The sequence below is a fragment of the Methanosarcina sp. MSH10X1 genome, assembly GCF_004099695.1.
GTDB lineage: Archaea > Halobacteriota > Methanosarcinia > Methanosarcinales > Methanosarcinaceae > Methanosarcina.
On record NZ_SCHL01000001.1, the window covers coordinates 173015 to 230685 of the forward strand.

The 57671-nt window shown below is 41.8% G+C and carries 56 protein-coding genes (2 of these 56 running past the window's edge); 28 read left to right on the forward strand and 28 right to left on the reverse strand.

All coding sequences use genetic code 11. The features are described 5' to 3' along the window. Together EQO05_RS00665 and EQO05_RS00670 are read right to left on the reverse strand one after the other, a co-directional pair. Positions 1-1139 carry the 5' portion of an acetolactate synthase large subunit gene (locus EQO05_RS00665; protein WP_128502790.1) on the reverse strand. It extends 496 nt beyond the left edge of the window, so the window shows 1139 of its 1635 coding nt (coding positions 1-1139); the start codon lies at positions 1137-1139; its stop codon lies beyond the left edge, outside the window. A gap of 231 nt (positions 1140-1370) precedes the next feature. Beyond that, a complete protein-coding gene (locus tag EQO05_RS00670) occupies positions 1371-2735 on the reverse strand; it encodes an NAD-dependent succinate-semialdehyde dehydrogenase (RefSeq protein ID WP_128502792.1) in 1365 nt (454 codons plus the stop codon). Positions 2736-3025: 290 nt separating this feature from the next. Between EQO05_RS00670 and EQO05_RS00675 the strand changes: the two genes are divergently transcribed. From EQO05_RS00675 to EQO05_RS00690, 4 genes are all read left to right on the forward strand, one after another. Continuing rightward, entirely contained in the window at positions 3026-3469 is a 444-nt protein-coding gene (locus EQO05_RS00675) for a hypothetical protein (RefSeq protein WP_128502794.1), read from the forward strand. A gap of 708 nt (positions 3470-4177) precedes the next feature. After that, on the forward strand, positions 4178-4669 hold the full coding sequence (locus tag EQO05_RS00680; RefSeq protein ID WP_128502795.1) for a hypothetical protein: 492 nt from the start codon (positions 4178-4180) through the stop codon (positions 4667-4669). A gap of 803 nt (positions 4670-5472) precedes the next feature. Then, positions 5473-5919: a hypothetical protein gene (locus EQO05_RS00685; RefSeq protein ID WP_128502797.1), complete on the forward strand. Its 447-nt coding sequence runs from the start codon at positions 5473-5475 to the stop codon at positions 5917-5919. Positions 5920-6638: 719 nt separating this feature from the next. Then, entirely contained in the window at positions 6639-7049 is a 411-nt protein-coding gene (locus EQO05_RS00690) for a cupredoxin family copper-binding protein (RefSeq protein ID WP_128502798.1), read from the forward strand. A gap of 335 nt (positions 7050-7384) precedes the next feature. On the opposite strand, the gene EQO05_RS00695 is transcribed toward EQO05_RS00690, so the two are convergent. Beyond that, entirely contained in the window at positions 7385-8575 is a 1191-nt protein-coding gene (locus EQO05_RS00695) for a tetratricopeptide repeat protein (RefSeq protein WP_128502800.1), read from the reverse strand. Positions 8576-8663: 88 nt separating this feature from the next. Here EQO05_RS00695 and EQO05_RS00700 point away from each other — a divergent pair, with 88 nt between their 5' ends. Continuing rightward, a complete protein-coding gene (locus EQO05_RS00700) occupies positions 8664-9533 on the forward strand; it encodes an HAD family hydrolase (protein WP_240664248.1) in 870 nt (289 codons plus the stop codon). A 451-nt stretch (positions 9534-9984) separates the two neighbouring features. Here EQO05_RS00700 and EQO05_RS00705 read toward each other — a convergent pair whose 3' ends face one another. Both EQO05_RS00705 and EQO05_RS00710 read right to left on the reverse strand, forming a co-directional pair. Further along, a complete protein-coding gene (locus EQO05_RS00705) occupies positions 9985-10863 on the reverse strand; it encodes a tetratricopeptide repeat protein (RefSeq protein WP_128502802.1) in 879 nt (292 codons plus the stop codon). A 936-nt stretch (positions 10864-11799) separates the two neighbouring features. Continuing rightward, complete coding sequence (locus EQO05_RS00710; protein WP_128502804.1) at positions 11800-12309, reverse strand: response regulator transcription factor; 510 nt, start codon at positions 12307-12309, stop codon at positions 11800-11802. Positions 12310-12551: 242 nt separating this feature from the next. Here EQO05_RS00710 and EQO05_RS00715 point away from each other — a divergent pair, with 242 nt between their 5' ends. Next, positions 12552-12833, forward strand: a complete 282-nt coding sequence (locus EQO05_RS00715; protein ID WP_128503134.1) for a helix-turn-helix domain-containing protein — start codon at positions 12552-12554, stop codon at positions 12831-12833. Positions 12834-12979: 146 nt separating this feature from the next. On the opposite strand, the gene trxB is transcribed toward EQO05_RS00715, so the two are convergent. Together trxB and EQO05_RS00725 are read right to left on the reverse strand one after the other, a co-directional pair. Next, complete coding sequence (gene trxB, locus EQO05_RS00720) at positions 12980-13909, reverse strand: thioredoxin-disulfide reductase (protein WP_128502806.1); 930 nt, start codon at positions 13907-13909, stop codon at positions 12980-12982. Between the two features lie 54 nt (positions 13910-13963). After that, a complete protein-coding gene (locus EQO05_RS00725; RefSeq protein WP_128502808.1) occupies positions 13964-14206 on the reverse strand; it encodes a thioredoxin family protein in 243 nt (80 codons plus the stop codon). Positions 14207-14374: 168 nt separating this feature from the next. On the opposite strand from EQO05_RS00725, the gene dph5 reads away from it, so the two are divergent. From dph5 to EQO05_RS00750, 5 genes are all read left to right on the forward strand, one after another. Then, positions 14375-15175 (forward strand): diphthine synthase, encoded by an 801-nt coding sequence (gene dph5, locus EQO05_RS00730; protein WP_128502810.1) that lies wholly within the window; start codon positions 14375-14377, stop codon positions 15173-15175. A gap of 37 nt (positions 15176-15212) precedes the next feature. Beyond that, positions 15213-15494, forward strand: a complete 282-nt coding sequence (locus tag EQO05_RS00735) for a DUF357 domain-containing protein (RefSeq protein ID WP_128502811.1) — start codon at positions 15213-15215, stop codon at positions 15492-15494. Between the two features lie 358 nt (positions 15495-15852). Next, the gene (locus EQO05_RS00740; protein ID WP_128502813.1) at positions 15853-16242 is read left to right on the forward strand and encodes a DUF555 domain-containing protein; all 390 of its coding nucleotides are present in this window, start codon (positions 15853-15855) and stop codon (positions 16240-16242) included. Between the two features lie 247 nt (positions 16243-16489). Then, the gene (locus tag EQO05_RS00745) at positions 16490-17389 is read left to right on the forward strand and encodes a carbohydrate kinase family protein (protein WP_128502815.1); all 900 of its coding nucleotides are present in this window, start codon (positions 16490-16492) and stop codon (positions 17387-17389) included. A gap of 120 nt (positions 17390-17509) precedes the next feature. Then, entirely contained in the window at positions 17510-18181 is a 672-nt protein-coding gene (locus EQO05_RS00750; RefSeq protein WP_128502816.1) for a diphthine--ammonia ligase, read from the forward strand. A 662-nt stretch (positions 18182-18843) separates the two neighbouring features. Here EQO05_RS00750 and EQO05_RS00755 read toward each other — a convergent pair. From EQO05_RS00755 to EQO05_RS00765, 3 genes are read right to left on the reverse strand one after another with little or no spacing between them, the layout of a single operon-like run. Further along, positions 18844-19245 carry an AIR carboxylase family protein gene (locus EQO05_RS00755; RefSeq protein ID WP_128502818.1) on the reverse strand — a complete coding sequence of 134 codons (402 nt, stop codon included), beginning with the start codon at positions 19243-19245 and terminating at the stop codon, positions 18844-18846. Positions 19246-19264: 19 nt separating this feature from the next. Next, positions 19265-19552: a chorismate mutase gene (locus EQO05_RS00760; protein ID WP_128502820.1), complete on the reverse strand. Its 288-nt coding sequence runs from the start codon at positions 19550-19552 to the stop codon at positions 19265-19267. A gap of 14 nt (positions 19553-19566) precedes the next feature. Then, the gene (locus EQO05_RS00765; protein ID WP_128502822.1) at positions 19567-20430 is read right to left on the reverse strand and encodes a shikimate kinase; all 864 of its coding nucleotides are present in this window, start codon (positions 20428-20430) and stop codon (positions 19567-19569) included. Positions 20431-20674: 244 nt separating this feature from the next. Between EQO05_RS00765 and EQO05_RS00770 the strand changes: the two genes are divergently transcribed. The 6 genes from EQO05_RS00770 to EQO05_RS00795 all read left to right on the forward strand — a co-directional run bounded on the left by EQO05_RS00770 (position 20675) and on the right by EQO05_RS00795 (position 26047). Beyond that, entirely contained in the window at positions 20675-21670 is a 996-nt protein-coding gene (locus tag EQO05_RS00770) for a phosphate uptake regulator PhoU (RefSeq protein WP_128502824.1), read from the forward strand. A 782-nt stretch (positions 21671-22452) separates the two neighbouring features. Continuing rightward, positions 22453-23094, forward strand: a complete 642-nt coding sequence (locus tag EQO05_RS00775) for an Era-like GTP-binding protein (protein WP_128502826.1) — start codon at positions 22453-22455, stop codon at positions 23092-23094. A gap of 5 nt (positions 23095-23099) precedes the next feature. Beyond that, positions 23100-23459 carry a DUF2073 domain-containing protein gene (locus EQO05_RS00780; protein ID WP_128502827.1) on the forward strand — a complete coding sequence of 120 codons (360 nt, stop codon included), beginning with the start codon at positions 23100-23102 and terminating at the stop codon, positions 23457-23459. Between the two features lie 14 nt (positions 23460-23473). Beyond that, positions 23474-23986, forward strand: a complete 513-nt coding sequence (locus tag EQO05_RS00785) for a hypothetical protein (protein ID WP_128503135.1) — start codon at positions 23474-23476, stop codon at positions 23984-23986. Between the two features lie 263 nt (positions 23987-24249). Then, complete coding sequence (gene hxlB / locus EQO05_RS00790) at positions 24250-24864, forward strand: 6-phospho-3-hexuloisomerase (protein WP_128502829.1); 615 nt, start codon at positions 24250-24252, stop codon at positions 24862-24864. A gap of 70 nt (positions 24865-24934) precedes the next feature. Then, complete coding sequence (locus EQO05_RS00795; protein WP_128502831.1) at positions 24935-26047, forward strand: pyridoxal phosphate-dependent aminotransferase; 1113 nt, start codon at positions 24935-24937, stop codon at positions 26045-26047. A gap of 107 nt (positions 26048-26154) precedes the next feature. Here the strand turns inward: EQO05_RS00795 and EQO05_RS00800 are convergent, their stop codons facing one another. After that, entirely contained in the window at positions 26155-26622 is a 468-nt protein-coding gene (locus EQO05_RS00800) for a hypothetical protein (RefSeq protein ID WP_240664250.1), read from the reverse strand. Between the two features lie 383 nt (positions 26623-27005). Between EQO05_RS00800 and EQO05_RS00805 the strand changes: the two genes are divergently transcribed. After that, positions 27006-28037, forward strand: coding sequence for a cytochrome c biogenesis CcdA family protein (locus EQO05_RS00805; protein ID WP_240664251.1), 1032 nt, complete (start codon positions 27006-27008; stop codon positions 28035-28037). Positions 28038-28365: 328 nt separating this feature from the next. On the opposite strand, the gene EQO05_RS00810 is transcribed toward EQO05_RS00805, so the two are convergent. Further along, positions 28366-29370 (reverse strand): NOG1 family protein, encoded by a 1005-nt coding sequence (locus EQO05_RS00810; RefSeq protein ID WP_128502833.1) that lies wholly within the window; start codon positions 29368-29370, stop codon positions 28366-28368. Positions 29371-29725: 355 nt separating this feature from the next. Between EQO05_RS00810 and EQO05_RS00815 the strand changes: the two genes are divergently transcribed. Continuing rightward, a complete protein-coding gene (locus EQO05_RS00815) occupies positions 29726-30601 on the forward strand; it encodes a CBS domain-containing protein (protein WP_128502835.1) in 876 nt (291 codons plus the stop codon). A gap of 154 nt (positions 30602-30755) precedes the next feature. Here EQO05_RS00815 and hisE read toward each other — a convergent pair whose 3' ends face one another. From hisE to EQO05_RS00830, 3 genes are all read right to left on the reverse strand, one after another. Next, positions 30756-31070 carry a phosphoribosyl-ATP diphosphatase gene (gene hisE / locus EQO05_RS00820; RefSeq protein WP_128502837.1) on the reverse strand — a complete coding sequence of 105 codons (315 nt, stop codon included), beginning with the start codon at positions 31068-31070 and terminating at the stop codon, positions 30756-30758. 84 nt (positions 31071-31154) lie between these two features. Continuing rightward, positions 31155-32441: a 3-isopropylmalate dehydratase large subunit gene (locus EQO05_RS00825; RefSeq protein ID WP_205793658.1), complete on the reverse strand. Its 1287-nt coding sequence runs from the start codon at positions 32439-32441 to the stop codon at positions 31155-31157. A 164-nt stretch (positions 32442-32605) separates the two neighbouring features. After that, positions 32606-33439: a YkgJ family cysteine cluster protein gene (locus EQO05_RS00830; RefSeq protein ID WP_240664252.1), complete on the reverse strand. Its 834-nt coding sequence runs from the start codon at positions 33437-33439 to the stop codon at positions 32606-32608. Positions 33440-33629: 190 nt separating this feature from the next. Between EQO05_RS00830 and EQO05_RS00835 the strand changes: the two genes are divergently transcribed. Next, positions 33630-34133: an amino acid-binding protein gene (locus EQO05_RS00835; RefSeq protein WP_128502839.1), complete on the forward strand. Its 504-nt coding sequence runs from the start codon at positions 33630-33632 to the stop codon at positions 34131-34133. Between the two features lie 111 nt (positions 34134-34244). On the opposite strand, the gene EQO05_RS00840 is transcribed toward EQO05_RS00835, so the two are convergent. Continuing rightward, positions 34245-35798 (reverse strand): PKD domain-containing protein, encoded by a 1554-nt coding sequence (locus EQO05_RS00840; protein WP_128502841.1) that lies wholly within the window; start codon positions 35796-35798, stop codon positions 34245-34247. Positions 35799-36489: 691 nt separating this feature from the next. On the opposite strand from EQO05_RS00840, the gene EQO05_RS00845 reads away from it, so the two are divergent. The 5 genes from EQO05_RS00845 to EQO05_RS00865 all read left to right on the forward strand — a co-directional run bounded on the left by EQO05_RS00845 (position 36490) and on the right by EQO05_RS00865 (position 42028). Then, positions 36490-37044 (forward strand): helix-turn-helix domain-containing protein, encoded by a 555-nt coding sequence (locus EQO05_RS00845; RefSeq protein ID WP_128502843.1) that lies wholly within the window; start codon positions 36490-36492, stop codon positions 37042-37044. A 78-nt stretch (positions 37045-37122) separates the two neighbouring features. Next, the gene (locus EQO05_RS00850) at positions 37123-38793 is read left to right on the forward strand and encodes an AMP-binding protein (protein ID WP_128502845.1); all 1671 of its coding nucleotides are present in this window, start codon (positions 37123-37125) and stop codon (positions 38791-38793) included. A gap of 462 nt (positions 38794-39255) precedes the next feature. Continuing rightward, on the forward strand, positions 39256-39504 hold the full coding sequence (locus EQO05_RS00855; RefSeq protein WP_128502847.1) for a ferredoxin family protein: 249 nt from the start codon (positions 39256-39258) through the stop codon (positions 39502-39504). A 20-nt stretch (positions 39505-39524) separates the two neighbouring features. Beyond that, a complete protein-coding gene (locus tag EQO05_RS00860) occupies positions 39525-40580 on the forward strand; it encodes a 3-methyl-2-oxobutanoate dehydrogenase subunit VorB (RefSeq protein WP_128502849.1) in 1056 nt (351 codons plus the stop codon). Between the two features lie 2 nt (positions 40581-40582). Next, on the forward strand, positions 40583-42028 hold the full coding sequence (locus EQO05_RS00865; RefSeq protein ID WP_128502851.1) for a 2-oxoacid:acceptor oxidoreductase family protein: 1446 nt from the start codon (positions 40583-40585) through the stop codon (positions 42026-42028). Positions 42029-44372: 2344 nt separating this feature from the next. Here EQO05_RS00865 and EQO05_RS00870 read toward each other — a convergent pair. The 3 genes from EQO05_RS00870 to EQO05_RS00880 form a co-directional block, all read right to left on the reverse strand. Continuing rightward, the gene (locus EQO05_RS00870; RefSeq protein WP_128502853.1) at positions 44373-45545 is read right to left on the reverse strand and encodes a type III PLP-dependent enzyme; all 1173 of its coding nucleotides are present in this window, start codon (positions 45543-45545) and stop codon (positions 44373-44375) included. A 504-nt stretch (positions 45546-46049) separates the two neighbouring features. Further along, on the reverse strand, positions 46050-47342 hold the full coding sequence (locus tag EQO05_RS00875; protein WP_128502855.1) for an APC family permease: 1293 nt from the start codon (positions 47340-47342) through the stop codon (positions 46050-46052). A gap of 446 nt (positions 47343-47788) precedes the next feature. Continuing rightward, entirely contained in the window at positions 47789-48970 is a 1182-nt protein-coding gene (locus EQO05_RS00880; protein WP_128502857.1) for an FprA family A-type flavoprotein, read from the reverse strand. Between the two features lie 448 nt (positions 48971-49418). On the opposite strand from EQO05_RS00880, the gene EQO05_RS00885 reads away from it, so the two are divergent. After that, positions 49419-50939: a glutamine synthetase family protein gene (locus tag EQO05_RS00885; protein ID WP_128502859.1), complete on the forward strand. Its 1521-nt coding sequence runs from the start codon at positions 49419-49421 to the stop codon at positions 50937-50939. Between the two features lie 288 nt (positions 50940-51227). On the opposite strand, the gene EQO05_RS00890 is transcribed toward EQO05_RS00885, so the two are convergent. Beyond that, positions 51228-51551 carry a YbjQ family protein gene (locus tag EQO05_RS00890; RefSeq protein WP_128502861.1) on the reverse strand — a complete coding sequence of 108 codons (324 nt, stop codon included), beginning with the start codon at positions 51549-51551 and terminating at the stop codon, positions 51228-51230. Between the two features lie 8 nt (positions 51552-51559). Next, a complete protein-coding gene (locus tag EQO05_RS00895) occupies positions 51560-51781 on the reverse strand; it encodes a hypothetical protein (protein WP_128502863.1) in 222 nt (73 codons plus the stop codon). Positions 51782-52419: 638 nt separating this feature from the next. Here EQO05_RS00895 and EQO05_RS00900 point away from each other — a divergent pair. Next, positions 52420-52587, forward strand: a complete 168-nt coding sequence (locus tag EQO05_RS00900) for a hypothetical protein (RefSeq protein WP_240664253.1) — start codon at positions 52420-52422, stop codon at positions 52585-52587. 592 nt (positions 52588-53179) lie between these two features. Here the strand turns inward: EQO05_RS00900 and EQO05_RS00905 are convergent. The 7 genes from EQO05_RS00905 to EQO05_RS00930 all read right to left on the reverse strand — a co-directional run bounded on the left by EQO05_RS00905 (position 53180) and on the right by EQO05_RS00930 (position 57240). After that, the gene (locus tag EQO05_RS00905) at positions 53180-54091 is read right to left on the reverse strand and encodes a hypothetical protein (protein ID WP_128502864.1); all 912 of its coding nucleotides are present in this window, start codon (positions 54089-54091) and stop codon (positions 53180-53182) included. Next, positions 54075-54548 carry a hypothetical protein gene (locus EQO05_RS00910; RefSeq protein WP_128502866.1) on the reverse strand — a complete coding sequence of 158 codons (474 nt, stop codon included), beginning with the start codon at positions 54546-54548 and terminating at the stop codon, positions 54075-54077. The genes EQO05_RS00905 and EQO05_RS00910 overlap by 17 nt, the downstream gene beginning before the upstream one ends. Positions 54549-54557: 9 nt before the next feature. Further along, positions 54558-54923: a hypothetical protein gene (locus EQO05_RS00915; protein WP_128502868.1), complete on the reverse strand. Its 366-nt coding sequence runs from the start codon at positions 54921-54923 to the stop codon at positions 54558-54560. Beyond that, positions 54914-55408 carry a hypothetical protein gene (locus tag EQO05_RS00920; RefSeq protein WP_128502870.1) on the reverse strand — a complete coding sequence of 165 codons (495 nt, stop codon included), beginning with the start codon at positions 55406-55408 and terminating at the stop codon, positions 54914-54916. Before EQO05_RS00920 ends, EQO05_RS00915 begins: the two co-directional genes overlap by 10 nt. 158 nt (positions 55409-55566) lie before the next feature. After that, entirely contained in the window at positions 55567-55815 is a 249-nt protein-coding gene (locus EQO05_RS00925) for a hypothetical protein (RefSeq protein ID WP_128502872.1), read from the reverse strand. After that, positions 55812-55973: an AbrB/MazE/SpoVT family DNA-binding domain-containing protein gene (locus EQO05_RS15315; RefSeq protein ID WP_164888428.1), complete on the reverse strand. Its 162-nt coding sequence runs from the start codon at positions 55971-55973 to the stop codon at positions 55812-55814. Before EQO05_RS15315 ends, EQO05_RS00925 begins: the two co-directional genes overlap by 4 nt. Before the next feature lie 643 nt (positions 55974-56616). Further along, positions 56617-57240 carry a site-specific integrase gene (locus EQO05_RS00930; protein WP_128502874.1) on the reverse strand — a complete coding sequence of 208 codons (624 nt, stop codon included), beginning with the start codon at positions 57238-57240 and terminating at the stop codon, positions 56617-56619. Between the two features lie 266 nt (positions 57241-57506). Here EQO05_RS00930 and EQO05_RS00935 point away from each other — a divergent pair, with 266 nt between their 5' ends. Next, a protein-coding gene (locus EQO05_RS00935; RefSeq protein ID WP_128502876.1) for a hypothetical protein crosses the window boundary here: on the forward strand, positions 57507-57671 show its 5' portion. It continues 801 nt past the right edge of the window; only the first 165 of its 966 coding nucleotides appear in the window; it begins with the start codon at positions 57507-57509; its stop codon lies beyond the right edge, outside the window.

Below are 57671 nucleotides of genomic sequence, written 5' to 3' on the forward strand. Positions count from 1 at the left end.
TAAATCCCGTTATCCAGCGTGATTATATCTTCCCTTCCGAGAACCTTCCTGACGTTCTGGACTACCGCATGCGGGAGAGGAGGGTAACTCTTTCTGGCTACAGTATTTATTTTCTCTTCAATGAAACGCCTGGTGTTTTCAAAATTCGGAAATTCCCGTTTTCCCGGAATACATGCCGCAAGCCCCCTGATCGAAGAAGCGATATCTCCTATTATTTCTACTGTGGGGTTAAAATACCTGTCAGGTACGGACTCAACGAAATCGATATTTATAATCTGCTTATCCAGTGCCATATTCCAGAGATAGGGAGGATACTCCACTACATCGTACCCAATAGTAATAATAATATCAGCCCCGTCAATTCCACAGTTAACATAGTCCCTGGCATGAATTCCTGTAGCAAAGAGGCTGTAAGCACAGTCATCCGGAACAACGCCTTTTCCCATCTGGGTATGCACAAGATAGATGCCTGTCTTCCTGACAAAGTCCTCAAGCTCTCTGGTTATAGCTTTTCGGTTTGCGCCTGAAGAAACTATGATCAGGGGATTCTTAGCCTCACAGATCATGGACGCAGCTTTTTCCACAGCCCCGGAATCAGGGTACGGAATTTTAATTTCACTTCGTTTCTGCACCATAGCCTCAGTCTCCTCCTCAGCCACGTCTTCAGGAAGCTCAATATGTACAGCTCCCGGCCTTTCGGCTTCCGCGTGTTTGAAGGCATTGCGGATCACTGTGGGGATCATACCTGGATCGGTAACGGATACAGCGTGTTTGCAGAGAGGTTCCATCATCCTGATAACATTTACAAGCTGGAAGCGTGCCTGCCAGTTATCAGCCAGAGCTTTCTGTCCGGATATGGAAATAAGAGGAGCTCCTATAAGCTGTGCCTGGGCAATGCCTGTAACGAGATTGGTGGCCCCGGGCCCAAGCGTTGAAAAGCATACCCCAGGCTTTCCTGTCAGCCTTCCATATGTTGCAGCCATAAATGCTGCAGCCTGTTCGTGCCTTGTTATGATAAGTTTGATTCCGGAAGTCCTCAGGGACTCAAGCAGGTCAAGGTTTTCTTCACCTGGCAGTCCGAAGATATATTCAACACCTTCCTCTTTAAGCTGGGCAACGAAAAGATCCGAAGCTTTCATAAAAAAACCCCAATATAGATATCTGGCATCTCCGAATTGAACTTAGCTTAACTCAGATTTGCTTATCTACCTTGATTAAGTTGTTTGTTGAGCTTAAATTAAGTTTGCCTTTCAGCCGTGAGCAGACTTCAAGGCTTAGAAGGTAGACTTCCAGACATAAATAAATTCTCTTAAAGAGCTCTGGATCAGCTTTTCTCAATATAGGTTTCAATCTATCTCAATCCATGAACCTCACCTGTTGACCACAACTGTCTTTATATTTACAAATTCTTTGAGCCCATAGTGGGAAAGTTCTCGCCCCACTCCGGATTTCTTTACCCCGCCAAAAGGAAGCCTCGGGTCGGATTTGACCATTCCGTTGATAGCCACAAAACCGGATTTTATTCTTTTTGCCAGTCTTTCGGCTCTTTCAAGATCTCTGGACCATATCTCGGCTCCGAGCCCGTACTCTGTGGAATTTGCAATTTCAACGGCTTCATCTTCATCCTTTGCTGTTATCACAGGGGCAATGGGGCCGAAAACCTCTACATTGCAGACCTTCATGTCAGTACTGGCTGCAGGGACAAGGGTCGGCCTGAAAAAGAAACCCTTATTATGCTCTTCTCCGTAGACGTGGGGCTCGGCACCTTTCTTTTTTGCGTCTTTCAAAACTCTTTCAAGACTATCGATAAATTCTTTCTTTGCAATCGGTCCGATATCAGTTTCCTCATCCATGGGGTCCCCGATCTTCAGTTCCTGCATTTCAAGCTCAAATGCCTCGATAAAATCCACAACAACGTCTTCTGTGACAATAAAGCGTTTGGCAGCAATACAGCTCTGCCCTGTATTGAGAAATCGGGACTTAACAGCTACCTGCGCAGCTCTCTCAATATCAGCGTCATCAAGCACTATGAAGGGATCCGAGCCTCCGAGTTCCAGCACTAAAGGCTTGATCAGCCCCCCGGCAAGTTCCCCTATCTCCGAGCCTGCGCCTACACTGCCGGTAAACGAAACTCCATCTACCATTTCTTCTTCAATAATTTCCATGGCAGTTTTAGAGTCGATTAACAGTGTGCTGAAAACGTTTTCAGGAAATCCGGCCTCAAGAAAGACTTTTTCTATTTCCAGCGCCGATCTCGGGACATTTGAGGCGTGCTTGATCACGCACACATTTCCTGCGCACATTGCAGGTACTGCAAACCTGAAGACCTGCCAGAAAGGGAAATTCCAGGGCATAATCCCGAAAATCACCCCAAGAGGCTCAAAGGTTACGTAGCTTTTCTCAGCCTCTGTATCCACAATTTCGTCTTTCAGGAATTCTGCCGCGTTTTTCGCATAATAGTCACAGAGCCAGGCACATTTCTCAATCTCGCCTCTTGACTGCCTGATGGGTTTTCCCATCTCTTTCGTAATAATTTCGGCATAAACCTCGATATTTTGCCTAAGGACCTCCCCGGCCCTTGAAAAATATCTTGTCCTTTCCTCAGCAGATAATGAACTCCATCCGGAAAAAGTAGCCCTGGATTTTTCAATCTTGGTCTCACACTCCCCGAAAGAAAACGAGTCATATGTCCAGTTTACCTCTTCAGTGTAAGGATTAACGGATTTGATCTTCATGACTTCCCCCCGAAAAGTCATTTAAAAGTCATTAGAATATTGGAATTCCCAGTATTATAACTTAAGGAAATAGAGCAAAAAATAAAGATTTTCAGTTTAAAGATCTCAAAATTAAGTATATTTAGAATGAACCTATTCAGGGACTACGGTAAGAAGAAATCTCCGGAATTATACAGGATTTTCGTGATTTAAGAAGAATTTATGTTCAGAATCTAGCAGTAATCGTTATAAAACCTTGATTTCAATTATAGAGCATCTACTAAAAACACACGAATTAAGTGGGGGAAATTATGAGAAAAGTACTTGTCATGTTGATAGTATTATTGGGCGTATTCCTTGCAATAGGGTGCGCCGGTGAGGAGGGTGAGGCTCCGGAAGCAGTAACTCCAGTTGAAGAAGTAGAGGATGTAACTCCAGTTGAAGAAGTAGAGGATGTAACTCCAGTTGAAGAAGTAGAGGATGTAACTCCAGTTGTAGCTGAGACTCCAGTTGAAGCTGTAACTCCAGTTGAGGAAGGAGATCAAGGTGAAGGGATAGTACCAGGACAGGAAGAAAGATCCCCGGTTGGAGGAGAAGAAGGAGTAGTCCCTGGTGAAGAAGAAGAAGAAATAATTGATGAAACTCCAGAAGGAGGTACACAGGAGGAGGAGCAGATAGTTCAGGAGGAAGAGACAGCCGCGGGAGATCAGGATGAAGGTGGAGTGATTAGAGTAACTCCAAGCCTGGGCGAGTAAATTTATCTGGACGATTGTAAATAGAGTAATCCAGTCTTGTTAGAAAGTTAGGGACAACTATAAATTCTAGATAACGCTGACCTGTAAAAATGGTGGCTTAAACTCAGACTTTTCACTATACCTGACAACTTATATGTTATAGTGATAGTCCCGGAGTTTAGTTCAAAATGCAGATAAAGGATAGATAGAAGAATATAAGCAAGTTACCGGGAAAGAAATAAATCAGCAGATGCAATAATCTTTTCCGGTAAAATGCATCATGTTCAAAGTCGACACTACAGAACAAAATAATAGTCTAATAGTCAAATTTTCAGGTTCAGTTATCCTGGAGCTGATTTTACCAGAAAGACATACTAGTTTTTTAGTAAAATCCAAGTTTCTTAAAGCTTCCAGACTGTGAATATATTATCTTTGTTTTCATATTCTTATCTTTTCTCAAAAATTGTAGTATCTCAAATCCTGATAAAAATATCCTTCTTTACTTCATTCTTGATAGCCTCTTTTTAACTGGAAAATAACGGGAGTTTTAAAAACAAAAAGATAGACTGGTTTAGCATATTCCCTCTAAGAAACCTGAAAATCTGATTTCGAGTTAATTAGAGTTTTAAAAAGAATTATGTTCAGAATCTAGCAGTAATAATTATAAAACCTCAATAACAATTATAAAGCAGCTGTTATAATAACACATAGATTAAGTGGGGGGAAGGTATGAGAAAAGCACTCATCATGTTGATAGTATTGTTCGGGGTATTCCTTGCAATAGGATGCGCCGGTGAGGAGGGAGAGGCTCCAGAAGCAGGAACTCCAGTTGAAGAAGAAGTAGTTGACGAAGAAGAAGAAGTAATTGAATTAGTGACACCAGTCGAAGCTGTAACTACAGTTGAAGTTGTAACTCCAGTTGAAGCTGTAACTCCAGCAGTGGCAGTGACTCCAGTTGAAGCTGTAACTCCAGTTGAAGAAGTGGTTCCGGTTATAGCCGAGACTCCAGCTGAAGCAGTTGTGGAAGTAACTCCAGTTATAGCTGAGACTCCAGTTGTAGAAGTAACTCCAGAAGTAGAAGTAACTCCAGTTGTAGCAGTAACGCCAGAAGTAGAAGTAACTCCAGTTATAGCCGAAACTCCAGTTCTAGCAGTAACTCCAGCAGATGAAGATATAAATGAGGAGGAGACGGGAGTAATCAGGGTTACTCCAAATGACTAATATCTGGTAGAGACAAAGAAGCAACTCTATATAGAAAGAAATCAGGGCAAAGTGATCCGGGAACCTCGAGTCAAGGCGTTAAATATATCGAGAAAGAGTGTAAGCAGAGTAGCCCAATCTTGTTAATAAGTTTTAGATCACAATAATTCTAGATCAGGCTGACTTGTAAAAACAGTAGCTTAAAACTCAGGCTTTTCGCCTTACTTTGCATTTACTATAAATTGAAAACTAATAGAAATAATCTCTGAGCTTAACCCAAAGAGCAGACAAAGGTTAGATAAAAGAATGGAAGCAAAGTTTACCGGAAGGAGATGCAATTGCATCTCCGGTAAAATATATAGTTTAAAGTCAACACAACAATATAAAGTGCCAATAAAGTTTTAGGTATTAGTCATCCTGAAATTGATTTTTATCAGAAAGTCAGTTAAAACAATCTTTTAGAAAATATATATTTTTTAAAATTCCCGGGTTGTGAACATAATATTAACTGTTTTTATAATTTAACTGTTTTTATAATGGATCTTTCTGACGAACTAAGACTTTTTTGAGCTTAATAAATTAAACATCCTTTCTTACTCTTTTTTCGATAATTCTCTGGTAACTAATGCTAAGGACAGGAATTCAAAAAGAAATAAATTGATTAATTAAATATATATCCTCTAAAAAATCTTAAAACCTGATTTAGAGCTTAATTAGAGCCTTAAAAAGAATTATGTTCAGAATCTAGCAGTAATTGTTATAAAACCTTGATTTCAATTATAGAGCATCTATTATAAAACACAAGAATTAAGTGGAGGGAGGATATGAGAAAAGTACTTGTCATGTTGATAGTATTATTGGGCGTTTTCCTCGCAATCGGATGCGCTGGTCAGGAGGGAGAGGCTCCGGAAGCGGGAACTCCAGCTGAAGATGTGGAGGATATAACTCCAGCGGAAGAAGGCACTCCAGCTACGGTTGTAACTGAGGTTGAGGCTGTAACTGTAGTTGAGGCTGTAACTCCAGTTGAAGAAGAAGTAGAAGTGACTCCGGTTGTAGCAGTAACTCCTGTTGTGGAAGTTACTCCGGCTGAAGAAGGGGTTCCGGCAGAAGAAGGGGCTGAAGATATGGAAGATGTAACTCCGGCTGAAGGAGCGGAAGATGTAACTCCTGGAGGTGCACAGGCGGAAGAAACTCCAGCTAGAGACGTTACAGGCACTGAAGACGAGAGCGGCGGAGTGATTAGAGTAACTCCCAGTACCGGCGACAGCTGAAGAGATTTAATTAATACCATATGGACAGGTAATCCCGTAGCTCTGAATCAGGCTGAGCTATTATGGAAAGCAGCAGTGATCAGGATTCTGCCCATAATACAAACTTTTACGGCAGGATCCTCTGACATAAACTTTAAATATAATAAGCGTAGCTGCGGCATTTTATTTATGCAACTGGAAGACAAAGTACCTGGTTTAATATCAGAGTAATCTGCCCTGGAAGATATATCAGGATTGCCAGGAAATTTAGCTTAAGAGAGGTCTTTAAAAAATGGCTTCACTTTTTTAGAAATAATTAGAATGCTCTTAGCCAGCTGAACTGTTTTCTATGGGGAACAAAATCTTATGTATTCAATTGGAACAAACTCTTATGTATTCAATTGGAACAAACTCTTATGTATTCAATTGGAACAAACTCTTATGTATTCGAGATACTGGGCATGCCTGTAACTCTACAAAAGATATTTTATACATCCATAAGTTCGTTTGAAACGCGATATTCCTGGTATTTTATTTCCTGCTTACGAGGAAAAGGGAAGTAGTAAGGGCAAATTTCTTGAGTCTAGTTAAGTTCCTGTCTTTAAAGAGTTATATTACCAGATTTTAAGAGCTATATTACCAGATTAAGCTGCAAAAGAATCTGTGTTTAGGATTTGGTAGGAATAATTATAAAATCTAACTATTAATTATATAGTACCTTATTTTTACGGGGGTAGAAAATGAGAAAAGGATTTATGGTTTTCATAGTTTTACTTGGTGCATTCCTGGCGATAGGATGCGCGGATACGGCTGATGAAGGCGAAGTGGGTGAAGAAGTAACTCCAGTTGAAACGCCTGTAACTCCGGTTTCGGCTGTAACGCCTCAACCTTTAGATGAAGGTGAAATTGTCGAAGTTACCATTGAGGACTCCGCCTTTAACCCGCAGTCAGTCGAAATCTCGGCAGGGGATACTGTGAGATGGACAAATCGGGATTCAGTTGACCATTCCGCGACAGGGCCGACCTTCAACTCAGGCATAATAGCACCTGGTCAATCCTTTGAATTCCTATTTACAGACGCGGGAACCTATAACTACAATTGTTCGATCCATCCTTCTATGGAAGGAACTGTAGTAGTTCGGGAAGAGTAAGGTTTACTTCGGGCATAGCATTATAGAATAAGGATAAGCTTGTTAAAAACTTTCTATTAAAAGAACAAATTTTAAAAACATTTTTTTACTTTTTAGGTATATATTAAGGATTATTTTTGCCATTAACGATTCTCAATTTACTGTATAGTGTAAATTTGCTATTGAAAACAACCGTCTTCTGGCAAATGGAATACGATCTTTTTTCCTGCGACAGTATTCGTATTTTCACGCTAAATCTCCTTCAGGCGCTTGACCTGAAAAAATAAAAGTTAGGAAGAATGTTAAGTAAAAAATATGGTAATAAATAAAAAGTGACTGCTTGACCTGATGTTCGATTACTGGATATCTCCCCCGACCTCGGCATATCTGGGATCAATTTCCACAGCTTTTATGTATGCTTCTTCAGCCTCTTCTTCCCGCCCGAGGAAACTCAGACAGACAGCTTTTCCGAACCATGAGTCAGCAGCCTCCGGGTTAAGCTTGAGCGCCTTTTCATAGATTTCCAGAGCTTCCTCAAAGCGTTTGAGCTGGGCAAGCACGAAACCCAGGCTGGAATAGGCTTCAAAGTACTCAGGATCAAGCTGTGTGGCTTTCCTGTATGTTTCTACAGCCTCCTCGAATCTCTGTATCTGGCTGAGGGTGAAACCCTTATTGTACCAGACATCGGCATTTTCGGGATTAATTTCAATTGCTTTGTCAAAGGCTTTAATTGCCTCGTCATATTTTTCGAGATTTTCGAGATCTATTCCCATATTGTTCCAGGCGTCGTCGTTTTCAGGATCCAGTTCCACAGCTTTTTCATAGGCTTTTAACGCCTGCCTGTAACTCCCAAGGCTATCCAGGTCCACGCCTTTGTAGTACCACGCCTCGAGAAAGTTAGGATCAAGTTCGAGCGCTTTATCGTAAGCAAGAATTGCTTCATCATAATTACCCATTTGCCCGAGGGCTATGCCTTTTCCTGCCCAGGCTTCTTTGTAATCGGGATTTTCCTCAAGAACTTTTTCATAGGCTTCGTTAGCCTCCTCGTAATCTCCAGCCTGACTCAGGTTCAGAGCCTTTCCATACCATGCATTGGGATAATCGGGTCTGAGCTCAAGAGCTTTCTCATAGGCCTTAACAGCCTCTTTGTGCTTTCCAGCCTGTGAGAAGGAAAAAGCCATATTGTTCCAGAGGTCCGGATCTTCGGGATTGATCTTGATAGCTCTGTTATAGAGTTCAAGAGCCTCTTCGTATCTTCCAAGAGTCTCAAGGACTGCAGCTTTATTATTCAAAAGGTAGATGTTATTAGGATCCTTGTCGATCGCCTTATCAAAAGATACAATTGCCTCATTAAGCTTGCCAAGCCTGAGAAAGTCAAGTCCGCATTCGTTAAGTTCGGCTGCAAGGACCTCATTACTGACTTCCTGCTTACCCATATCCCCCGAATCACTCAGCACATACATGTCTTCGGAAACCGTCTCTTCTCCAGGTTTTTCTTCCCCGCCTTCTTCTGTGAAGGTTTTATCTTTTGTTTCGTCGGAACTCATATCAAAATTTCCTATTCTGCCTTTTATAGTAGATCCTGCGGATTCTTAATTACCCGCGCTCGGTATTTACTTAAATCTGTTGTTCGCTATGATTTATACATCTGTCCTTTATGGCTTTTATAGCCTCTCCCCAAAAAACCCTGCGAAAAGTTCAGGAAAGGACAAAAGAGCGAGAAAAAACAATATCTACAAAGTTCAGAAAGCAGGCAGGCCCGAAAGAATGGAAGAGAATGGAAAGAGAAGGAAAGAACCTGGTAAAAATATGGAAAAGATCTATCCCGTAGCCCTGAAAGCCGTGCTTTTTGATATGGATAATACCCTTTTTGACTTCGTAGCGGCAAAACTCAAAGCTTGCAGGGAAGTTATCTCACGTATTGGGAAAGAAAAAGAGGATATTGCCAGAGAGCCTACGGAGCTTTTCGAGTATTTCCTGAGAGGGTCTTACGGTTTTGAAGACTACGAAAATATTCGAGACTACATGAAGGAGAGAAATATTTTTACAGCTCAGGGTTACAGTGAGTGCTGTGAAATATACGAAAGAGAAAAACTTCAAAACCTTGAACTTTATCCAGCTGTAGCGGATACGCTTGATAAGCTTAAGGAGCTGGGTTTAAAGCTTGTTATTATAACGGATGCCGACAGGTATCATGCACTGGCAAGGCTCACGAGAGTCGGGCTTATAGAATATTTTGATCTTGTCGTAGCCGCGGATATGACAGGAACAAAAAAGCCAGACCCTGCACATTTCCTTTTTGCGCTTGAGGTTCTCGGGATAAAGCCCGGAGAAACCCTGGTAGTAGGGGACAGCATCAAGAGAGATATGGCACCTGCCCGGAAACTCGGACTGAAAACCGCATATGCCTCCTACGGAGACTGGAGACCCGGAGAAGGAATGGATCAATGCTTTGATTTCAGGCTCAACAAATTTTCGGATTTGCTTGAGATATCCGGACTTTAAACAGGCGTAACCGCAAATTTTTTCAAAAAGCATTTGATCACAAGCCTTTTCAAAAAAGGCTTGAGCGAAAACTTTTTCAAAAAAAGTTTTATCAAAAACTCTGATTTATCTAGACCGGTGTAACAGAAAAGGCTTGAGCGAAAACTTTTTCAAAAAAAGTTTTATCAAAAACTCTGATTTATCTAGACCGGTGTAACAGGAGCGTGATCGACCGGCGAAACGCAAGCCTTTCACAAAAAGGCTTGAGCGAAAATCCCCAGGCAACGGCGTGATAAACCGGCGCAACGGTTTCGGGTCAACGGTCGCAGCACAATAGTTTGCAGAAAAAGAAAACCTCGGAGAAAAGAAAACTTTTGGCCGCCAGTCTGGAAACCCCTGAAAGGATTTTCGACTAACGGCTTTTTCTGGCTCTGGGTCTTTGACATTTACGGAAAACCTGAAGTATGGCTACTCAAAGAAGATCGGAATATATCGGATTTATATCGACTGCCCTTTCATAGGCTTCCATTGCTTTCTGGTGTTTCTTAATCCTGTCGTAGACAATACCCTTACCAATCCAGGCTTTTGTGAAACTTGGATTAATATCGATAGCTCTCTCAAAAGCCTGAAGTGCCTCTTTGTATTTCTCTAGGTCTCTCAGAGCAATTCCCTTATTATACCAGAACCGGGCATTCTCGGGATTCGTTTTTATCTTGCTGTCAAACACCTCCACGGCTTTTTCGGTATAAAGTCTTGCCTCATCATGCTTTCCAAGCCAGCGCAGAGCTACGCCCTTGTTATAAAGGGCTTTCCCGTTCGCGGGATTTAACTCAAGAGCCCTGTTAAACGCGCTAATGGCCTCCTCATAACTCTTTATATTGCAAAGCCCCATACCTTTCTTACACCATTCGCTTGCGCTCATGGAGCCCATATCAAAATTTTTCTCATATAAACGGATAGCCTTTTCAAAATCATCCATAGCGTCTTCATATGCCTTCATTTCCCTCAGAGCCATTCCCCGCCGATACCAGACTTCAGGATCCTCAGGAGCGAGGTATATAGCCCTGTAGTAAGCATCCAGAGCTTCTCTATACTGCATCAGGCCCATAAGCAGTTCGGCTTTGGAGTACCAGGTCTTCGCATCCGAAGGATTGATCTGAAGGGACATGTCAAGGGAATCGAGGGCTTCATCATATCTATAAAGACTTTTTAAAACCATCCCTTTACTAAACAGGATTTTTGCATTGTCAGGGCTTATCTCCAGAGCTTTATTGTATGCATCCAGAGCTTCTGTAAATCTTCTGAGCTCATGAAGTGCAACACCTTTATTGTACCACTCATTCGAAGTCATCACTCAACCACACCTTTTTTCGATTACGTTTTCCACCGTTTACCACATTCACTCTAGCAGTAATAATATATGCCTTCAGAGCGTTAAATCAATTTTGTACTTTAGTTCCGTACTAAAAATAAGGATATATTTACAGTCTCACACTACGATTTACGTTTTGAGGACATATTTACGGTTACACATGGAAACTATGTTTTGCTCTTTTTTAAGGATTTTGAAATAATCCTATACTTTATTATTTTAAAAATAAGGTCTTTAAATTGTGGACAGAATTAGATAAAGTAAAACAACTTTATACTATACTCTTCCAAAGTATTATTCAAACTGATAAAAATATATTTATTTTTGTCTCAAATTCTTTCCCCCTTCCCCTATTTAACCCATAATTTTGCCCTGACCCGGAAAAATTTGACATATAGAATAAAAATAGAAAAATCCTGTAAGTTCAATCTTTGCAAAAGCTGAGGCTTCCTCCTCTCACGGCATGTCAGAAGCCTGATTCCTATCTAATCACATTGAGAACCTATGACCTCTCCAAGTTATGAAGACCTACTTAGGCCCTGGGGCTTAAATTAGAACTGGGTTTCTCTTTTTGCAGCTTTTAATCTCATTAAAGAGGATTCCAAAGATCTCTATAAGAATAACAGGTACGATTCTGCCGGAGGTTCCGTCAGACCAGATGAATTAATTAATACATTTAAGAAGCTTTTAAACCACAGGCAAATACCTTTAACAGGTTGTTTAGTAAAGGCTTTTAGTAAAAAATTTAATAAAAGCGCTCGAAAATATTTATGGTACGTTTCTGATACGCCTGATGGGATAAAAAATTTTCAAAGGGGTGCCCTAAAAAGATCTCGCTTTTCAGAGCCGTTTTTCAATTTATAATGCCCTGTTTTAGAATGGAGTTTTTTATGCTATAAGCTACTGGCTTTTGAGTTAAATATGAGCACGCCTTAAGACCATTCCCACCCTGGCTCTCAGTTCTACAGGGTTAAGAGGCGTAGTAACGTAGTCATCAACTCCCGACTCAAAAGCCCTAACCCTATTTTTCACCCCGCCTCTTTCACTGAGCACCATCACCGGGATCCACCAGTACCTTGAACTGCTTCTAAGTTGCTTGCATATTTTAAAGCCATCAATATCCGCAAGTCCGGTATCCAGCAGGACAAGGTCAGGCGTCTCAGTTTTCACGGCTTCAAGTGCTGAAAAGCCACCGGGAACTTTGACAACGTTATAATTTTCAGCTTCAAGCGTAACCTTAATATTGGGAGTACTGCTCCCTTCGCCCATAATCAGGATTTTCTGCCTTGTATCCTTAAAATTTGCAATACGGATTTTTACCAGTTCCTCCGGAACTGAAAGAGTAGAGGCAATATCTCCTTCAGATATTTCAGGCTGCGCTTCAATCAATTTCAAAATTTCATGATCAAGATTTTTATTATCCATCACCCTCCATCACCATACAGTATACATTTTCTTAGGTATTAAACATTTCTCAAATTTTTTGTAATATACGGTAATATAAACTTAACATAGTATGAAGAGAGCAGAGTTATCCAAATATTTAGAAGAATTTTTATGTATCGCCGGCTTAACCAATAAGCAGATAAGTTTATAACCGTAAATAGCAAGTTAATATTGGAAATAAGAATCACTTACGGAGAACAGCCACCTCTGAGATGATAACAATGGATCCAATGGAAAAAATCTTCGGAAAAACCGCACAAATGACAGTACTCAAGAACCTGATCGAACACCAGAACGAATCAACATACCTTTCGGGGATAGCTGAAGAAACCGGCCTGTCTCACTCCAGCGTGTCAAGGGTTATTACCCCGTTGATCGCATCAGGCATCGTTATAGAAAAACCGCTGGGAAAGCAAATCCGGACTTTTCAGCTCAATATGGACAGCGAAGCAACAAGGCTGATCATAGATTTCTATAATAAAATCAACCAGATGCTGGAATAAGCCCGAAAAAAACAGAAGCTTGAAAAAAAGAAAACAAGGGGCAGAACAGGTTTACTGTCCCGTCTTTTAAAATTTACTATGGATAAACTATAATACAGTTCCAGCCAGAAGATTTTCAGCCTGAAGACCCTGATTCAAAGTATTCTTTATGTGGCCTCTTTTTTGAGACTATCAATATATACACTTGCAGAAGTAGCTGCGAGCGCCCCATCTCTAACAGCTGCCACAAGCTGCCATATTGGAGTGTCACGGCAGTCTCCCGCAGCAAAAACTCCTTTCTTCGAAGTTTCAAGGAAACTGTTCGTTTTGATGAAACCTCTCTCATCCTTTTCCACATCAATAATCTCAGTGTTCGGATGAATACCTACGTAGATAAAAACGCCGTCCGTATCCAATTCGTGTTTTTCTCCGTTTTTTAAATTCTCATAGATTACTTTTTCGACTCTTCGAATTTCTCCTCTGCTTCCTATAATTTCGAGAATCTGGGCATTGAGTATGAATTCAATACTCGGGATTGCAAAAGCTCTTTCCTGAAGAATTTTTGCAGCTCTTAGTTTGTCTCGTCTGTGGATAAGGTAAACTTTTCGAGCAATTTTTGATAGGAGAATTGCATCCGCCACTGCTGAATTGCCGCCTCCTACTACTACAATGGTTTTGTTTCTGAAAAAAGGCCCGTCACAGATGGCGCAATAAGAAACTCCTTTACTGAGAAACTCTTTTTCTCCGGGTACGTTCAGATGCTCAGGATTTGCGCCAGTAGCGATTATAACAGCTTTCGATTCAAGATCTCCGCTGTCCGTGGAGATTATTTTCTTTTCCCCTTCGTCATGAATACGAAGCACTTCGGTTATCTTCGTTTCTACCCCAACCTCCAGAGCATGGCTTTTAAATTTTTCCATTAGCTCAACCCCGGATATTGCTGGAAAGCCAGGGTAATTTTCTACTACATCCGCAAATGCAATCTGGCCGCTAATTTCGCTTCTTTCAAGGATCAGAGTATTATGTCCGAAACGTACGGCATAGATACCGGCTGCAAGCCCTGCAGGCCCTCCTCCAATAATGATCAGGTCGTACATATTTCCCTCCGGAATCAGAAAAAAGTTTAAGAAAATTCATATTTCAGTTTTAATTCAGCTTATACGGGCAATAGCATCGGCTTTTTTCGGAAGGCCTGTAAAAGCTACCTCCCCTTCAATAATAGTCGTAGGAACCCCAACTATGCCGTATTTATCAATCAGCGCCTGGCCCTCCGGAGTTTCCACATCTATTTCCTCGTATTCAAAGTTGTACTCGGATCTCAAATCTTTCCAGAGTCTACGAGCTGACGGACAGGCCGTACACCAGCTGGCATGAATAAGTGTGACTTTAACCATGATAAAACCCCTCTAAAAACTGTAATTATGCAAGCAAATCCATTGTAGTATTAATTTATAGATATAAATAAGTTAACCGTACCCGTAAACCCGGAAAATGAAGACTTTTTATCGCCCGGATCTACCCGAACAAAAAGCTTTAAACCAGGAGGGCTCCTAAAGCGGGATATGCTTACATTTATAGGTCTGGGTCTTTTTGACGAGTATGACATTTCTTTGAAAGGACTTGAGGCTGTCAGGGAAGCTGACCTGGTTTATGTGGAATTCTATACATCCTGTCTTATGGGTACGACTCTTGAAAAAATGGAGAAGCTTTATGGTAAAAAAGTCATTTTGCTTTCAAGAGAAGATGTCGAGCAGAATCCTGTTTGGCTCAATTACGCAGGGGACAGGAAGCTTTGTTTCCTGACTGGCGGAGATACAATGATTTCTACAACCCATGTCGATTTGCGCCTGAGAGCCGAGAAGCTCGGAATCGAAACCCGCCTCATTCACGGAGCTTCTATCGCCTCCGCCGTTTCAGGGCTAACCGGACTTCAGAACTATCGTTTCGGGAAGTCCGCAAGCATTCCTCACCCCTATGAAAGCAGGAGAGGTACGAAAGTAATCTCGGAAACTCCCTACGATATTATAAAGCAAAACTCGGAACTTGGGCTGCACACCCTGGTCTTCCTGGATATAGACAAGGAGAAAGGTTATATGACTGTAAATACCGCACTTGAGCTTCTCCTGGGGGTTGAAGAAAAGAGGGGAGAAGGGATCATGCGCGGAGCTGCTGCAGTAGGAATAGCCAGGGCAGGCTCGGAAAGCCCGGTCGTAAAAGCGGACTATGCAGAGAACTTAAAGGATTTCGATTTTGGAAAACCTCTCCACATCCTTGTAATCCCCGGAAAGCTGCACTTTCTTGAGGCTGAAGCGCTTGTGAAACTCGCAGGAGGCCCAATAGGATTTATGAAAGATGTGGAATAAAAAGGAAAAAATATGCAAAAAATCTCAGGTGATCAGAATGCCTGCCGATCTGGACGAAAAAGTCAAAAGATATGAAGATATGTTAAAAAGAGCCCTCCAGAAAGCCAGATATGCCCCTATCCCGGAATCCCATATGTATGCCGTTGCAAAGGATTATTATACGATGGCAGAAGCCTATTATAAAGATGGGGTGTACTTTCTGGAGAATAAAGACCCTGTAAATGCCCTGGCTTCTTTCAGCTATGGTCATGCCTGGCTTGATGCGGGAGCAAAACTCGGGGTTTTTGCGGTTGATGACGAGACTTTATTTACTATATAAAGAAGGAAATAAACGTAAGCAGGAAAAAAGTCAAAAATGCCTGAACTCCGATATGCCTGAACTCCGATATGCCTGAACTCCGATATGCCTGAACTATGATATGCCTGAACTATGATATGCCTGAACTATGATGCCATTTAGGAGGCATTAAGACCTCAACTGGAAGGATTAAAGCTAAAGAACTAAAAATTAAAAACTTGACTGAAAAACCTTATAAAAGTAAATAGAATACTATTCTATCCGAAGCAGAAACAATTTTATATACTTTATTCTATTCTTTAGATCCTGTAAATAACTTTTCCCTATCGGGAAATCTTCTTGAGAAATGCATATAACTGAATAATTATGGTGGACAATAATGAAGAACTTTCATGTAGTACTTGAAGCAGCTTGGTTGGTTAGAGATGTAAAGACAGCTGATGACGCTATAGGGGTCGCAATTTCTGAGGCTGGAAAGCGCCTGAACCCTAAACTGGATTTTGTAGAGGTTGACGTGGGAACTACATCCTGCCCGGCGTGCGGTGAGCCTTTCAGCAGTGTTTTCATAGCAGCAAACACCGCTCTTGTGGGCCTTATTTTTGAGATGAAGGTTTTTGACGCCGAGTCTGCCGAACACGCCGAAAGGATCGCAAAATCCGTTATAGGAAAATCCCTCAGGGATATTCCGTTGACAGTTGTTGAAGTGACCGAATTCGAAAGGTCAGCCGAGAAGGGCGAACAGCAGCAGAAGAGCAAAACAGGTAAATAAGCATTTTTTCCCGAACCTGTCAGGAATGGAAAAAGATATTGCGCTGCGGCTAGTTATACCTCTGGTTTTTGTTCGTGACTTGTTTGAAAAGGCGTACGGCTGAGAAGAGACCTAGGAGATCGTACTTTTCCATTTAATAGAAGCCAGTAAAAAACAAGTTTTATCTTTCCGGCAGGCTTGACTTTTAGTCATATCCAGCACAAAGACCCCGGGCTTTTTCATAGCCCACGAAGAAAGAGGACACTACATGGACAGAGTAATTTCCATCGTAGGGCATACTGCCCTTGATTACATCGTAGATGTTGAAAATATCGCAGGAAAAAACGAATCGTCCCCTGTTATTGACTACGAAGAGTATCCTGGCGGAGGAGCTGCCAATATTGCGGTTGCAATTGCGAAGCTTGGCGGGAAGAGCCAGCTAATTTCCCCTGTAGGCATGGATTTTGCAAGTTCAGGATACGAAAAACTTCTTACAGAAGCTAATGTTGACCTTTCCCGTCTCTACAGGCTTGAGGACCAGAAAATTTCCAAGGCATTTGTTTTTACGGACAGGGAAAGCAACCAGACAACTTATTTTTACTGGGGAGCCTCCTCAAAATTCAAAGAATTAGAACCCGAACCTGTTGATTTTGTCCATCTTGCAACCGCAGATTCGGTCTATAATGCGAAGCTCGCACAAATTGCCGGCTTCGTATCCTTTGATCCCGGACAGGATCTTATAACGTACTCAAAAGAGGACCTTGAGCTCATACTTGCCCATACTGATATTCTTTTTGCGAACCGGCACGAAATCAAGCGGGTCTCGGAGATGACCGGGAAAGACTTCTCTGAACTCAAGACCATGGTTAACATAATCGTGGTGACATATGATGCCGAGGGTAGCAGAATCTATGCAGGCAAAGAAGAATTCATAATTCCTGTGATTCCTGTCAGAGCTGTAGATCCCACGGGAGCAGGAGACGCTTACAGGGCGGGTTTCCTGCTGGCTCTCACCAGAGGGTGCCCGCTTCCGGTATGCGGAAAAATAGGGTCGACCGTGGCCTCTTTTGCCGTACAGACGCGGGGCTGCCAGACGGGGCTTCCCACCTGGGAGGAAATGAAAATCCGTTACGAAGCCAGTTTCGGAAGGCTTGAGAAAGAGTGCTGAAATTGCGAATACCGAAAATAGAATGATTAAAAGTCAAAAAGTATATAAAATATTATAATGATCCACGCATTATAACTCCCCGACGTACGAAAAAGATATCAAAACAAAAAAGGGATGCAGATGAAACTCGCAGCACTGGTTTCCGGTGGCAAGGACTCGATTTTTGCCATATATAAAGCCCTCCAGGAAGGGCATGAAGTCACCCACCTGATTAATATAATTCCTGCAAGGGACGATTCTTACATGTACCATTCCATCAACCTCCATATGGTAGAACTTATTTCTGCCGCCTGTGAAATCCCACTGGTTCAGCAGGAGTCCAGCGGGATAAAGGAGCTTGAACTGGATGACCTGACCCTTGCCCTCAGGAAAGTGGATGTGGATGGGGTATCCGTAGGCGCGATCGAATCCCAGTACCAGGCAGGTAGAGTGAAAAAGATCTGCGACTCCCTGGGGCTTAAGGTCTATACCCCTCTCTGGCACAGGGATCCTGAGGAATTGCTAACCGAAATGTCAAAAGTGCTCGATATCCGGATTGTCAGGGTCGCAGCCGACGGTCTTGACAAATCCTGGCTTGGACGCCCTATAAACGTAAACTCTATCGAACATCTCAAAGCCCTGAACAAACGGTACATGGTTCACATGGCAGGGGAAGGCGGAGAATACGAGACAGTCGTACTTGACGCTCCTTTCTTTAAAAAACGCATTGAGATTGTAAAAAGTGAGATTGAATGGGAGGGAGACACTGGCTCCTTAAAGATTCTGGAAGCAAAGCTTGTTGATAAAAATTGAAGATTAGAAGTCTTTAATCTTTATTTTTATTTTATTCTTTGTTTCTTTTCCATACGGTCTCTCAGGTTTGAATCCGGATTTATTAATCGCGTTTAATTTAAAGAGCTTTATCACTAAAAAGAAGTACTGCGGAAAACTGGTACTGAATAGCAGTATATCCCTATTTTTATATAATATACTACATATTTGTGAGTGGGGCATCTGAGAAAAATCTTTTTCTGTTGTAAACCTCAGCCAACACTTTTACCCCCCAACTCCCCACACTCCCAACACTCAGATGCCCTATACTCAACATTATTCCATGAGATTTCCATTGTTAAAACTGGTTTTTGAATCATTGTTTTCAGCATTGTTTCCCAACATTGTTTTTAAGTACTATTCTTTTCCACATCGTGGCCTTGTTTTATTTTGGTTCTCAAAACCTGGTTTTATTCTGTTTATTAAAATAGCTCTGCCTGAAAAGAAATAATGATTTCTAAACAGGGGATAATCTGAATAAGACGAACTATCTGAATAACTGAAGGTGTACCGGGGTAAGTAAACAGGGCAGGGTTAACCGAAGAGCGAATAAATGAAACAATTAAAAAAAGATTAAGGGCAAAGCCCGTGGGATGTGATAATTATATGTTTTAAGCTTGAAACGAAGGTTTTTAACAGGATTATTAAGACTTAGCTGTATCTATCAAATCCAGAATTCTCAGGGCAAGGTGTGCACCGTTTGCCCCATTATCGATACCTACGCTTCCTACAGGCACTCCTGGAGGCATCTGGGCAATGGAAAGCAGGGCATCAAGTCCGCCAAGTTTCGCGCTTACAGGGACTCCTATTACAGGTTTTTTTGTCTTGGAAGCTACTACTCCTGGAAGGGCTGCCGATAAACCGGCAATCGTTATAAAGACCTTTGCATCTGTGCTTGAGATGTAGCTGTCAAGTTCGTCAGGGTTCCTGTGAGCGGAAATAACCATTACTTCATATGTGTATTTGCTCTTTTCCAGCACGGATACCGCACGGTTGGCAATAGACCTGTCGGATTCGGAACCCATGATTATTGAGATATCAACCATTTTTCTTTCTCCTTGGCAGTCAGGGCAGGCTTCCCTTGCCGCTCAATTCGTTCTGGCGTTCAATACTCATCCTGATAAGAATCTCAAAAATAGCCTTTATAGATCCCGGATCAAGATTGAGTTCGGTTGCGGCATTTAAAGCTCTGGTGATTACAACCTCATTTTGCCTGTGGTCATTTATCGAAGTCCCATTTATTCTTTTTGATTCAAGTACCCTTTCAGCCAGGTTTACTCTTCTATCAATAAGGGCAAGAATTTCCCTATCAATTTCTTCAATTTCTTTGCGGACAGCCTCAAGTTCGCTCAAGTGAACCCCTCGCTTTATAAGGACATTGCATCTCTGTTATTTATAGAGGTTTCTATAACCCTGCCTTCTATCCCACAGCTTTCCCAGGCCGATCTCAGTTCTTTTACCTGCTCGGCTCGTACAAGTGCCGCATATGAGGGGCCTGTTCCGGAAAGGCTTACTCCTTTTACCCCACATTCAAGCGCTCGAAGCATGTGTTCCGTACCAAAGCTAAGAGCCCCGCAGTAGAGAAAGCCATTTAGAGTCATAGCTCGCTCATATTCACCCTTCAGAGCAAGCTCGTAAGCAATTTCAACGTAAGGAGCTATAAGTCTTGAGCGTTTAACATCCGTCTCCGCACTGAAAGCTCTCCTGGCAGGCGCAAAAATAAGGACTTTTGAATCAAGCTCTTCGCGCCTGAGGAGTTCCATTTTACGGTTGTCGGTAACCACGATCCCTCCGAAAAAAGAAGCACAAGCATCATCAAAGGCACCTGTTATGGTAACTCCCACTTCTTTTGCAGCCTTCACACCGAGTCTTACAATCTCAAGAGGCTGTAGAGTCTTACCTGTTGCACGCAGGGTTGCAAGGACTGAAGCATTTGCTGCGGCGCTGCTGCTTTTGAGCCCGCCTGCGATGGGGATTTCACTTCTTGTCCTTACCGTACCGCCCAGTTCAAGCCCGAAATGCTCAAGGGTTATTTCAACGCAGCGCTCGATAAGACGGGCGTCTCCTTCAGGCATCTCCTCAATGAAACCTGAGATTCCGGTCTCACCTTCTGAAAGTTTGACATCTGCAAAGGTCATCAAATCTATTCCGAATGCAGCACCCTTCCAGGTAGCTATGGCATTTATTATGGTTCCTGCTCCCGATGCGCAGGCGTGCCCTTCAAGTGTCATCAAGTCCAGAATGCGCTGTTCTTTAATAGTTTTTGCTGCATTTGTCCATAAAACCTGAAATGTTGCTGTAATGCAGATTCTGCAATAGATTCATAAAAACAGCGTGAATCCACAAATATAAATAGTAAAGTTGAATGACGTATATCGAAAAAGTGCTTCTAATTATTACCAGAAAGTACTATAAAATTATGAATAAATACTTCTAATTTTATTTAGCAGATTTAATCAAAAACGGGGAATCAATATCGAAACCAGGAAAGTACAGCAGACAGGCGGATCCACTTACATAATTTCCCTTCCAAAGCAATGGGCTGAAAAAGTGGGAATCGAGACAGGCATGAGGGTTTCCCTCGAGACGCAGCCGGATGGGAAACTACTGATAGACCCAATTCTCGAAGGACGAACAGTCAAAACCAAAAAAATCGATGTCACAGGCTGTGAAGTAAAAGCACTGGAGAGAGATATTATTGCTGCATATCTTCATGGATATGACAGGATAGAACTCTTCTCGAAAAGAATACTCGGTGAACAAAAGCAGACAATCAGGAGGGTCTGCTACAAACTCATAGGCCCGGAAATTACAGAAGAAAGTTCAAACTGCGTAGTTATCCAGGATCTCCTGAACCCGAACGAGCTCTCTATCAAAAAAGGTGTACAGAGGATGTTCCTTATTGCGGGATCCATGCAAAAGGACGCGGTAAGGGCGCTTAAAACTATTGATCACGACCTTGCACTTGATGTAAGTCAGAGGGATGACGAGGTTGACAGGCTATATCTCCTGATCTCCAAACAGTTCCGTTCCATTCTCTGCGGAGGAAGAATGCCTGATTCTGCAGAAACAAATATAGAGGAATACCATGAGTTCAGAATGGCGGCAAGCCCGCTGGAAAGAATAGCCGATCATGCACAGAAAATTGCAAATATCGCCTCAAAGCTGCGGCAACCTGTTAGTGATAATGTAATGGAAGAGATAGAAAAACTCAATAATGCTTATATGGAACTGGTGAAGCAGTCCATTGAGGCTCTCTTTAATGCTGACTCCTCTCTTGCCAATCAGGTAATAAATAACGTCGACAATATGCGCACATGGGTAGAGGAATTGCATTCATCTATCCTGAGACTGGAGTCACATGAAATCATGATTTCACTCGGGACTGTTGTAGACAGCCTGGCCAGAATAGGAGACCTCAGTTCCAATATAGCTGAAATTGCTATAAACACGGCAATCAGGGATAGATGAGAAGAACCTGCCTGAGAACACAGAAATGCCTCCCCAACCTGAAAGATAGAACAAATTTTGTTTTGAAGTTAAATATCCCTGAAGTAATAAAAAAATTAAATATATAACTAAGCTCTTAAACCCAGAATAAAAGATTTACCTTTCGATACCCTGAACTGTTCAAAAGACATCCTGATGAACTTTATAAAAAATATTCTGATGGAATTTATAGAAGATATCCTGAAATATCTAAGAGGGAATTGAGCTGTAAAGCTTAATGAAATTTAGTTAGATTGATACTAATGAAAATTTAGTTAGATTGATACCGGAGATATCTGATAAAACAATTTATATTTTTAAGGTAGAATGAATAAAAATAGGAAAAAATATAAAGGAAAGTGCAGAACATCAGTGCACATATAAAAATTTAATACAAATAAGAAAAGTTTGGGAAAATTAAAGTATTCTGTATAAAAAGCCTTTTCTCTCTGGATAAAAGGCTTTTTATTATATGTGGTGAGGGAATTAAGCGATAAAAGCAATTTATTTATATTCTGGTGTTATTTCAACGGAGGCACTTTATATTTTACCCTGAAAATGACCTGAAATTTCCTGTTCACTTCCGGATATCCCGGAAAGAAAAAAGAATATCTTCAACTTTCCCCGATTTCCTCAGTAAGACAAATACAAATTATTTATATGCATGGATCAATAGATTAAAAATTTACCATCAATACCAACCCATACAGGAAAGCAATCCGAGAAATCCTTAGGTGCTATGCTTTTCCCAAAGGAGGGAAGCTATGAATATGATAAAACGATTTAAGGTAAGCTTTTCAAAAATGTTCAATAAGCTCTTCAAGAAAAAAGGAGCATGCATAGGAATCTACGGCCCCCCAAATGCCGGTAAGACGACTCTTAGTAACAGAATTCTCAAGGACTGGGTCGGAAACGAAGAAACAATGGGTTCTGTTTCTCATATCGCCCATGAGACCAGGCATGCCAAGCGAAGGAATGGAGTAAGTATTGAGACAAACGGGCACACAGTCAGCCTTGATATCGTAGACACGCCCGGGCTTGCCACAAAAATCGATTTCCACGACTTCATGGAACAGGGAATGAGTGATTCCGAATCCAAGAAACGATCCAAAGAAGCAACAGAAGGGGTTATCGAAGCTGTCAAATGGCTGGATGACCTTGACGGTGTCATACTTGTTATGGATTCCACCGAAAATCCCTATACCCAGGTCAATGTAACGGTAATAGGGAATATGGAAGCCAGAAACCTTCCGCTTCTTATCGTAGCAAACAAAGTAGACCTTCCTGAAGCCGATCCGGCTGTCATAAAGGAGGCCTTCCCCCAGCACCCCATGGTGCCAGTTTCGGCACTTGAAGGCGTGGGGATGGATTCATTTTATGAAGCTCTGGCAAAACAGTTCGGGTGATCTACATGCAGGGAATTCAGCTTGATTTGATATCCGAAGCCAGAATATCTCAGATGGCTTCAATGGAAAAAGTACGATACATAATCGATGAGGTACGGAAAGGAAAAATCCTGGTGCTTGAAAAAGGCCTTAACCCGATGGAGGAAGCAAAGCTCATAGAAATGACAATGTCAGCAATTCAGCCTGATGTGTTTTCAGGTATAGAGATGCAAAGTTATCCTGCAAATTCCGAGGGTTCGTTGCTGGGTAAATTTTTCAAAAAACAGAGCAACAAGCGCCTTACAGTGATAGGGCCTGCAAACCAGCTCAAGACCCTTAAGAAAGATCGGAACCTCATCAGTGCACTTGTCTCTGCAAGCAAGTAAACGAAGTGGAAGCAATGTGTGCCCATAAGACCCAAGACGTGGAAGCTATAATCTACCCTCCCCAGTCCCTAGGCTCCTTTGAGATGGGCAGGAATGATGTCAATGTAATCTGTACTTACGGGAAAATCGCCGTATGGTTTGGACGAAAGGTTCCCGATTACATTATAGCGCAGGTACTCATAGGAATTTCAAAAATTGACCAGTCCACAGTTCATGAGTTTGAAATAATCTGCAACTTTGATGAGATTACGGAATATGAGAGTAAAGGGTACACACTCGTGTCCTATGGAAAAACAGCTGGCGGATATCGCGTAAACTATAGTATTCCTTTTTCCAATAAAAAAGCCCTTTTTCACTTATCAAAATTTATACTTGAAGAACTCCGAAAAGGAGAGGCGCGTAAGGACTTTTACTGGAATGGAAGTGACTGTGATATCCAGAGACTTTATCACGAATTAAAAAATAATATTGAAAACTGGGAACTGAAAGCTATTAATTATAAGACCGAACCGCAAACAAGCAGATAAGACCTTGATGGGTTGCGGCGGGACACAAAAGAAGACTTCCGAAAACCTGCCCTGGGATCCTCATCACAAACTTAAGGGGAGTGGAACAGGATTCCGGAAAAGCATTTCAGAAGTCGTTGTCAGTTATTGATGCAGGCTTTCAATTATTTATGCAGTCAGGTGGATAAAATTTTAATCAATTGATTATTATAGGGAATTAGGTATTTAACCCAATGTTTTATAGGGAATTAGGTATTTAACCCAATGTTTTTTGGAGAACTCATATGAAAAAAACTCAGGTAAACGACTGCGAAGACGTATTATTATCAATGAGAATGATTGCAGAAACCCTCAATGAGGTAATTAAGGTACTTGACAGAGAAGCCATAAAGGCTATGATCCAGAAAATTCTGGAAGGCGAAAGAGTCTTTTTGATGGGAGCCGGAAGGTCCGGGCTTGTTGCCAAAGCTTTCGCAATGAGGCTTATGCATCTCGGATTCAGTGTATATGTTGTCGGTGAAACTACGACCCCTGCTGTCCAGCCGCAAGATGTGGTAATTGCTATCTCAGGCTCAGGGGAAACTCGTTCCATAGCAGACCTCGGAAAAATAGTAAAGGATATTGGTTCAACCCTCATAACGGTTACTTCCAAAAAGGAATCTACACTTGGTAGAATTTCGGATATTACAATGATCCTTCCGAGCAAGACCAAAAACGACCTTGATGCAGGCGGCTACCTTGAAAGAAACATGCGAGGAGATTATAGAAACGTGCCTCCTCTGGGTACATCTTTCGAAATCACTTCGCTGATTTTCCTTGATTCTATAATTGCGCAGCTTATTACACTTACAGGCGCGTCGGAAGCCGAACTTAAGTCGAGGCATACCAATATCGAATAAAGGTCTGGAAATCGCCAGAAAGCAGTGGGTATATTAAAATAGTTTTTGCAGGGGCACAGGAGGGCTAAATTTGAAGGAAATAAGGTTTTCTGAAAATGTCGCCAGAATAGACACATCGGGGATTAGAAAAATTTTCGAAGCCGCAGGGTCGAATGCAATCAACCTTGGGCTCGGGCAGCCGGATTTTGATACCCCGGAGCATATCAAAGCAGCAGCAATAGAAGCTATAAATGAAGGCTTTACAGGCTATACCGTAGGTACTGGAATCACAGAATTAAGAGAAGCCCTTAGTTCCAAATTCAGGGAGGAAAATGGGTTTTCGGTTTCTCCTGAGGAGATAATTGTAACTTCTGGAGCATCGGAGGCACTTGCCATCGCCCTTGCAACCCTTCTAAACCCGGGGGATGAAGTTCTCATCTCAAACCCTGGCTTTGTTTCATATAATGCGCTGACCGAGATCCTGAGTGGAAAAGCAGTAAGTGTCCCGCTTGCCGAAGACCTTACCATGAAGCCTGAAGCCGTGCTTGAGAGAATTACCCCGAAAACGCGAGCCATTGTCCTGAATTCCCCTTCAAATCCCACAGGAGCAGTCGCAAGCAGGGCAGATATAAAAGCCCTTGCCGAGATTGCTGACGATCACAATATAACCATTATTTCCGACGAAGTTTATGAGTACTTTATTTACGAAGGAGAACATGTAAGCCCTGCCAGCTACTCGGATAATGTGATTACGGTAAACGCTACCTCAAAGAGTTATGCCATGACCGGCTGGAGACTTGGGTACGTAGCAGCCAGAAAAGATTATATCGGGCAGATGCTGAAGGTGCACCAGTACATACAGGCCTGTGCCAATTCAATTGCTCAGAAAGCCGCTTATGCCGCCATCACAGGACCTAAAGACTCCGTTAATACTATGAGGGAGGAGTTCAGAAAACGCAGGGATGTGCTCGTAAAAGGCCTGAACGAGCTAGGGATGGAATGTGCTCTTCCAAAAGGCGCTTTCTATGCTTTCCCGAGAGTCTCGGATTCCGCAGAGGTCGCCTCGAAAATGATCTCAAACGGCATTATTGTCGTTCCCGGAACAGCCTTCGGAAGCGAGGGTGACGGCTACATCCGAATCTCCTATGCGGCTTCGATGGAAAATATCGAAAAAGCCCTGAGTATTATGGAAAAAGTACTCTGAGAAACTACCTGAAGAATGAAACTCTGAGAAAACAGCCTGGGAGATGTATTTCTCAGGCTAAAATTTTCTGTCAAATGCCCTTCCTCGGTCTATTTTTTCAATATCTATTAGCACATTAGTTCATTAGTTTCTATGGAAATAAGGATTATCTCAGGGGATTCATAATCCATATGAGGAACATCACCGTAACTTTTGTCGTATAAACGTATATCTACAAGAGTGCGCCGATTTGGAATTTCCACCTCAGTTACGTTTATAACTTTTTTATCCATAGTTACCTTAAATGTATACTCCCTTTTTTCCAGGGAATACTTTAAACTTAAAGGCCGTGGTTGTGACAAATCACTTTTAGGTTCCAGAATGTATGTCTCGTTTATTATTGATTTTTTATGTTGATCAAACACCTCAACTGCCGCTTCATGACTTTCTAAATCATGATTATGTATTACGAAAAATGATGCTGTTGATCCTTGAAAAATCAGAGGAATGATTATGGGAAGAGAAATATAAATAAGTAAAACAGTTATCAGGAGAAGTCCTGCTATGACAAATTTTTTTCTTGCATTACTAATCACTTAAACCATCCCTCTGCAGATTTCTTTGCTTATACCTTGACTAACTGTTTTTGCCGAGAAAAGAGTTACTTTATTCCGGACTTACTATTTTCCGCGATAACATTTCAGTTGATTCAACTTTAAGTGGTTAAATTACTAAGATTATTAGAAGAGTCCGGATTTATACTTATTCTCTATTAGCTCAGGTGAGTCTCTATAAAATTTATGAAACATGTATAAAACTTATACACAGATATAATTGAAGCTAAATGCATCACATTAATAAACAAAAACGAAAGAGATAATTGGTATAAGTACATAATTTTTTTTCACTATAAAAACAGGAAAATTAAAAAATGAAAACCTGATCTGAATACAGATTTTTTCTGCTCACAGAAGAGGATTTGATAACGGGCAAAAACCGGGATCTCCGAAAAGATTATGTATACTTTGATCCTGGAAAACTTAGAGATCTTCATAAAAGAGTCCTGGAAAAACATATGAAAAAGCAATCTACACGTCTGCTTCCTTTAAATAAGGGAATTTTTGCGCTTGCCTGTATTCTTTTATTGCTGAGCCCTGCTTCCGGCGCGTCATTCGTGTCTGAAAGCCGGCAAACTGGCTGCTTTTATGGAGCATACCGAAGCTCGACAGGAGTTTTTCTGACAGAAACCCAGTCATCTCCCTTGCTTTATACCCAGGACCTTTTGCTTCCCCTTACAGGAAACCGGGAAGGGAGAAGTAAGCACCTTGAGAAAATCAGCCCATTCTTACTCCTGACAGCAGGTGTTCTAGCAGGTTTTAATCCCTGCCTACTTGCGGTAATGGCTTTTCTTGCCTCGGTCACCCTTGCCCAGCATGGAAGAAGAAAAGAAATGCTCGAAATCACGCTCGGTTTCTCGGCAGGGATCTTTACAATGTATATGCTTGCAGGAATGGGCATACTCAGTATTGTTAATTTCCTGCCTGAAATCCAGGGAAGTTTTATAGAAATCTCAATCCTGCTCGTTGCTCTGCTCGGCTTCTGGCATATTTTCGATGCCTACTGGCTGAAAAAGCATGCGAAATCCACTTTCAGGACTCCCGAACCCCTTAAAAAGTTCATGGCAAAAATGGACAAAAACAACCTGCTATTATTGTCCTTCATCTCAGGAAGTGCGTTCTCCCTTGTCAAAGCGCCCTGCGTAGGAGCGGTCTTCCTTTCACTCCTGAGTATCCTGGCAACAAAGACCGACATTGTCAGGGGAACATTATACATGGGCATTTATAACCTCGGGCTTCTGCTTCCCGTAATAATCCTCGGCCTTCTCCTTGCCTTCGGGCTGAGCCCGAACAAAGTAACAGAATTCAGGGAAAGATGGAGAGTAGAGATCAGACTGACAACCGGCTTTATACTGATTTCCGTTGCCCTGCTCATGCAACTCGGAATAATCTAAGGCAAAAAATCACACTAAAAAGTTAAAAAGGCCTCAACTGGATTCGACAGGCCAGTTGAACGCCGGTTTATTACGCTCCGGTTACATCGGTTTAGATAAAGCATGAGTTTTTGATCAAGCTTTTTTTGAAAAAGTTTGCGATAAAACCTTTTCTAAAAAGGTCTTCTTCGGTCAAGCCTTTTTAAAAAAGAATTATAAAAAGACAGCGGACTCCCTAAGCGCAATTTGGGGCGGACTCCCGAGGCGCAATTCGGGAAGGGCAGCGGACTCCCTAAGCGCAATTTGGGGCGGACTCCCGAGGCGCAATTCGGTAGATGGGACTCGGGCTTCAGATTGCAGGCTCGGTATCAGGCTTTTCGGAAGAAGAGGATTGGCTTTTTTCTTCAATCATCTCCAGAAGCCTGTCCATTACTTCTTCTATCCCTTCTCCGGTAACCGTGGAGATATTAAATTCTATCTCGTCAAGCTTCTGAAACTCAGGCCTGTCAGCCTTATTTGCAACCACAAGCAGGGGAAGTTTGAAGTTCTCCCGAATTTCCGCAAGCAGGCGCCTCTGATCTTCGATTTCGTATCCGCAGCTTTCACTGGGGTCGATCATGAACATTACAACCGCATCAAGATAATGAATCGCAGTTATTGCCTGCCTTTCGATATCATTCCTCTCGGACATGGGGCGGTCAAGCAGACCCGGAGTATCCATAACCTGGTAACGCACTCCATCCCGTGTAAAGTGCCCGATTGTAACTCCTTTCGTTGTGAAAGGATAGGGAGCGACCTCCGGACTTGCACCGGTAATTTTCGAGACGAAACTTGACTTTCCGACATTCGGATAGCCAGCGATCACGATTGTGGGCTCGTCCTGAACGTCAGGAAGTTTCCTCAAGATATTTCTGGCTTCATTGAGGAAGAGAAGGTCTTTGTTAATGGATTTGATAATCGACGCAAGCCTTCCGAAAGCTTCTTTCCGGACAGGCTCGGGGACTTCCGAAGTCCGAATTTTCCCTACATAACTCCTTGCAACCTCGTGGATCTTCCTGCTTGCCCAATCTGCGGATGCAAGGGACATCTTGAGCTTTTCCACGCCTACCAGGATATCCGTAAGTTCATAATAGAATCTGGGTAATCGTTCAAAGCTCGGGAACCGCCTGACTATGTTTGCAAGATTATCCGTAAGGATATTTGCAGCTGTCAGCAGCATGGACTCGTTCGCTCTAAATCGGCTCTCCCTGCTATCAATAGTTTTCCCGGACATAGCTCGCGCTGACCGCTTAAAGGCTTTATTAATTAATTCATCTGAAGTGGGAACTGTATGGATTTTCTCAAAGATCATCATATTCTAATCCTCTGGGGGCTCTGCTAAGTATATAAACGTTCTTATAGATGAAAAGTTTTAACAAAAACAAATACGCAAGCAAGAGTCTCCCAGAGATTCCTGAAGGCTATCCCTGAGAAGGAATGAATTTCTCGGTTTAGATTTGTGATTACAAATCCTGGTGCTAAACTCCTATATATAGTGTAGAACCAGGTAAATATTCAAAGCAGAACCGGACTCTTTTTATATTTGTAATAATAATCTGTAATTGATTTATAATCATTAATTATGGCAAATATCTGAGTTAATTTACATTATCGATGTATAGGTTTTATACATCATCCTTATAAAGGTATATGAAATTAATGGTGGTAGTATGGAACTGACTCCGATTCAAAAAGACATTATTATTTCATTAATTAACCTTCAGCGGCAAAAGGACCGGGCAATCAAAGGGGAAGAGATAGCCGAGGTCATCCAGCGCAACCCTGGGACTATCCGCAACCAGATGCAGTTATTAAAAGCCCTGGCGCTTGTGGAAGGAGTGCCCGGACCGAAGGGAGGATACAAACCTACAGGGGCAGCATATGACGCATTAAGAATTCAGCAATTGAATAATGAGTCAGTGGTTCCCCTTTACAGAAACAATGTGTTAGTTAACGGGGCTACAGCTGCCGAGATCAGTTTCACGACGGTCAGAAACCCTGACGCATGCAATGGAGTCATCCGCGTAATAGGCAACACAAAAGACTTCGTTATGGACGATAAACTTCAGGTAGGCCCTACACCTGTAAACCGCCTGATTATTCGCGGAGAAGTTATAGGAAGGGATGATACTAACAATTCTATTCTTTTCAATATTACGGAAATGATTTCCCTTCCTAAAAAGCATGTCAAGCATTATATGAAGTATCCTCCTTTACTTGTAAACCTGAATGCAAGTATTCAGGAAGCAACAAGACTTTTCATCAGGAACAATGTTCATGGTGCTCCTGTAGAAGACAAGGGAAAAATCGTGGGAATTATTACCTACACCGATATTGCCCATGCAATTGCCCAGGGGAAACCGAACGTAAAAGTCAAAGATATTATGACAAAAGAACTTATCACGGTTGACGGGGATATGCAGCTTTATGATGTGGTAAAGCTCTTCCACAAGTATAACGTAGGAAGGCTTATCGTAACTATTAACGGTGTACCCAAAGGCACGCTGTCAAAAACCGATGTTCTGAACGAACTGGCAGTGTATTGAAAAACAGGATTTTTTGAAAAAAAGAATTTTACGGCTTCCTGAAAGCTTTCATAAAAGCTCCCGGAAGCAACCGAAAAACCTGAAATTCTTAAATTATTTTCAGGATGTAAGATTGTTTGCATGCTCAAACCGGGAAGTTAAAACTTCCAGGCCTTTAATCCCTTTTCATGCTCTCATGCCGGGCGCTGAGCTCGGCTGCTATTTCGTCGAGGGTAATGTCATTTGCCGCGAGCAGTACAAGAAGATGGAAGATCAGGTCCGAGCTTTCCGAAACAATTTCTTCATGGTCTTCGTTCCTGACTGCAAGAATCGTTTCAATTGATTCTTCTCCTACTTTTTCAAGGATTTTGTTCATACCTTTGCGATGGTTCAAAAGTTTGCAGACGTATGAACACTCATCATAATTCTGTTTTCGGTCTAGGATAATCTCATATACCCTGTTCAAGATTGATAGGTCGGCATCCGACATTCTAACACCTTTTTAATAAATACGAATAAATATTTAAAAAACCCAAAATCGGAAATGCATCCAAAAAAGTAAAACAGGAGATTTTCAAACCTTCCTTGGATCAGTGATTTCTCCGGTAAGAGCCGATGCTCCTGCAGTTGCAGGGGAAGACAGATACACAAAAGATTCGGGACTTCCTTCTCTGCCCTTAAAGTTGCGGTTCGAGGTTGCAAGGCCTACTTCTCCTGCACCGAGCAAGCCGAAAGAGCCACCCATACAGGGTCCGCAGCAAGGAGATTCTACGATTGCACCTGCGTTCATAAGCTTTTCTATATACCCCGCTCTCAGGAGTTTCAGGTACTCGGTCCTTGAAGCAGGAACTACAAGCAGGCGAACGCCCTTTGCTACAGGCTCGTCGCCCATAATATCAGCCATGATTTTAATATCTTCGAACCTGCCATTTGTGCAGGAACCCACAAAGATCTGGTCAAGCTTCGTGCCTTCAACTGCGGTTACGGGTTTTACGTTATCCACGTTGTGAGGGCAGGCAACCTGTGGTTCTAGATCCGAAATATCGTAGTGCCGAACTCCTACATATTCTGCACCCTCATCGGATTTCCAGAATGGGTCGAATTCATAATAAAGAATCCTCTCTTTCAGGTATTCTGCAGTCACCTCATCGGCTTCGATAATTCCTGCCTTTCCTCCCATCTCGATTGCCATATTGGACATAGTCATGCGTTCGGGAACGGAAAGAGAGCGAATTGCTGAGCCTCCAAACTCGGCTGCCATATACCTGACTCCCTCTACTCCTACATCACCTATCAGGTGGAGGATAAGGTCTTTTGAGTAAACCCGTTCTGGCAGGCTGCCTTCCACTTCAAAGCGGAAAGTTTCGGGTACCCTGAACCAGAGTTTGCCGGTAGCAAAGACCGCTGCCATATCAGTAGACCCTATACCTGTCGAGAACGCCCCCAGTGCACCATACGCACATGTATGCGAGTCCGAGCCAACTATGAGGTTGCCTGGCAGCACGTGCCCTTTCTCGGGAAGAACCTGATGGCAAACTCCTTCGTATACGTCATAATTTAAAATGCCCTGTTCCTCAGCAAACTCACGGAGCATAATGTGATTTGCTGTGGCGTTGATGGAATCCGCAGGAACCTGGTGGTCAAATACGATCACTATTTTCGTCGGGTCCCAGACTTTTTTCTCTTCTCTGTCTTTCATAATCTCGTAAAAGCCCTTGACTGCTAGCGGACCTGTAATGTCGTGCGTCATTGCCAGGTCTATATTTGCCAGCACGAAATCCCCGGCTTTTACGGGACTCCCATAGGCCTTCGAAAAGATCTTTTCCGAAACGGTCATCGGACGATTTTCATTACCAGACATCCCGGTCATGGGGAATAACTGGCTCTTTCTAATAAATAAATTTAATTGATGGTGTACGCAGATAAAAATCAAAAAATCCTTCTGGCTAATATAAAAACAAAAACGTTGAAAAATAAAAGGAGCTTAACCGACAAATTTATTTTTTTTCTGTCGATATTGCGCTGTCAATCAATAATTTCAGTACTTCCCATGCTGTCGTGAACTACACACGTATATGTGCGGTCCTCAAGTCTCGATTTTGCAAGCTCAAGACCCTTTTCGTCTCTCCTGAAATCCACGAATTTTTCATACATGACAAGGGTGTCCTCAAGTTCCGAAACATATCGGAAGAGAAGATCCTCTGCCAGTTTCAGGCTGTCTCCGGCGGAGATCTGGAGCCCAAGCCCTTCACATTCGCAAGTTTGCAATCTCAACCCTTCGATATAAAAGGGATAAGTGCTGCAAAGCATGGGACGCACCGGATACACCCGGCACCTGTGGATATCGCTTTCAAGAAAAATACAGTCTCCGTTTCTCTTTCGCCTGAGTATCCATCCAAAGGCATGAACCCTGCCCTCACAATCGATACACTCCTGAAAAGATTCAAGCGAATCCGGAGAGAGCTGCTCTTCATCTTCCTCGGGCTGCCTGAGAGAGGTCTCAGGATACTCTTCGTCATCCGCCGGGATTTTATCCTGAATAGGAGCCTCAGGCACAAATGGCCCTGCAACCTCCAGTCTTGAGAGACCAGTATATTCCCGGATTCTTTCGATCTCCGATGGAATTACCGCTACCCTGTTGTCCCCGAAAGCCCGTCTGCAGCATTTCCCGCAGTGCTGGCAACGGAAACCGATTTTCCTGATCTCAGCTGCGAGTTGCTCAGGGTCAAGTCTATGAGCCATTTCTATTTCTTTCTTGAGACCGGCAATAAGAAGGAGCTGATAGCCTGTTTTTCCGGACTCCTGCTCACTGCCTGCGCTGGAAGCTTCCATATAGAGACTCGTGTCCTGCTGGTACATCAAATTAACGCAGCTAGCAGTTGATGCCGGGAATGCTCAATACTCTCATCCGGAAAACTCCCAGCCCTTTTAGAGAAAAGTCAATCAAAACCGAATGTTCGAAAATCTCAGCCGGAAGAGCCTTTGCCCCACTGACAATGGATCGCAATAAGAAACTATATATCAATGAACCCGGTTTAAACAAGTTTGTATGTGGCAGACATTACTCAAAAAGTTTGAAAAATTTCCTGCGCAGGCAAAAGTGCTTAAATTGCTTTTTGAACGAGGGTTTCAGGTAAACGAAGAAGGAAAGGTCACCTCCGGAAGCATTGAGATAGCACATACCCAGCTTGCAAAAGAAGCAGGTGTTGACCGGCGGGTAGTTGACGCAACTACAAAGACCATTATTTCAGACGAACTTCTAAGCACGATTTTTAAAAATGTTCATTCTATCCCTTTCCTCAGAGATGTAGCCCCATCCCTTGGACTGGGAGTGATCATTATTATCCCGGAAGATGCAGCTCACGTGGGTATCCTGGCAGAGGTCGCAGGACTGATTTCCCGGAACAATGTGAGTATCCGGCAGGCTGTCTCGGACGACCCTTATCTAACTGATAACCCAAGACTTACAATCATTACCGACAGGAAAGTGCCCGGAGAGCTCGTAGATAAAATCCTCGAACTGCCCTCGGTCAAAGGTGTAAGCATTTATTGAAGCTTTTCTATGCTTCAGATTAAGCTTCAGGAAATAAAGTGGTAAGGGGAAGGAAATCCTGCAAAAAGCTTTCTTTTCAGTTGAAAATGGGTATTTTTTGCGAGTATTGACTTATTTTCTGCTCCTTCTAAACACGGAAAGTCCCAGAGCTATTGCTACAAATCCGAGAAACAGCGCACGCATGGAAATATCTTTCACTTCAATTACGGATATTGAATCCTCCGTAAAACCTTTAGCGAAATGTGCAACCCCGAAAATCTCGTGCTCTATCGAAGACCCCAGTTCTGCAACCGATCGGGTCCCGGTAAAGGACAGGATAAAGTTACCTGCTGAATCAAGATTTTTTCTGCTTAGAATTCTCTCGATACCGATACCCTCGTATTTGCGGCCGGAGTCCCGATCTTTAGTATCTTCCAGGTTATTATCATCGCCGGTAGAGGTCTGATTTACTGGTTTAAGGACCGTAATGACAATACTGGCGGAAGAACTGCCGTTATCGTTCCCTGCTGTAAGGTAGACTGTATAGTTTCCAGGACAGCAGAAAGTATGGCTAGGGTTCGGGCAGCAGGAGTTCTTCCCGTCTCCAAAATCCCAGCACAGTGAGGCTGCATTATCGGAAAAATCAAAAAAATGTACAGTAAGCGGAATATATCCGCCTGTTACATTGGTAATGAGTTTAGCCTCAGGGATTACCGGAATCGAAGGATCCGGAGCTTTCAAAACATTTACTATCACATAGGTCGAATCGCTGCCATTCTCGTTCGTAACGTTCAGAGTAACCGTATAATTGCCCTCATTGACAAAAGTATGCAAAAAATCCGAAGCGTTCGAAGATTCCAAGTCTCCAAGACTCCAGATCAGCGAGCTGGCGTTTTCCGAGAGTTCTGTAAATTCGACTGTAAGAGGGGCAAACCCTGCCGTCACATTGGAAGTGAAAATTGCTTCTGGCAGTACAGGAGGCTGCGGATCGAAATCCATTAACGGCCTGTAATCCATACTCTTTGTCCGGCGGTTGATTGCATATACCGTATCGCCGATACCGTCTCCGTCCTCATCCCTGCCTGCGTAGTCACTCCAGCAGTTGCCTGAAGTCCGGTTCCAGCCATTAAGCTTATCGTCCCTGGCATTATTCGTATTATTAAAGTTATTATTGCATATCGTATTGCCTGAAGAAGTAAACGACCTGATGCCACAATCAGCGTTTGAATATACGAGATTGTCTCTTAAAGTGTTATTTTCAGATTTAAACAGGCAGATTCCGATATTATTGCCCGAGATATTGTTATTATTTATGACACAGTTTTGAACACCACTTAGATAAATCCCACATTTGCTGTCAGCTATTGAGAAGCCGCTGATTCTTACATTGCTGGCAACTACCTTGAATACGTTACTCCCTTTATTCCCTGCGGTAATAACCGTGTCAGAAGGGCTTTTTGAGTCCGAGATTATTGTCAGGTTATCCTGGTCGATTTGAATACTTTCATTATATTCTCCGGGTTTTACAAAGATAGTATCGCCGTTGGAGGCATTATCTATGGTAGCCTGGATCGACTCTCCTGGAAATACATAAAGATTTTCTGCCGCACCTGATTCTGAAATTGAAATCAGAACCAGAATTACTGCAAATAAGCAGACCCATTTGGAAGTTTGAGTTTTTGTCATTTTAACCAGCACATCAATCCAGAAATATACAGAACCATTTTTTAAAAGGATGACATATAAAATTGTTGATTTAAAAAAATATTAGAAAACAGAAATTAAAATTGAAGCTATTATAAAGGCTTTACTTGAGGAAATAGGCATTCCAGATCCTTCTGCGTTCAAACAACTCCACACATAAAAGTTCAAAGCAAAAAAGTAATATAACTACTTAATATTATTTTCTCTAAATATGAACAACTATCGGATTAAGTTGTTTTTCCGGAATAAACGTTAAGGATTAAAGCCTGATTCAGTTAAGTCCAGAAATATAGCTCAAGAAATAATTAGACCTCGGTTGTTACTTTTTCAAATCTGATAAAGTGACCTTATTTTTAAAGCACTAATTCAGTTCTGCCATATTCGTTACTCTTATAGTTCTCTTATAATCATCCTGGGTAGTGAGGATTGCGGGAAGGTTAATCATAATGTATATTAATTATAATTTTCAATACTCCGGAAGAAAAATTCTCAATAATTCCGGAAGAAAAATTCTAGTGATTCCGGAAGAAAATTCTCAATAATTTCGGAAGAAAAATTCTAGTGATTCCGGAAGAGATGTCTCCTTTCAAACAGGCATTCAGATCTGCAAAGCCAAAGGTTTTTAAGCAGAGCTTTAGTTATTCTTGAAAAACCCAGCTGGAGAAGTCGTATCATGCAGGAAAAAATAATAGAAATCGCAGCTAGAGTACGTGAATTGCGTGAACTATCGGATTTCACCGTTAAAGATGTGGCAGAATATCTGCAGATATCCGATGAAACATATGAAAACTACGAAAACGGAAGCGAGGATATTCCGGCAAGTATGCTTTTTGAGCTTGCACATAAGCTCCGCGTAGATATGGCTACCCTCCTGACAGGGGAAGAACCGCGAATGAACGTTTTTACAGTTACTCGGGATGGAAAAGGAGTCAGTGTTGAGAGGAGAAAGCAGTACAGATACCAGAATCTGGCTGAAAAATTCATTCACAAGAAAGCTGAATTTTTTATAGTTTCAGTCGAACCCAGATCATCCGGGGCAAAACCTGAGACAAACTCCCATCCAGGGCAGGAATTTAACTACGTGCTTGAAGGAAGCCTGAAGGTATATATCCACCATAATGAGATTGTCCTGAACAAAGGAGATTCCATTTATTTTGATTCCACTTACGAACATGCTATGGAAGCTCTGGAAGGAGAACCAGCCAGATTCCTGGCAGTTATAATATAATTCGATAAAACTACTCGATTTAATGATGCTTGATTTGATGATACTGATTTGATGAAATAGATAAAACGGGTGTCCAGAATGACTTCCTTGCTCAGCCAATTTGTTTCCAGAACCGAATTCGAATCCTATGAGGATTTCGAGGAAAATTTCAAAATCCTCGTTCCTGAAAACTTCAACTTTGCCTATGATATAGTCGATGCCTATGCAAGAGATTCTCCTGAAAAACTTGCTATGGTCTGGTGCGACGATTACGGGGAAGAGAGAATCTTTACTTTCAAAGACCTGAAATACTACAGTGATAAAGCGGCGAATTTCTTTGCAAAGCATGGGATAGGGAAAGGCGACTACGTAATGCTCACCTTGAAGAGCCGGTATGAGTTCTGGTACTGTATCCTTGCACTGCATAAACTGGGAGCCATAGCCATACCTGCAACCCATATGCTCAAGACGCGGGATATCGTATACAGGATCGAGAAAGCCGGACTGAAGATGATTGTCTGCATATCGGAAGATAAAGTTCCCGATCAGGTGGATGAAGCCCATTCCCAGTGCGGAGACATCCCACTCAAAAAAGCAGTTGTTGGAGGCGAAACCCGAGAAGGCTGGATTGATTTCAGGAGAGAACTCGAAGAAGCCTCCGCGGATTTTGAACACCCTTCGGGCGAGGCTGCTACAAAAAATAGCGATATTTCTCTCGTTTATTTCTCCTCAGGGACCGCTGGCTTCCCGAAAATGGTGGAACATGACTTTACCTATCCACTAGGGCATATCCTCACTGCAAAATACTGGCAGAATGTGGAAGATAACGGGCTGCACTACACGGTTGCAGACAGCGGATGGGGAAAATGCGTATGGGGAAAGCTCTATGGGCAGTGGATATCGGGTTGTGCGGTCTTTGTCTATGACTATGACCGATTTGAAGCCAAACACATGCTTGAAAAAGCCTCGAAATTCGGTGTTACAACATTCTGCGCCCCTCCGACGATCTACCGTTTCCTGATTAAGGAAGATCTCTCAAAATATAATTTCAGTACCCTGAAATATGCGGTTGTTGCAGGCGAACCTCTTAATCCTGAGGTATATAACCGATTCCTGGAATTTACCGGAATAAAGCTCATGGAAGGATTCGGGCAAACCGAAACTGTTGTAACTATCGCAACCTACCCCTGGATGGAACCGAAACCCGGATCTATCGGGAAACCATCTCCCGGATACAGGATTGAACTGATGGACAGCGACGGCAGGCTCTGTGAGGTAGGGGAAGAGGGAGAAATCGTCATCAACACAAATGACGGAAAACCTGTAGGGCTCTTTGTCCATTACGGAAAAGATCCTGAGAAAACCGAAGAAACCTGGCATGACGGCTATTACCATACAGGGGATATGGCCTGGATGGATGAAGACGGCTACCTGTGGTTTGTGGGAAGGGCTGACGATATCATAAAAACCTCAGGTTACAAAGTCGGGCCTTTTGAAGTGGAGAGCGCCCTAATCCAGCACCCTGCAGTACTCGAATGTGCAATTACGGGTGCTCCTGACCCTGTAAGAGGCCAGGTTATCAAAGCAACCGTTGTGCTCACGAAAGGATACGAGCCTGGAGAGGCACTTAAAAAAGAACTTCAAGAACATGTAAAAAGAGTCACCGCCCCATACAAGTATCCTCGAATCCTGGAATTTGTTGAGGAACTTCCAAAAACCATCAGCGGAAAAATCCGCAGGGTTGAGATCCGGGACAAAGACCAGAACTGAGCCCTGAAAATGATTGGAATATCCAACTCCCGGAAGGATCGGTACTGTTAAAAAACAAGTGGAACCGACTTAATCCGGAAATCGAGAAGTCTCAGGTCAAATAAAAAAGGAAAAAAAGGAAAGAAATAAGTACCTTAAACCTTCTGGAAAGTTTGCTTGAGAAGATACTACTCAGGATTCATTTAATAGCTTTAAATGAATGCCACCGCTAACTTATGGAATATAAAAGACTGTTCACGTTAACATACGGTTTATACGGATTATACGATTTACAGTGTGAAAAATACATTGAAAACTGAAGGCTCTTCATTCTGATACAGAGAACCGGTTAGAGAAAATGGGAGCTGGAAAGAGTCCGGGAAGAAAAAATAAATACCCGGGATGATCCTAAACCGGGAATGGACCTGAAAGCTGAGGAGAGCCCAGAGGGCAACTGAAAATAAACAAAAATGAGGATCTCATATGTCAAAGAATGATAAAAAGGAAGCATACCCTGTTATTAATATTCTGGAGTGTAAGGCCTGCGGGCGCTGCCTTCTGGCCTGCCCCAAAAGTGTACTTTTCATGAGTGAAAGCCTCAATGCTCGGGGCTATCATTATGTAGAGTACAAGGGAGAGGGTTGCTCAGGCTGTGCAAACTGCTATTATACCTGCCCTGAGCCGCTTGCAATCGAAATACACATTCCCCTGAAAGCTGAGGAAGCAGAGTAAAGTAGAAAAGGAGGAAAATTATGGCAACACAACTCATAAAAGGCAACTCCGCAATAATCGTCGGTGCACTCTACGCCGGATGTAACTGTTTCTTCGGATACCCGATAACTCCGGCAAGTGAGATTCTGCATGATGCATCCAAATATTTTCCGAAAATAGGTCGGAAATTCGTCCAGGCCGAATCCGAAGAATCGGCAATTAACATGGTCTACGGAGGAGCATCGGCAGGACACAGGGTCATGACATCCTCGTCAGGTCCGGGTATTAGCCTGATGCAGGAAGGGCTTTCCTACCTTGCCGGCGCCGAGCTTCCCTGCGTACTTGTAGATATTATGCGGGCAGGCCCGGGTCTTGGGAACATAGGTCCGGAGCAGGCGGATTATAATCAGGTAGTAAAAGGCGGAGGGCACGGGAACTATAAAAATATCGTACTTGCCCCTAACTCGGTGCAGGAAATGTGTGACTTTACAATTAAAGCCTTTGAGCTTGCCTTCAAGTACAGGAACCCTGCCGTAGTACTTGCTGACGGGGTACTCGGACAGATGATCGAATCCCTTGAATTTCCGAAGCAGGCTACTATCCCTGAGATCGATACTACCTGGGCGGTCAATGGTACAGCCGAGACCAGACCTAACCTGATAACCTCGATCTTTCTTGACTTTAACGAGCTCGGAAGGTTCAACGAAAAACTTCAGGCGAAATACGAGCTTATAAGGCAGAATGAGGTCGATTATGAAGAATATCTGACCGATGATGCTTCAATTGTCCTTGTCTCTTACGGAATCAGCAGCCGGATTTGCAGGTCAGCCGCAGACCTTGCCAGGCAGGAAGGTATTAAAGTCGGGCTTTTCAGGCCGAAGACTCTATTCCCGTTCCCTGAGGCACAATTGAAAGCTCTGGCAGATAGGGGTTGCTCCTTTATTTCCGTGGAAATGAGCAACGGACAGATGAAAGATGATGTCAGACTTGCAATCGGCTGTTCACAGCCTGTAGAGCTTGTAAATCGTATGGGAGGGAACCTGATTACCCTTGACCAGATTATGGATAAAATCAGGAAAATTGCAGGGGAGGCATGAATATGGCAGCAGAAATCATCAACGGAGAAAAAGTAATAGGAAGGCCGAAAGCCCTGTATGCGGATTACCCTCGCAAAGGCGGGGCAGCTTCAACAGCCACTCATTACTGCCCTGGCTGCGGGCATGGAGTCCTGCATAAGCTTATTGCTGAAGCAATCGATGACCTCGGGATTCAGGACAGGACAGTTATGATCAGCCCTGTGGGCTGTGCAGTCTTTGCTTACTATTACTTTGACGCAGGCAATATCCAGGTTGCCCACGGGCGGGCGCCTGCGGTAGGGACAGGGGTTTCCAGGGCTGAAGAAAATGCCGTGGTTATCTCTTACCAGGGAGACGGAGACCTTGCTTCCATAGGCCTGAACGAGACTCTCCAGGCCGCAAACAGAGGTGAAAAGCTTGCGGTCTTTTTCGTAAACAATACCGTCTACGGAATGACGGGCGGACAGATGGCACCCACAACTCTGGTGGGCGAAAAAACAACAACGTGCCCTGAGGGGCGGGACCCTCGTTTTGCAGGTTATCCCCTCCACATGTGCGAACTGCTGGACAATCTTAAGGCTCCGGTTTTTATCGAGAGGGTGTCAGTCTCGGATATTTCCCATATAAGGAAGGCCAGAAAAGCCGTAAGGAAGGCGCTTGAGATCCAGCGTGACGGCAAAGGATATGCTTTTGTTGAAGTCCTTGCCGCCTGCCCGACCAACCTGAGAATGGACGCGGAACAGGCTATCAGTTTCATAAATGAGGAAATGGAAAAAGAATTTCCCCTCAAAAACTTCAGGGACAAAGCCGAAGAAGTCGAACCTCTGCACCGTGGAGTCAGCGACTTTACAACTGAAACCCTTGAGAAGCTGTATGGCATTGAAGCCGCTGCTGAAGAAAAACCTGCCAGAAAGGATTTTGCCCCGATCCAGACCAAAATTGCAGGTTTCGGAGGGCAGGGCGTCCTCAGCATGGGCATTATCCTTGCGCAGGCCGGAGTAAAGGCAAACCTCAATGCGTCGTGGTTCCCATCCTATGGCCCGGAACAGAGGGGAGGCACATCGAATTGTTCGGTCGTTATTTCAGGACAGCCTATAGGCTCTCCTACGGTTTATACTCCGGATATCCTTGTAGCTATGAACCGCCCATCTCTCGAAAAGTTCGAAGGGGCAGTCAGGGAAGGAGGTCTTATCCTTTACGATTCTTCTATCGGTGAAGCCGAAACGCCTGCCGGTGTCAAAGCTGTTGCAGTTCCTGCAACCGAAAAAGCCAAGGAAGCCGGTTCGGAGCAAGCCGCCAATTCCTTCATGCTCGGAGTCCTTGTAGGGCTTGACGCAACAGGTATGGAAGAGGAAGTTTTTAAGGAAGCCCTTGCCGAAAACTTCGCAGGGAAGCCAAAAGTTATCGAATTTAACCAGATGGTTCTCGAAGCCGGGGCAAAGTGGGCAAAAGAAAACGTTAAGATCTGAGGATTTTAAGGCTTGAGGAAAAACTGAGTATCCAGATCACTCGAATTGCATGAAAAGAAGGTGGAGAAAATTTTTCTCTACCTGCTGATACTATTTCCCGGCGGCTTTCAAGTGATTTTCAGCTAATGCTTCCGCTCTCTAATTGCTTAACTGTCCAACTATCGAACTGCCATGTGCAGAAAATTGCTCCGGAAGGTACAAACTACTCAAAAACTCAATCGGCAAGTGCAATTTATTGAAAAAAACCTGTAATCAGGCATATGATTGAATCTGGAGCCAATCATAAGCTTTATTAAAGCCGGATACATTGTAAGGAAAAAAGAGATTTTTATAAATTGCTTTTAAAAGTATTACCTGAAAAGCAATATTATCTTAAAAGATCTTAAAAGCAGTTTATAGGTCTGGAGATGGTAGGGGCTGAGTCCCTATTCTCAGGTCCCTACCTGCGATCCAACCCAAAGATTAAGAGGAAACCCTATTACTCTCAATCTCAATTTAGAAGTAGATGGTAGGGGGCTGAGTCCCTATTCTCAGATCCCTACCTGCGATCCAACCCAGAGATTGAGAGGAAACCCTATTACTCTCAATCTACAAGTCTTTTATAAGGACATGGGGATATATATCATAATCGACCCAAAAAACAATTAGTGATCTTATTTTTGTTTAGTTTATTTATTTTTTATATTGACAAAATACTTAATGGCATTGAAAATTTTAAAGGCATAAAACAAACCTGTTCCTTTTAAATATCTGCAAGGAATTTTAGAGCTATTTTCTGACTACTTTACAGTCTCACGTTAAGATATAATGCGTTTAAGTTAAGTATACTGGTTAGGATGATAATTCAAGTTAAGTATACTGGTCAGGATGATAAATTCAAGTTTAGATGTATATCATTTTAAACTGTAAGCGACTCGTTTTGAGACACAACCAATATCAAGTAACCAGATAAAAAGACCAGTCCCAATACCATCAATTTCGGCAACCATAAAGATCCTCTCATTTAAGGTTCAGGAATCTGATACGCCTACCTCCTGCATACTGACAGGAAAATACTGAGAATGATGTCAAACTAAAAGCATGAGAAAACGAAAAAATGCCTTGTCTGCACACCATATCTAAAGCGGTTTCCAGCGAAGTAGATAAAAACCTGAGTTTAGGAACGGTCATAAGGTTTATAAAAAATAAAGACATTATGAAAAAGAGTAAGTGATCCAGAAAATTAGTTTGGAAGTAGATGGTAGGGGGCTGAGTCCCTATTCTCAGGTCCCTACCTGCGATCCAACCCAAAGATTAAGAGGAAACCCTATTACTCCTAATCTATACCTCTATAGTGGCGTGGGAATATATATCATAACCGACCTAAAAAAATGTATGTAATCCTAATTTACAATCATGTTTAAGATTTTTATGGCAGCAAAACTTTTAATGATATTAAAATATTTAATTGAAATAAAAATTAAAAATTTAATTACTACAAATATTAGTAAATTAATCAGTAAATAAATATAAAGAAGTCAAATTCCTCGCCCAAAATTTTAATAAAATATAATAATTTTCTCTCTTCTAAGTTTCAACACGATTGAAACATCCGGGTTTAAAGAATAGAATCGTTTCCTGATAAAAAACCAGATTTGAATCCGATTCTGATAAACCAGCCCCTGAACGAGTTGAAAATCAGTTTCTCTTGACCATAAGTTTTCCCTCTGAGCGCAAGCGTTGACCCGCGACCGTTGCGCCGGTCGATCACACTCCGGTTACACCGGTCTAGATAAATCAGAGTTTTTGATAAAACTTTTTTTGAAAAAGTTTGTGCTCTTGATAAGTTTTTAAAACTCACGGGACTCTGGTAAAAATACGAAAAATTTCTGTCCCATGAATAAGCCCTCTTGAGCGAAGCGAAAAGGGCTGCGTACTCCCGAGGCGCAATTCGGGCGAGGCGCAATTCGGGCGAGGCGCAATTCGGGGCGTATTCCTGAGGCACATCTGGATGGCAATTCAGATATTAATTAAGGTGAATGATAGGAATCCTGATTCCATTTGCGGATCCCTATCGATGATCCCTACCCCATAAGATTGAGAGGAAACCCTATAACTCTCAATCTGCATCTCTTGTTATTGTATCTTGAAATATATATTATAACCCGTCTAAAAAATAGTTTCTGATTAAATTTACTGAACTAATGTATTTTTTTGCTCCTATTAAATATTTCAATCAAATAAAACAGAGCTCTATAAAAATACATGCAAAAACTGTAATTGAGATAGCAGGAAATTAAAAAGAAAAGGTTCAGAAAGGTTGTTCAAATATTGAGCCTTCTGAAACGTGCCTTTGAGTTAAATATTAAATAAGATAAGCCTTGAGAGGCGGGAAACCATTAAAACTTACAGAACTGTAGCTCTGGGTATAGGCGCCTGTTGTGAAGATGTAAACACGGTTTCCGTCTCTCATTGTATGAGGGAAAGTATATTTGTGCTGTTCATAAAGGATATCCATGCTATCACAGGTCGGACCTGCAAGGATTACCTCTTCGGCGCAGCCATTTTTATCGCAGAAGATTGGGTATTTGATGCATTCATCAATGGTTTCTATGAGACCTCCGAATTTGCCGATATCAAGATATACCCATTTATACTGGTTAAATCTGGCCTTCTTGGAGATCATTACAACTTCACTTACGATTACCCCGGCATCGGCAACAATAGAGCGTCCGGGCTCGATAAGAATTTCAGGCAGCTCCTCCCCGAAATCCTCATGTAAAAAGCGGCGGATTTCCCGTGCATAGGTTTCAAGATCATGAGCCTGCGCCTGGTATTTTGCAGGAAAACCTCCACCGAGGTTGATCATCTTCAGACGTATGCCCTTTTCAGCCACTGCCTCAAAAAGGTACTTGCACTTGGAAATCGCATTGTCCCACTGGCCAATGTCCCTTTGCTGGGAACCGACATGGAAAGAGAGTCCGTAAGGCTCAAGCCCCAGTTTTTCAGCCTTAAGAATAAGCTTATAAATCAGGTCAGGATGCGAACCGAACTTCTTTGAGAGAGGCCAGTCAGCTCCATCGCTTTCGGTAAGTATGCGGAAAAACACTCTGGAACCAGGGGCTCTTCTGGCTAATTTTTTTAAATCGCTCTCAGAATCGGTAACATAAAGCCTCACTCCCTTTTCATATGCGTACTCTATGTCCTTCTCTTTTTTGATGGTATTGCCGTAACTGATCCTTTCAGGTTCTACCCCAAGCCTGAGAAGTTGATCAAGCTCGTAGACCGTTGCCACATCAAAATTCGAGCCTTTATTTTTCAGGGCAAGCACAACCTCATCCATAGGGTTAGCCTTTACCGCATAGTGAATTTTTGCAAAAGGCATGTGCTCTACCAGCTCTTCAAAGCTTCGCTCAATTCTCTGCAGGTCAACGACTAAAAACGGGGTTTCCTTATCCCGGGAGAATTTTTTTATCCGGTTAAACTCCTCTCTTGAGACGAAATCCTCCAGCGGAAATACGTAATGCTCTCTTCTCATATCTACTCCCTTATCAAAATTGAAATGTTCGTAATCAAGTTTATGTTAATACTAGTTAATAATTTTTAGCATCTCCAGTATTTGTAATGATTATTAAGTTTATAATCAATTATTTTGACAATGCGCTAAATAAAGCGATTCAAATAGGATTTAACGTATATAAAACTAATTATTGGTGAATATAGAGACACAAAACTAACTGAAATCAAGAAATATTTAACATAAATCGTCACATTATGAAAAAAGGATTAATTAGGCTGTTTTTTTCCATTAAAGGTACCAAAAATCCTTTTATGCCTGGAGAGGAAATGAGAAATCGTAAATAGTTGCAAAATTGAATAAGCATTTTTTGCCCTGAAGAAGAAATATTAAAGGCTTAAACCCAGATAAATGATTAATTAAGCAGTTAAATGATTGAAAAGCCCCTTCTTAGCAGTATTTTTACAAATGAAACTTCTTAAGCCGCTTTCATTAAAGCCGGAATTTGTGCATATTGTAATAATTTTATTGTGTTCCAGGCAGACCTTTCTTTCTTGTTCTGAGCAGTGCTATCAGTATGGCTATTCCTACAAGTATAAGGCCGTAAGTTATGACATCCAGGCTTAACTGGGAAAAAAGAAATACCGTAGAGAGGGTACCAAGAAAAGGGAGCAGGGGAAAACGCCCAATATTCAGGGGTACTCTGTATGGGCGATTTCTTTCGGGATCAGTATAACGAAGCTTTATCAGGGAGAGGTTAACCATAAAAAAGACAATAAAAATCATGAAATTGGAAATATTTGCTACTATCGCAATATCCCTTAAAAGCACAAACAGGATTGAGAGGCAGGCAACCCCGAAAATTGCAACCCATGGCGTATGGTAACTGGCGTGTACCCGGGAGAGACTTCCCGGAAGTGATCCTGCATATGCCATGCCGTAAACAATTCTTGACCCTCCGAGCATAACCACAAGTACAGTATTCATTGTGGAAAAAAGGGCAATCCAGGACATTATGACAAAAGCGTCATTTCCAAGAGAAACAGCCACAACATCTGCAAGCGGAATCTCTGAGAGTCCGAGAACCCGATAATCAAGTACGCTTACGGCAGTTACTGCCACACACATATAAAGGAAAACCGTAAAAAATATGGCAATAAGCAGGGCTTTTGGAGTAGTTTTTTCCGCTTCTTTTGTTTCCTGAGATAACCGCACAATATCTTCAAAACCCAGAAATGCAAAAAAAATCAAAGTTGAAGCCTCAAATATTCCTGCCAGATCCGGAGCTTCTAGATAATTTACCGTTCCAAGGTAAGGAAATCCCGTGTAAATGACAATTAAAAGCCCGGACACTTCTATTAGACTTATTAGAATAGCCAGCCGGGCAGATTCCTTGATCCCGTAAACCATTATAAGGCTGAGAAAGATAAACAGGCCTATTGCCCCTATTAAGTATCCGCTCCCGAAAAGGTTGCTGAAATATCTGCCAAAACCGAGGGCAACCGCAGAACTTGTTATTACCACGAAATAGATGACAAGCAGCCCCACGAATAGGCCAATGCGTTCTCCGAAAGCTCTCTTTACAAACTCGTATTCCGCACCTGCCCTGGGATACATGGAAGCAAGTTCCATATAGCTAAGGGCGGAAAGTGCAGCCGTTGCCCCGGCAAATAGGAAAGAAAACCAGACCATATTGCCTGCAAGCCCTGCAGCTCTTCCCATGAGCACGTAAATCCCGGCTCCGAGAATATTGCCAATTCCTACCAGAGTAATCTCCAGCAAATTCAGTTCCTTTTTTAGTTCAGACTCTCCTTTCATAAAAACCCCTGCGCCTAAATTCAGAACCAAAATAATCTAAAAATTGGACCAGGCCCATTAGAAAGATTATCTCCTGAAGGCTTACTACCGGGTAACAAGAACCCGGTCTCAAAACTACCCATTTATAGAATGCTCTAATCCAAATAAAAGGCTTAGTTTCTTTAATTACGCTTATCCTACACGTTATTGTGCATGAGATTTCTGCATAAAGCGCAGTCCTGATCCGCAGGACCTTATGTTGTCATTATTCAGGATATTATAAGTTTGTATGAAAATGAAATAAGTGGGAATCAGGAGTTTCTTAGTTCCCACCTACAGGTAGCACCGAATATCTCTGCTAAAAAAGGTTGGTAAGGTTCCAGCCTGGCGGGCCTTACCGAGTTGAAATGAGCTTTACAAGCAAACTTAAAACAGGGATCTCCAGGTCGATGAAGAGACGCTTCAGGTTATGTTTTCATTTTTTGAGCGAGTTCCCTGCCGATTTCTTCAATCTTTCTCAAATCTTCTTCTCCGGGTTTGCCCTTCACCTGAAGCGTTCCGACAATTTCCATCTTCGAAGGAACCAGAATATCTCCTGCTTGCTTCAAAGCCCCTCCGCCCCAGCCGAAAGATCCGAGTATAACCCCATATTTTGCAGGCGGATTAAGGGCTTTCACCAGGTAAGTGCCGTAAACGGCAAGAGGGTGCATGCCTGCGAGCACGGTTGGGGCGCCGAGGATAATCGCACGGGAATCAACAAGTTCCCTTGCGACATCTCCTATGTCTGAAACTGCAAGGTCATATACTCTGACATCTACGCCTTCCTTCATCAGGACTTCGGCAATAGTTCTGACCATAAGCTTTGTGGAACCCCACATACTCACATAGACAATAAGGGCTTTGTTTTCGGTCTCCCCTGCAGTCCACTTTGCATAGGGCTCAAGTATGCGCTGAGGATTTTTATATATGGGTCCATGGCTCGGGGCAATAATTTCAATATCAAGATCCTTTATTTTTTCAAGAGCCTTTGCTCCCATTTTCCTGAAAGGCATCATAATTTCCCCATAGTAGCGTTTTGCAAGAGGGATAAGGTCTTCTAGCTCTTCATCATAAACGCCCTGGGCAGTGTGAGTCCCGAAGAAATCACAGGGAAAGAGTACCCTGTCTTCAGGCAGGTATGTGAACATGGTTTCAGGCCAGTGAAGCCAGGGAGCTTCGATAAATTGCAGGGTTTTCCCTCCCAGGTCGAGTGTATCACCTTCGGCAACGACTTTAACACGGGCATCTGGCAGTTCATGGTAGAGGCTTGCCATTTTCACACCCCTTTCCGTTGTAACAAGCATCGCGTTAGGGGCTCTATCCATGATATAACGAATTGCACTGGAATGATCGGGCTCGGCGTGATTCATAATCAGATAGTCCAGCTTTTCCAGGCTGGAAACCAGATTTATCTTCGCTTCGAACTCCTCTTCGAAACCAGGGTTCACTGTATCTATGAGGGCTGTTTTCTCATTTCCTTTCACAAGATAAGCGTTGTAGCTTGTTCCCTGAGGCAGCGGAATCAAAGCATCAAACATTCTGCGGTTCCAGTCTTTTGCCCCAACGCAAAATACATCTCTGGCAATTTCAGGAATACTGTATATCTCCATATTTTTCCTCCATTCCCCTGATAAAATAAAAATGGCTAAAAATAAGAAGCTGGTAAAGTATCTGTCCGCTTCTGCCAATCTGATAACTGAATTATTTAATGATTATATTGTAATTCGTCCGATATATTTATTGGGCAAAGACCTTAACTGACAGAATCCTGGCTGACAAAACCTCAACGTACAGGACTTTAACTTACGTCTCAATTCGATGAGCAAAAAGTAACTGTCCGGAAAAATGCGGAATAGAGCTGAATTGCCTTCTTTTTATTATTTGTTTTGAAAAATAAAAGAAAGAAAAACTTTATATAGACAGCAGTAAGTTATCTTCTTCCTAGCAGGCAAGAGTTCAAAAATTACGGCCTATGTGGCAACCCATGAGCCCGAAAAATATTCGGAACTGACACAAGGCTTTAAAATCTGCGATATGCGGTATAAAAGAAGGGATATTATGAAACCATCATCTATAGAAATGAATCCTAATAAACTGGTACAGTACCTCAATAAACCAGCAATTGAATTCACCAAAGAAGACATTATGAGGTTCGTTAGGGACAACGGCATAAAGATGCTCAACTTCCGCTATATTGGCGGGGATGGGAGACTTAAAGCCTTAAACTTCATTATCAGGAATGAGGAACATCTTGATACAGTGCTATCCACCGGAGAAAGAGTGGACGGATCAAGCCTTTTCAAATACATTGAGGCTGATTCAAGCGACCTTTATGTCGTGCCGAGATACCGCACTGCTTTTGTAAACCCGTTTGAAGAAATCCCTACCCTTGACTTACTTTGTTCATACTTCGATAAAGATGGAAATCCTCTTGCAAGCTCAGCCGAGAATATCATGAAGAAGGCTCATGATGTCCTGAAGGAGAAGACAGGCTACGAGTTTAATGCAATGGCTGAACTCGAGTATTATATTATTTGCGACAAAGACCAGATTGACACTGAGTTCCCGGCTATCGACCAGAGAGGGTATCATGAATCAGGCCCCTTCACAAAGTTTGAGCAGCTCAGAAAAGATACCATGCTTGCCATTGCCGAAGCTGGCGGACTGATAAAATACGGGCACTCAGAAGTCGGAAACTTCACTGACGATAACTACTACTACGAACAGAATGAGATCGAGTTCGAAGCCACAAATATTGAGGATGCTGCTGACCGACTTCTCATTGGAAAGTGGATGCTCAGAATGATTGCAGCCCAGTACGGAGTCACTGTCAGCTATGCCCCGAAGATTACTGTCGGAAAGGCAGGCAGTGGACTGCATATCCACATGAGGCTCATGAAAGACGGCAAGACAGCAACTGTTGACAATGCCGGGAATTTGAGTGATTCCGCAAAGAAGGCAATCGTTGGCTGCCTGGATGTTGCATCAGCAATTACTGCTTTTGGGAACACGATTCCGACATCCTACCTGCGCCTTGTACCTCACCAGGAAGCTCCAACCAATATCTGCTGGGGAGACAGGAATCGCTCTGCCCTTATCCGTGTACCTCTTGGCTGGTCCGGTGACGCAAGCAAAATGATTACCATTGCAAACCCGAACTATTCTGAAGAACTAAAGAATTACTACGGCAAACAGACGTATGAATTCCGTGCTGCAGACGGTTCTGCTGATATTTATCTCCTCCTTGCCGGACTTTGTGTTGGTACCCGTCATGGTCTTGAGATGGATAATGCCCTCGATCTCTCGAAGAAACTTTACATCAATGTAAATATCTTCAAGGACGAACACAAAGATAGACTTGCCGAGCTCGAACACCTGCCTGCTTCCTGCTATGAATCAGCCCAGGCTCTGAAAGACAAGAAAGAGATCTTCATGCAGTACGATGTATTTACCGAAGGCATGCTTGATGGAATCATCAGTAAGCTTGAGGCTTACAACGACTACCAGCTCAGTGAGAGACTCTACGGCAAGAACGAAGAAATCAGGAAACTTGTGGACGAATACATCCACATTGGCTGATACTGTTTCAGCACTTTAAAAAAACCTTTTTCTTTTTTTCACAAAAGGGCAGGGTTCTGCTTTTCTGAAAAGCAGGCCCTGTAAAAAACGAATTTCCTCCTCAGTTTTTGCAATTATTCTGATGCAGCCCGGCTTTTCCAAATAAAGCTAAAGATGAGCAGGGAATAAAAGTTCTGTAAACTGCCATGTGTGGGAACAGCTACTGATATTTTAAAAATGAAACTGTTCCAGAATCCTTTTTTCATTAAACTGAATTAAAGTGGATCTGGAGCTTCATAGTCTCTATCTTTACGCTTTATCCCTTATCTTAACAGCCGTTCCGTATGCAAGCATTTCAGCTGCCCCTGCCATTACCATGGAAGTCATGAACCTGACATTTACCACGGCATCAGCCCCCATTTTTTCTGCATCCTGAACCATTCTATTGATTGCTTTCTCCCTAGCTTCTTCAAGCATCTCGGAATACTCTGTCAATTCCCCCCCTACAATGTTGCGCAGACCTGACATGATATCCTTTCCAATATGCTTGGCTTGAATTGTACTGCCGCGAGCCATTCCAAGAGTATGCGTAATCTCCTTTCCTGCTATTATATCCGTGGTTGCGATTATCATGTTCTCACCTAATATCTTCGTTCAGTTTCCTTATCCTTAATGACCATTTTTTCTTTTATCAGCACTGACAAAACCAGTAATATACCTGCTACAACTGCCCCAATAGATATCTTAAGTACCATGCTGGACTCCTTGGTAAAAAGATTATAAAGGCCAAACCCCAGCAGAAAGATGATGCCAGTGACTACCAGTCCGATGCCAAGATTTTTCACTGCTGTGTAGCTGTTCATAAGGAGATCTCTAAACAAAGTTGGGAATTATCACAGAAACCAGGTTGCTTGAGTTCTTATATAAGTACAGGGTACTATTTCACTTTCTTGATATTAATAGGAATGTTTCGTTCAAACAACTTTTCTTTATGGAATCATGGCAGGACAAAAGTCTTCTTGAGGACCGAAAAGAAGGAAAAAGGAATTGGAATTATTCTGAATTATGAAAAAAGGTCAAAACTTGATTCCAGGTCAAAAGCTTAACTATAATATTACTACTTTAAGAAATAACTATAATATTACTACTTTAAGAAATAACTATGATATTATTACTGTAAGAAATAACTATGATATTAACTGCTGTAAGAAATAACTATGATATTAACTGCTGTAAGAAATAACTATGATATTAACTGCTGTAAGAAATAACTATAATATTAACTGCTGTAAGAAATAACTATGATATTAACTTCTGTAAGAAATAACTATGATATTAACTACTGTAAGGAAATATCTATTGCCTTGTGAAATATAGGTGTGCATAATTAGCCTGGAATATATTATGTTATATCACAATACATCATATTAATCATATCATATCATAATTCCGCCTCTAAAAACTTAAATTGTGTGTCAAACCTGCTGCGTGGATGTTAACAATGGCTGGTTCAGTAAAAAATAACCCGCAAAATAGACCACCTGACAATGATTGGAGATGTACGTTATATAAAATAATATTCGAAGCAGACACGCCCGCCGGAAAGCTTTTTGATGAAATCCTGATCCTTACCATTCTGCTTAGCGTTATTGTCGTTATTTTCGGCTAAAGTCGAGCATAATAAGTAAATAGTCAAGGCTGTGTGATTATCTAGTATAATGTCTACTGCTATTCATTTGAGACAAAATAGGAAAAAAGACAGAAAAAGAAATTTAAAAGGATAAGGGGGTAAAGCCTTGCAGGTTTTAAGCCTGCAAGGGGATTGACGTATGAGAACGCGGGAAGGGTGTGAACTCCCGCATAGGATGTGTGTGGCACCTGCCCATGCCCGTTTTTCAGTGATCGGCAGAATGCGTTTAACGGGTTGTTTGCACATTATATATTGGCTTTCTTTCTATTTATACCTTTCGCAAGGTTTTAGTAATATGAGATGGAATAGGTAAGTGCTGGCATAGTTGGTATATGATTTTGTATATGCAGAATAATATGCTGTGTCAGAAAAGGAAGCACATAGAGAGGCAAGTCACAATATAAAAGGTGAAAATTGAAGCTTGCTTTTGCAATAAAATGTAAAAAAGAAATAGTATTTGTGCAGTATGGCACACTGTTTTTATGTTGTCGTCATCATCAAGTTTCAACGCTTTCCGAAAATATATAACTTGAAAGGATACTAGGTTTTTGCAAGGTACTTGCGGATTTCGTCAAAAATCTCCGAAAAACCTATTATAGTCTCTTAATACTGTAGCCTGACTAGCTTTAACTCCTGTTGTCTCAGAAGCTAGCTTTAAAGCTTCTTCTGCTTTTTTCCCGCTTTTTACTAACGACTTATACATTTTAGCGTTTTCTTTTCGTTTTATTTCTTTCTCTGCAAGCTTAGTCTTTTTCTCTACAATCTTTTCAGGGTTCTCTCCACTTTCCTCCATCTTAGCTATAGCCCTTAGATTCATCTCTCTTTCTATTCTCCTTCTTTTCTTGTCATAGGCATCACTGAGAGGCTTAGGAGGCGTTGAGAATTGAATGTAATTAAATACAACTCCATGTGCTCTTAAGAACGGATAAAGATTAGCTCCTCCATCCTTTGTAGATATTTTCTTTACTGTGGATAGTTTGCCTAACGAAATACCTTTATCAAAGAAAGCCTGGGTCATTGTTACTTTATAGTGAATCAGAGTCCTTGCAATCTTATCTACAAAGGATTTATCAGGGCTTGAAAGTATCAGTAAATTATTGTTGGTCCTGAATGTCTGCAGTAGTTTAGTCATTACTTCATTTTGCTCTGACTGCCAATTTCTACAGCTTAAACCTTCTGCACCTGCATCATCCAGAATGTATATACCATGCTGCTTAATGTTCTTGGCTATCCTGATTGTTTCCTCTGCTGTTAAGATCCCTACATTTGCCAGGGTGAAATAGTCTTCAGGTCTACCACCTAGACGCTTTGCAAACTCCATAGAGCAATCGAAAGCCAATCTAAGAGAAGCATAGGATTTACCTGTACCTGTCTTACCTTCGAAAAATATAATAGCGTGTTGATTGTGACCGCCACATATCTTATTTGCCAGTATTTCCGAAAAAGTAATAGCAGGGGTTTCAACATCAGCTTTCAAGCCCATCTATTTCACCTTCTTCTGGGAGTTGATAACCATTAGGGTAATACTCTGCCTCAAGTGCAGAAGGTCCAGAGGTTGTTGTAGAGATTACAGTCTGTCTTTCTACAATTGATAGGACATCATCCATTAAGGTCATTATTTCCCCTACAATTTCACAGTCAATATCAAACTTCTTTTCTCTCTGTAAATCAATGTCCTTTATCTTTGCAGCTTCAGACCTTTTTTGATTTCTAAGTTCAATCAGTCTTTTTCTCTCCTTCGGATTTGGAATATAGTTAATTATCATTGAAGTAAGAAGACTTATTTTCGCCTGTATATCTTTTGTATTTTCTGACGCTGCACAAAGTTCTCCAAACTTGTAAATGGAATTCATCATCAGGTTAAGATATTGCTGTTTTGGTGCCAGTATAGCTGCAGGAGTTTGCATGCTGAATGTTGAATTTCCGTTTTCCCCTGTCATTTAAATCCCTCACTCACTTGGGAGAATAATTATTTTTTGTTTTCTAAGTACAAGTGTGATTCTTTCCCAAAGCTTCAATACATAGATTGCATACTTTCTAATGTACTCTCTCCCTCTAACAGGAGTTGTAGAGTATTTAAAATTTGTATAGCTCTTTCCCAGGGCTTCCACAAACCCATCATTAAAGCTACAGAGGTTTACTAGGTCTACAATACATGCCTTGAGATTACTAAGAGCGTTTCGAATCCACCCGTCATTATATCTCTTCTCAATGCAGGTTGAGAGGTACGCAATACCCCCAGATATGCAAGAGTATTGCGTAGTAATCTCCCTTCTCAGTGACTCTGTGGGGGTTTCAATTGCATCTACTGGCATTCTATCCACCCCACTTCTTTTATTACAAGCGGGAAGATTTCAAAGGCTCTGAACTTCATTTCTTCTGTGATTTTGTCAGGTCTTGTTTTCATTATTTCTACAAATTCTATTACTACTTGGTCCGGTTCCTCATAACCAAATTCATACTCACAGTTGAAATCTTCTTCCTCTTCATCACTTACTTCTACTTTTGCTTCTCTTACTGCTTCTTTTTCTTTTATTCTCCTATTACATTCTTTTTCTTCCTCGGTCAGTTGTTTAATCTCTTCCCATTCGCCTAAGATACGCAGGAAGAAACATTCACGCAGTAGGTCAGGAAAAAACTTAGAGAAACTATTTGCATTGTTACACTGTGAGCTATAAGCCTCTGCTACAATTTCCATAGCTTTCTTTGTGTGAACCTCAAAGTCTGATTCATGTGTATCACTTGGTACTTCTCTTCCGACATTCCAAAATCTAGCTTTTTTAGGTGTTGCAATTTCCATAAAGACTCCCCAATAAATTTTATTTCCGTTTAGTACTTTTTAATTGTTAAGTATTTAAATTAAACGCATGTTTTCTAACTTCTTAGAGGGTTAAGGTAATTCATCCTGCCCGTAACATGGAAAATTATTTCTATGTATTACAATAGAAAGAAAATGAATTAAGCCAGTATAACAGGCATTTCTTTCTTTTTCTTGCGACTCTCAGCCAATTTTTTACCTTGCTCTTTTTTGGCTTCTGAAACTTCTTTGAAAGGGTCTGTGCCAAACCTGAAAGGGTGCAAATGACAAGTTGTAAATTCGTTAGTTCTCTTTCCACCCTGGCAGGCTTCAACCTCAGAATAAGAACCGCCGCAGCATGTGACACATTGATGCCTGATTATTTTCAGGAGTTCGTTTTTAGTGGTCATTCTATCACGACTTTTGTATAATGCAAAGAATTTCCAACTCTGGTAAATGTCAGTGTGCTTTTTTCAGTAATACCTAGCTCTCTAGCCTCTTTAGCTGGGATGATTACAGCAAGGCTTCCATGCTTGTTAATCTTAAAGACAGATAAAATGTTTTTCATAAGGTTTTCAACTCCCCATATATTATATAGGCGTTAAAACTATTTAAACATTTCGAAAGATTAATATAGTCTCTGCATAACGATTATTAATAGTTTTGGAAACCATTATATAGAGGCTTAAAAATAGACCAAGTGTGTATTCTGTACATACGAGATACGTATAGAACATGTATTACACATGCATAGCACAGTATTACATGTGTATAGCACGTATGAAGCATATGCACTGTATATACAGAACACGTACAAAGTGCAGGAAAAAACGAGCTATTTAGAGGCTCTAGGTTACGCTTAATTAACCAGTTAAGGGGTTTATACCCTGTAAAACAGAGAAGCTTAAAAAGGTTAAATGCAGTATGGGACTGCAATCAAGAAAACAGTAACGAGAGAAACAAAAAGAAAGTGAATATTGAGGGAATCAAGCAGTGTCACAAACTAACTACCTCAGCTTTCCTTACTTTTATAAACTTAGATCGAACACGTTGATAAATCGTTTCCTTTGTTGCACATTTTTTGAAAATACTTTTACACTCAAAACATCTATGATCACGTGTACGTGTGCGAACACTATAATTTACTGAGCCACAGTTAGGGCAACAGGGTATTGTACGTTTTTCTGTCATTTACTAATCCCCATACTTATTTACTGTATCTGTTTTAACATTCCCCAAGCAGTAAGTTGTTTTTTAATCTCTCTAAGTTCATCATCTGAAAAGGCAAGTCCTTGATAGTGCCTCATAGAAGTTAAAGAATCGTGTCCTTGTCTCAGGCAAGTTGTACTCTCAAGTATCCCTGCTGCAATACTCCATGACTCTATTGTTTTTCTTGTCGTCTTTACAGAAAGACCATAAGGATTTATTTTAGCTTCCCTAGCCCATCTCTGCAAGTTCTGATTCCAAGTAGCCTCAAGTGGTGGCTTCCTTCCTGCCCAAAAAGCCTTTAGAATATAATCAAATCCGTAAGGCAGTGGGTGAATTGTCCTTTCAAGTTGCCTTCTTTTGTGCTTCTTCTGTGCCTCTTCAGTCAAATGAATGATATTCCTTTTTTCGTTATACCACTCTGGATGCTCATATAGTCTTAGCATTTCAGCATATCTCATACCTGTAATAAGAAGTATGTCTAGTATGGTCTTATGACCACTCATAGGAATTACTTCTTTCAAGGCTTCATACTCTTTAGGTGTAAGAATTCTTATGTCACGCACATAAAGATGTAAAGCTTCAAGATCTTTTACAAAACCAGACGCAGGGTATTTTGCCGTTTTCATAGTTAGGACTCTCCAACTTCCCATATACTATATATGCATAGATTATATTTAAACCTATGTATTAAGAGAAAAAGCAGTTAAAAAAAATAGAAAAATCTTAAGATAAATCAAAGAAACCCATAGATTTTAAGTTAAAACCTATGCATTCATGGAACAAGAAGTAGACTTCATATAAAAGTAAAACTTGATTTTTTCTTTCTGTTCATTCTAAATAGTAAAATTTATTTTATCAGCTTTCAGTATCAAAGAGTCATTAGAGGAATTTCATGGACCCTATAGCTCTTGCTCAGCAAACAACAGATATTCTCTTGCCCGCTTTACCCTTTATATACGCGGGAAAAGGTGTTGTCACAGATAAAGTTAAAGATATGCTTCTTGAGAAAGGTATCGAAAAGCTGGGATCTAAATCTATAGATAAAGCTAAAGCTCTG

Bases quoted from the DNA above. Each gene is read 5' to 3' on its own strand.
- EQO05_RS00670 (WP_128502792.1), bottom strand. From the start codon at position 2,735: ATGAAGATCAAATCCGTTAATCCTTACACTGAAGAGGTAAACTGGACA.
- EQO05_RS00675 (WP_128502794.1), top strand. From the start codon at position 3,026: ATGAGAAAAGTACTTGTCATGTTGATAGTATTATTGGGCGTATTCCTT.
- EQO05_RS00680 (WP_128502795.1), top strand. From the start codon at position 4,178: ATGAGAAAAGCACTCATCATGTTGATAGTATTGTTCGGGGTATTCCTT.
- EQO05_RS00685 (WP_128502797.1), top strand. From the start codon at position 5,473: ATGAGAAAAGTACTTGTCATGTTGATAGTATTATTGGGCGTTTTCCTC.
- EQO05_RS00690 (WP_128502798.1), top strand. From the start codon at position 6,639: ATGAGAAAAGGATTTATGGTTTTCATAGTTTTACTTGGTGCATTCCTG.
- EQO05_RS00695 (WP_128502800.1), bottom strand. From the start codon at position 8,575: ATGAGTTCCGACGAAACAAAAGATAAAACCTTCACAGAAGAAGGCGGG.
- EQO05_RS00700 (WP_240664248.1), top strand. From the start codon at position 8,664: ATGATTTATACATCTGTCCTTTATGGCTTTTATAGCCTCTCCCCAAAA.
- EQO05_RS00705 (WP_128502802.1), bottom strand. From the start codon at position 10,863: ATGACTTCGAATGAGTGGTACAATAAAGGTGTTGCACTTCATGAGCTC.
- EQO05_RS00710 (WP_128502804.1), bottom strand. From the start codon at position 12,309: ATGGATAATAAAAATCTTGATCATGAAATTTTGAAATTGATTGAAGCG.
- EQO05_RS00715 (WP_128503134.1), top strand. From the start codon at position 12,552: ATGGATCCAATGGAAAAAATCTTCGGAAAAACCGCACAAATGACAGTA.
- trxB (WP_128502806.1), bottom strand. From the start codon at position 13,909: ATGTACGACCTGATCATTATTGGAGGAGGGCCTGCAGGGCTTGCAGCC.
- EQO05_RS00725 (WP_128502808.1), bottom strand. From the start codon at position 14,206: ATGGTTAAAGTCACACTTATTCATGCCAGCTGGTGTACGGCCTGTCCG.
- dph5 (WP_128502810.1), top strand. From the start codon at position 14,375: ATGCTTACATTTATAGGTCTGGGTCTTTTTGACGAGTATGACATTTCT.
- EQO05_RS00735 (WP_128502811.1), top strand. From the start codon at position 15,213: ATGCCTGCCGATCTGGACGAAAAAGTCAAAAGATATGAAGATATGTTA.
- EQO05_RS00740 (WP_128502813.1), top strand. From the start codon at position 15,853: ATGAAGAACTTTCATGTAGTACTTGAAGCAGCTTGGTTGGTTAGAGAT.
- EQO05_RS00745 (WP_128502815.1), top strand. From the start codon at position 16,490: ATGGACAGAGTAATTTCCATCGTAGGGCATACTGCCCTTGATTACATC.
- EQO05_RS00750 (WP_128502816.1), top strand. From the start codon at position 17,510: ATGAAACTCGCAGCACTGGTTTCCGGTGGCAAGGACTCGATTTTTGCC.
- EQO05_RS00755 (WP_128502818.1), bottom strand. From the start codon at position 19,245: ATGGTTGATATCTCAATAATCATGGGTTCCGAATCCGACAGGTCTATT.
- EQO05_RS00765 (WP_128502822.1), bottom strand. From the start codon at position 20,430: ATGACACTTGAAGGGCACGCCTGCGCATCGGGAGCAGGAACCATAATA.
- EQO05_RS00775 (WP_128502826.1), top strand. From the start codon at position 22,453: ATGAATATGATAAAACGATTTAAGGTAAGCTTTTCAAAAATGTTCAAT.
- EQO05_RS00780 (WP_128502827.1), top strand. From the start codon at position 23,100: ATGCAGGGAATTCAGCTTGATTTGATATCCGAAGCCAGAATATCTCAG.
- EQO05_RS00785 (WP_128503135.1), top strand. From the start codon at position 23,474: ATGTGTGCCCATAAGACCCAAGACGTGGAAGCTATAATCTACCCTCCC.
- hxlB (WP_128502829.1), top strand. From the start codon at position 24,250: ATGAAAAAAACTCAGGTAAACGACTGCGAAGACGTATTATTATCAATG.
- EQO05_RS00810 (WP_128502833.1), bottom strand. From the start codon at position 29,370: ATGATGATCTTTGAGAAAATCCATACAGTTCCCACTTCAGATGAATTA.
- EQO05_RS00815 (WP_128502835.1), top strand. From the start codon at position 29,726: ATGGAACTGACTCCGATTCAAAAAGACATTATTATTTCATTAATTAAC.
- hisE (WP_128502837.1), bottom strand. From the start codon at position 31,070: ATGTCGGATGCCGACCTATCAATCTTGAACAGGGTATATGAGATTATC.
- EQO05_RS00825 (WP_205793658.1), bottom strand. From the start codon at position 32,441: ATGTCTGGTAATGAAAATCGTCCGATGACCGTTTCGGAAAAGATCTTT.
- EQO05_RS00830 (WP_240664252.1), bottom strand. From the start codon at position 33,439: ATGTACCAGCAGGACACGAGTCTCTATATGGAAGCTTCCAGCGCAGGC.
- EQO05_RS00835 (WP_128502839.1), top strand. From the start codon at position 33,630: ATGTGGCAGACATTACTCAAAAAGTTTGAAAAATTTCCTGCGCAGGCA.
- EQO05_RS00840 (WP_128502841.1), bottom strand. From the start codon at position 35,798: ATGACAAAAACTCAAACTTCCAAATGGGTCTGCTTATTTGCAGTAATT.
- EQO05_RS00845 (WP_128502843.1), top strand. From the start codon at position 36,490: ATGCAGGAAAAAATAATAGAAATCGCAGCTAGAGTACGTGAATTGCGT.
- EQO05_RS00850 (WP_128502845.1), top strand. From the start codon at position 37,123: ATGACTTCCTTGCTCAGCCAATTTGTTTCCAGAACCGAATTCGAATCC.
- EQO05_RS00855 (WP_128502847.1), top strand. From the start codon at position 39,256: ATGTCAAAGAATGATAAAAAGGAAGCATACCCTGTTATTAATATTCTG.
- EQO05_RS00860 (WP_128502849.1), top strand. From the start codon at position 39,525: ATGGCAACACAACTCATAAAAGGCAACTCCGCAATAATCGTCGGTGCA.
- EQO05_RS00865 (WP_128502851.1), top strand. From the start codon at position 40,583: ATGGCAGCAGAAATCATCAACGGAGAAAAAGTAATAGGAAGGCCGAAA.
- EQO05_RS00870 (WP_128502853.1), bottom strand. From the start codon at position 45,545: ATGAGAAGAGAGCATTACGTATTTCCGCTGGAGGATTTCGTCTCAAGA.
- EQO05_RS00875 (WP_128502855.1), bottom strand. From the start codon at position 47,342: ATGAAAGGAGAGTCTGAACTAAAAAAGGAACTGAATTTGCTGGAGATT.
- EQO05_RS00880 (WP_128502857.1), bottom strand. From the start codon at position 48,970: ATGGAGATATACAGTATTCCTGAAATTGCCAGAGATGTATTTTGCGTT.
- EQO05_RS00885 (WP_128502859.1), top strand. From the start codon at position 49,419: ATGAAACCATCATCTATAGAAATGAATCCTAATAAACTGGTACAGTAC.
- EQO05_RS00890 (WP_128502861.1), bottom strand. From the start codon at position 51,551: ATGATAATCGCAACCACGGATATAATAGCAGGAAAGGAGATTACGCAT.
- EQO05_RS00895 (WP_128502863.1), bottom strand. From the start codon at position 51,781: ATGAACAGCTACACAGCAGTGAAAAATCTTGGCATCGGACTGGTAGTC.
- EQO05_RS00900 (WP_240664253.1), top strand. From the start codon at position 52,420: ATGGCTGGTTCAGTAAAAAATAACCCGCAAAATAGACCACCTGACAAT.
- EQO05_RS00905 (WP_128502864.1), bottom strand. From the start codon at position 54,091: ATGGGCTTGAAAGCTGATGTTGAAACCCCTGCTATTACTTTTTCGGAA.
- EQO05_RS00910 (WP_128502866.1), bottom strand. From the start codon at position 54,548: ATGACAGGGGAAAACGGAAATTCAACATTCAGCATGCAAACTCCTGCA.
- EQO05_RS00915 (WP_128502868.1), bottom strand. From the start codon at position 54,923: ATGCCAGTAGATGCAATTGAAACCCCCACAGAGTCACTGAGAAGGGAG.
- EQO05_RS00920 (WP_128502870.1), bottom strand. From the start codon at position 55,408: ATGGAAATTGCAACACCTAAAAAAGCTAGATTTTGGAATGTCGGAAGA.
- EQO05_RS00925 (WP_128502872.1), bottom strand. From the start codon at position 55,815: ATGACCACTAAAAACGAACTCCTGAAAATAATCAGGCATCAATGTGTC.
- EQO05_RS15315 (WP_164888428.1), bottom strand. From the start codon at position 55,973: ATGAAAAACATTTTATCTGTCTTTAAGATTAACAAGCATGGAAGCCTT.
- EQO05_RS00930 (WP_128502874.1), bottom strand. From the start codon at position 57,240: ATGAAAACGGCAAAATACCCTGCGTCTGGTTTTGTAAAAGATCTTGAA.